Origin of the sequence: Rhodococcus sp. HM1 (assembly GCF_023218075.1) — a bacterium.
Classification (GTDB): Bacteria; Actinomycetota; Actinomycetes; order Mycobacteriales; family Mycobacteriaceae; genus Rhodococcus.
In genome coordinates this window covers 1-50,938 of record NZ_JALPTB010000048.1, presented here as the reverse complement: position 1 = coordinate 50,938, position 50,938 = coordinate 1, and the positions used below count along the sequence as shown (strand labels likewise).

Annotated in this window: 49 protein-coding genes; 39 read left to right on the top strand and 10 right to left on the bottom strand. The window is 68.8% G+C overall.

Going from position 1 to position 50,938, the window contains the following annotated elements:
* The first annotated feature begins 9 nt into the window (after positions 1-9).
* Entirely contained in the window at positions 10-14,715 is a 14,706-nt protein-coding gene (locus M1M07_RS22300; protein WP_282582240.1) for a non-ribosomal peptide synthetase, read from the top strand.
* 93 nt (positions 14,716-14,808) lie between these two features.
* On the opposite strand, the gene M1M07_RS22295 is transcribed toward M1M07_RS22300, so the two are convergent.
* Positions 14,809-15,837: an alpha/beta hydrolase family protein gene (locus M1M07_RS22295; protein ID WP_248675548.1), complete on the bottom strand. Its 1,029-nt coding sequence runs from the start codon at positions 15,835-15,837 to the stop codon at positions 14,809-14,811.
* 322 nt (positions 15,838-16,159) lie between these two features.
* Between M1M07_RS22295 and M1M07_RS22290 the strand changes: the two genes are divergently transcribed.
* Positions 16,160-16,378, top strand: a complete 219-nt coding sequence (locus M1M07_RS22290) for a hypothetical protein (protein WP_197257071.1) — start codon at positions 16,160-16,162, stop codon at positions 16,376-16,378.
* Positions 16,379-16,586: 208 nt separating this feature from the next.
* Entirely contained in the window at positions 16,587-17,582 is a 996-nt protein-coding gene (locus M1M07_RS22285) for an alpha/beta hydrolase family protein (RefSeq protein WP_231611654.1), read from the top strand.
* A gap of 93 nt (positions 17,583-17,675) precedes the next feature.
* On the opposite strand, the gene M1M07_RS22280 is transcribed toward M1M07_RS22285, so the two are convergent.
* The 4 genes from M1M07_RS22280 to M1M07_RS22265 form a co-directional block, all read right to left on the bottom strand.
* Positions 17,676-18,446, bottom strand: coding sequence for an SDR family oxidoreductase (locus tag M1M07_RS22280; protein ID WP_248675547.1), 771 nt, complete (start codon positions 18,444-18,446; stop codon positions 17,676-17,678).
* Positions 18,447-18,469: 23 nt separating this feature from the next.
* Positions 18,470-19,282, bottom strand: coding sequence for an ABC transporter permease (locus M1M07_RS22275; RefSeq protein ID WP_248675551.1), 813 nt, complete (start codon positions 19,280-19,282; stop codon positions 18,470-18,472).
* Positions 19,283-19,332: 50 nt separating this feature from the next.
* The gene (locus M1M07_RS22270) at positions 19,333-20,133 is read right to left on the bottom strand and encodes an ABC transporter permease (RefSeq protein WP_248675550.1); all 801 of its coding nucleotides are present in this window, start codon (positions 20,131-20,133) and stop codon (positions 19,333-19,335) included.
* A 71-nt stretch (positions 20,134-20,204) separates the two neighbouring features.
* A complete protein-coding gene (locus M1M07_RS22265; RefSeq protein ID WP_269437711.1) occupies positions 20,205-21,209 on the bottom strand; it encodes an ATP-binding cassette domain-containing protein in 1,005 nt (334 codons plus the stop codon).
* A 352-nt stretch (positions 21,210-21,561) separates the two neighbouring features.
* Between M1M07_RS22265 and M1M07_RS22260 the strand changes: the two genes are divergently transcribed.
* Entirely contained in the window at positions 21,562-22,986 is a 1,425-nt protein-coding gene (locus M1M07_RS22260; protein ID WP_248675546.1) for a wax ester/triacylglycerol synthase domain-containing protein, read from the top strand.
* A 185-nt stretch (positions 22,987-23,171) separates the two neighbouring features.
* Positions 23,172-24,584 (top strand): wax ester/triacylglycerol synthase domain-containing protein, encoded by a 1,413-nt coding sequence (locus M1M07_RS22255; protein ID WP_197257064.1) that lies wholly within the window; start codon positions 23,172-23,174, stop codon positions 24,582-24,584.
* 24 nt (positions 24,585-24,608) lie between these two features.
* On the opposite strand, the gene M1M07_RS22250 is transcribed toward M1M07_RS22255, so the two are convergent.
* Entirely contained in the window at positions 24,609-25,304 is a 696-nt protein-coding gene (locus M1M07_RS22250; protein ID WP_197257062.1) for a GntR family transcriptional regulator, read from the bottom strand.
* Positions 25,305-25,839: 535 nt separating this feature from the next.
* On the opposite strand from M1M07_RS22250, the gene rpsJ reads away from it, so the two are divergent.
* From rpsJ to map, 24 genes are all read left to right on the top strand, one after another.
* Positions 25,840-26,145 (top strand): 30S ribosomal protein S10, encoded by a 306-nt coding sequence (gene rpsJ, locus M1M07_RS22245; RefSeq protein WP_003938093.1) that lies wholly within the window; start codon positions 25,840-25,842, stop codon positions 26,143-26,145.
* A 29-nt stretch (positions 26,146-26,174) separates the two neighbouring features.
* Entirely contained in the window at positions 26,175-26,828 is a 654-nt protein-coding gene (gene rplC / locus M1M07_RS22240) for a 50S ribosomal protein L3 (RefSeq protein ID WP_197257060.1), read from the top strand.
* Entirely contained in the window at positions 26,825-27,508 is a 684-nt protein-coding gene (rplD, locus tag M1M07_RS22235; protein ID WP_197257058.1) for a 50S ribosomal protein L4, read from the top strand. The genes rplC and rplD overlap by 4 nt, the downstream gene beginning before the upstream one ends.
* Positions 27,505-27,810, top strand: coding sequence for a 50S ribosomal protein L23 (gene rplW / locus M1M07_RS22230; protein WP_197257056.1), 306 nt, complete (start codon positions 27,505-27,507; stop codon positions 27,808-27,810). The genes rplD and rplW overlap by 4 nt, the downstream gene beginning before the upstream one ends.
* A 37-nt stretch (positions 27,811-27,847) precedes the next feature.
* Complete coding sequence (gene rplB, locus M1M07_RS22225; RefSeq protein WP_197257054.1) at positions 27,848-28,681, top strand: 50S ribosomal protein L2; 834 nt, start codon at positions 27,848-27,850, stop codon at positions 28,679-28,681.
* Between the two features lie 19 nt (positions 28,682-28,700).
* Positions 28,701-28,982, top strand: a complete 282-nt coding sequence (gene rpsS / locus M1M07_RS22220) for a 30S ribosomal protein S19 (RefSeq protein ID WP_068163597.1) — start codon at positions 28,701-28,703, stop codon at positions 28,980-28,982.
* Positions 28,979-29,380, top strand: a complete 402-nt coding sequence (gene rplV, locus M1M07_RS22215) for a 50S ribosomal protein L22 (RefSeq protein WP_068163599.1) — start codon at positions 28,979-28,981, stop codon at positions 29,378-29,380. The genes rpsS and rplV overlap by 4 nt, the downstream gene beginning before the upstream one ends.
* The gene (gene rpsC, locus M1M07_RS22210; RefSeq protein ID WP_197257053.1) at positions 29,380-30,174 is read left to right on the top strand and encodes a 30S ribosomal protein S3; all 795 of its coding nucleotides are present in this window, start codon (positions 29,380-29,382) and stop codon (positions 30,172-30,174) included. The genes rplV and rpsC overlap by 1 nt, the downstream gene beginning before the upstream one ends.
* A gap of 3 nt (positions 30,175-30,177) precedes the next feature.
* Complete coding sequence (rplP, locus tag M1M07_RS22205; protein ID WP_068163605.1) at positions 30,178-30,594, top strand: 50S ribosomal protein L16; 417 nt, start codon at positions 30,178-30,180, stop codon at positions 30,592-30,594.
* A complete protein-coding gene (rpmC, locus tag M1M07_RS22200; protein ID WP_068163609.1) occupies positions 30,594-30,830 on the top strand; it encodes a 50S ribosomal protein L29 in 237 nt (78 codons plus the stop codon). Before rplP ends, rpmC begins: the two co-directional genes overlap by 1 nt.
* Positions 30,827-31,111 (top strand): 30S ribosomal protein S17, encoded by a 285-nt coding sequence (rpsQ, locus tag M1M07_RS22195; RefSeq protein WP_197257052.1) that lies wholly within the window; start codon positions 30,827-30,829, stop codon positions 31,109-31,111. Before rpmC ends, rpsQ begins: the two co-directional genes overlap by 4 nt.
* 285 nt (positions 31,112-31,396) lie before the next feature.
* A complete protein-coding gene (gene rplN, locus M1M07_RS22190) occupies positions 31,397-31,765 on the top strand; it encodes a 50S ribosomal protein L14 (RefSeq protein WP_068163686.1) in 369 nt (122 codons plus the stop codon).
* The gene (gene rplX / locus M1M07_RS22185) at positions 31,765-32,082 is read left to right on the top strand and encodes a 50S ribosomal protein L24 (protein ID WP_006947157.1); all 318 of its coding nucleotides are present in this window, start codon (positions 31,765-31,767) and stop codon (positions 32,080-32,082) included. Before rplN ends, rplX begins: the two co-directional genes overlap by 1 nt.
* Position 32,083: 1 nt before the next feature.
* Positions 32,084-32,650 (top strand): 50S ribosomal protein L5, encoded by a 567-nt coding sequence (rplE, locus tag M1M07_RS22180; protein ID WP_197257051.1) that lies wholly within the window; start codon positions 32,084-32,086, stop codon positions 32,648-32,650.
* A gap of 4 nt (positions 32,651-32,654) precedes the next feature.
* Positions 32,655-32,840, top strand: a complete 186-nt coding sequence (locus tag M1M07_RS22175; protein ID WP_006947159.1) for a type Z 30S ribosomal protein S14 — start codon at positions 32,655-32,657, stop codon at positions 32,838-32,840.
* Between the two features lie 187 nt (positions 32,841-33,027).
* The gene (gene rpsH, locus M1M07_RS22170) at positions 33,028-33,426 is read left to right on the top strand and encodes a 30S ribosomal protein S8 (RefSeq protein ID WP_068163625.1); all 399 of its coding nucleotides are present in this window, start codon (positions 33,028-33,030) and stop codon (positions 33,424-33,426) included.
* A gap of 13 nt (positions 33,427-33,439) precedes the next feature.
* Positions 33,440-33,979: a 50S ribosomal protein L6 gene (gene rplF, locus M1M07_RS22165; RefSeq protein WP_197257049.1), complete on the top strand. Its 540-nt coding sequence runs from the start codon at positions 33,440-33,442 to the stop codon at positions 33,977-33,979.
* Between the two features lie 2 nt (positions 33,980-33,981).
* On the top strand, positions 33,982-34,392 hold the full coding sequence (gene rplR, locus M1M07_RS22160; RefSeq protein ID WP_248675545.1) for a 50S ribosomal protein L18: 411 nt from the start codon (positions 33,982-33,984) through the stop codon (positions 34,390-34,392).
* Between the two features lie 31 nt (positions 34,393-34,423).
* Entirely contained in the window at positions 34,424-35,074 is a 651-nt protein-coding gene (gene rpsE, locus M1M07_RS22155; RefSeq protein WP_197257047.1) for a 30S ribosomal protein S5, read from the top strand.
* Positions 35,074-35,253, top strand: coding sequence for a 50S ribosomal protein L30 (rpmD, locus tag M1M07_RS22150; RefSeq protein WP_006554593.1), 180 nt, complete (start codon positions 35,074-35,076; stop codon positions 35,251-35,253). Before rpsE ends, rpmD begins: the two co-directional genes overlap by 1 nt.
* A 2-nt stretch (positions 35,254-35,255) precedes the next feature.
* A complete protein-coding gene (gene rplO / locus M1M07_RS22145; protein WP_068163632.1) occupies positions 35,256-35,699 on the top strand; it encodes a 50S ribosomal protein L15 in 444 nt (147 codons plus the stop codon).
* Positions 35,700-35,971: 272 nt separating this feature from the next.
* Positions 35,972-37,285 carry a preprotein translocase subunit SecY gene (gene secY / locus M1M07_RS22140; protein WP_197257045.1) on the top strand — a complete coding sequence of 438 codons (1,314 nt, stop codon included), beginning with the start codon at positions 35,972-35,974 and terminating at the stop codon, positions 37,283-37,285.
* A complete protein-coding gene (locus M1M07_RS22135) occupies positions 37,282-37,827 on the top strand; it encodes an adenylate kinase (RefSeq protein ID WP_197257043.1) in 546 nt (181 codons plus the stop codon). Before secY ends, M1M07_RS22135 begins: the two co-directional genes overlap by 4 nt.
* Positions 37,828-37,850: 23 nt before the next feature.
* Complete coding sequence (gene map / locus M1M07_RS22130; protein ID WP_197257041.1) at positions 37,851-38,648, top strand: type I methionyl aminopeptidase; 798 nt, start codon at positions 37,851-37,853, stop codon at positions 38,646-38,648.
* A gap of 87 nt (positions 38,649-38,735) precedes the next feature.
* Here the strand turns inward: map and dtd are convergent, their stop codons facing one another.
* On the bottom strand, positions 38,736-39,173 hold the full coding sequence (gene dtd / locus M1M07_RS22125; RefSeq protein WP_197257039.1) for a D-aminoacyl-tRNA deacylase: 438 nt from the start codon (positions 39,171-39,173) through the stop codon (positions 38,736-38,738).
* Positions 39,174-39,345: 172 nt separating this feature from the next.
* Between dtd and infA the strand changes: the two genes are divergently transcribed.
* From infA to M1M07_RS22080, 9 genes are all read left to right on the top strand, one after another.
* Positions 39,346-39,567: a translation initiation factor IF-1 gene (infA, locus tag M1M07_RS22120; RefSeq protein ID WP_003418601.1), complete on the top strand. Its 222-nt coding sequence runs from the start codon at positions 39,346-39,348 to the stop codon at positions 39,565-39,567.
* A 92-nt stretch (positions 39,568-39,659) separates the two neighbouring features.
* Positions 39,660-39,773, top strand: coding sequence for a 50S ribosomal protein L36 (gene rpmJ / locus M1M07_RS22115; RefSeq protein WP_003938068.1), 114 nt, complete (start codon positions 39,660-39,662; stop codon positions 39,771-39,773).
* 227 nt (positions 39,774-40,000) lie between these two features.
* Positions 40,001-40,369 carry a 30S ribosomal protein S13 gene (gene rpsM / locus M1M07_RS22110; protein ID WP_197257037.1) on the top strand — a complete coding sequence of 123 codons (369 nt, stop codon included), beginning with the start codon at positions 40,001-40,003 and terminating at the stop codon, positions 40,367-40,369.
* Positions 40,369-40,782: a 30S ribosomal protein S11 gene (rpsK, locus tag M1M07_RS22105; protein ID WP_006554585.1), complete on the top strand. Its 414-nt coding sequence runs from the start codon at positions 40,369-40,371 to the stop codon at positions 40,780-40,782. Before rpsM ends, rpsK begins: the two co-directional genes overlap by 1 nt.
* Before the next feature lie 24 nt (positions 40,783-40,806).
* Positions 40,807-41,412, top strand: coding sequence for a 30S ribosomal protein S4 (rpsD, locus tag M1M07_RS22100; RefSeq protein ID WP_197257035.1), 606 nt, complete (start codon positions 40,807-40,809; stop codon positions 41,410-41,412).
* A 112-nt stretch (positions 41,413-41,524) separates the two neighbouring features.
* On the top strand, positions 41,525-42,586 hold the full coding sequence (locus tag M1M07_RS22095; protein WP_197257027.1) for a DNA-directed RNA polymerase subunit alpha: 1,062 nt from the start codon (positions 41,525-41,527) through the stop codon (positions 42,584-42,586).
* Between the two features lie 30 nt (positions 42,587-42,616).
* A complete protein-coding gene (gene rplQ / locus M1M07_RS22090; protein ID WP_197257025.1) occupies positions 42,617-43,159 on the top strand; it encodes a 50S ribosomal protein L17 in 543 nt (180 codons plus the stop codon).
* Between the two features lie 5 nt (positions 43,160-43,164).
* Positions 43,165-44,064: a tRNA pseudouridine(38-40) synthase TruA gene (gene truA / locus M1M07_RS22085; protein ID WP_231611645.1), complete on the top strand. Its 900-nt coding sequence runs from the start codon at positions 43,165-43,167 to the stop codon at positions 44,062-44,064.
* A gap of 81 nt (positions 44,065-44,145) precedes the next feature.
* Positions 44,146-44,712 carry an NADPH-dependent FMN reductase gene (locus M1M07_RS22080; RefSeq protein WP_197252004.1) on the top strand — a complete coding sequence of 189 codons (567 nt, stop codon included), beginning with the start codon at positions 44,146-44,148 and terminating at the stop codon, positions 44,710-44,712.
* A gap of 19 nt (positions 44,713-44,731) precedes the next feature.
* On the opposite strand, the gene eccE is transcribed toward M1M07_RS22080, so the two are convergent.
* Entirely contained in the window at positions 44,732-46,354 is a 1,623-nt protein-coding gene (eccE, locus tag M1M07_RS22075) for a type VII secretion protein EccE (protein WP_197252005.1), read from the bottom strand.
* Between the two features lie 107 nt (positions 46,355-46,461).
* Here eccE and eccB point away from each other — a divergent pair, with 107 nt between their 5' ends.
* Positions 46,462-47,913, top strand: a complete 1,452-nt coding sequence (gene eccB, locus M1M07_RS22070; protein ID WP_248675544.1) for a type VII secretion protein EccB — start codon at positions 46,462-46,464, stop codon at positions 47,911-47,913.
* Positions 47,914-47,940: 27 nt separating this feature from the next.
* Here eccB and mycP read toward each other — a convergent pair whose 3' ends face one another.
* Both mycP and eccD read right to left on the bottom strand, forming a co-directional pair.
* Positions 47,941-49,251, bottom strand: a complete 1,311-nt coding sequence (mycP, locus tag M1M07_RS22065; RefSeq protein WP_248675549.1) for a type VII secretion-associated serine protease mycosin — start codon at positions 49,249-49,251, stop codon at positions 47,941-47,943.
* 49 nt (positions 49,252-49,300) lie between these two features.
* Positions 49,301-50,776: a type VII secretion integral membrane protein EccD gene (gene eccD, locus M1M07_RS22060; RefSeq protein WP_248675543.1), complete on the bottom strand. Its 1,476-nt coding sequence runs from the start codon at positions 50,774-50,776 to the stop codon at positions 49,301-49,303.
* Positions 50,777-50,938 lie beyond the last annotated feature (162 nt).

The following is a 50,938-nucleotide window of genomic DNA, read 5'->3' as shown; positions in this document are numbered from 1 at the left end:
GACGAGCGGTTGCGTCCGGTGCCGGTGGGTGTTGCGGGTGAGTTGTATCTGTCGGGTGTGCAGTTGGCTCGGGGGTATTTCGGTCGGCCGGAGTTGACGGCGGATCGGTTCGTGGCGAACCCGTTCGCCGGTGGGGCGAGCGGAGCGACGGGGGATGTCACTGCCGGGGAGCGGATGTACCGCACCGGCGACCTGGTGCGGTGGCTGCCGGACGGCTCGCTGGACTACCTGGGCCGCACCGATTTCCAGGTGAAGGTGCGTGGTTTCCGGATCGAGCTCGGTGAGATCGAATCGGTTCTGCGGAACCAGGATTCGGTGTCGCAGGCCGTCGTCGTCGTGCACAGCGACCGGCACACGGGCGAGCAACTCGTCGGATACGTCGTCCCCGCGGACGGCGCAGCGGTCGACGTATCGGCGCTCGCGGCCGGGGTCGCGGCGGAGCTGCCCTCGTACATGGTGCCCACGGCGTGGGTGGTGCTCGACGCGCTGCCGTTGAACATCAACGGCAAGATCGACCGCAAGGCCCTGCCGGCGCCGCAGGTGGTGCAGCGCGAGTTCCGGGCACCCACGACCCCGGTCGAGCAGGCGGTCGCCGCGGTGTTCGCCGAGGTGCTCGGCGTCGAGCGGGTCGGCTTGGACGACGACTTCTTCGCGCTCGGCGGCAATTCGCTGGTGGCGACGCAGGTGACGGCCCGGCTGGGTGCGGCGCTGGATGCGCAGGTGCCGGTGCGGACGGTGTTCGAGGCCTCGACGGTCGCGGCGCTGGCCGCGGCGGTCGAGTCGCACGCCGGTTCCGGGGCACGGGCGGCGCTGACGGCGCGTCCGCGTCCGGAGCGGGTGCCGTTGTCGTTGGCGCAGCAGCGGATGTGGTTCCTCAACCGCTTCGAACCCGACTCCGCGGCCTACAACATCCCGATCCCGATGCGGCTGAGCGGCACGCTCGACGTCGCCGCGCTCGAAGCGGCCGTCCGTGACGTGATCTCCCGGCACGAGGTCCTGCGCACGTTCTACCCCGAGGTCGACGGCGCCGGTGTCCAGGAAGTGCTCCCGGCCGGGTGGCTGCCGGACGGCCTCGAGCCGGTCCGGGTCGCCGGCGAGAACGACCTGCGCACCCGGGTCGCGGAACTGCTGTCCGCGGGCTTCGACGTGACCGTGGCGCCGCCGGTGCGCGGCGCCCTGTTCCGGATCACCGAGGACGAGCACGTGCTCGCTCTCGTCGTGCACCACATCGCGGCCGACGGTGTGTCGACCGGACCGCTGGCCCGAGACATCGTCCTGGCCTACACGGCCCGCGTCGGCGGTCAGGCCCCCGCCTGGCAGCACCTCGAGGTGCAGTATGCGGACTTCGCGCTGTGGCAGCGCGAGGTCCTCGGCGACGAGGCGGACCCCGATTCGTTGCTCTCGCAGCAACTCGACTACTGGGTCGACACGCTCGCCGGAACGCCCGACGTGCTGGACCTGCCCACCGACCGGCCCCGGCCGGCGGTGCGCGACGGCGTCGGCGGAACCGTCGACTTCGCGGTGCCGTCGGATGTCGTCGCCGGGATCAAGCGTCTGGCGGCGGAGCAGCACGCCACGCCGTTCATGGTCGTGCACACCGCCCTCGCTGTGCTGCTGGCGCGGTTGTCCGGCAGCGACGACATCACGATCGGCACCCCGGTCGCCGGTCGCGGCGAGGCGGCACTCGACGACCTGGTCGGCATGTTCGTCAACACCCTGGTGTTGCGCACCCCGATCGATGCGGCCGCGTCGTTCCGCGACCTGCTCTCGGGAACGTCCCGGGCCGATCTCGGCGCGTTCGCGCACGCGGACGTCCCGTTCGAACGCCTCGTGGACCGCATCAACCCTGTTCGCTCGCAGTCGTTCTCGCCGCTGTTCCAGGTCATGCTGGCGTTCCAGAACTACAGCCAGTCGGTGGTCGAGCTTCCGGGCCTGTCGGTGTCTGCGCTCGAATTCGATTGGCAGGCAGCGCAATACGATCTCTCGGTCACCCTGGTCGAACCGGCGGGAGGTGACGGGTCCTACCTGGGCGAGATCGGCTACGCCACAGACATCTTCGATGCGGCAACCGTGTCCGCCATCGCGGAGCGCCTCGTCCGCGTCCTGGCGGCCGCGACGGCCGATCCGGACGTCGTCGTCGGCGACCTCGAACTGGTCGACGACGATGAACGCCGCCGGATGCTCGTCGAGTGGAACGACACCGCCCGACCGGAGACCGGCGAACTGCTGCTCGACGGATTCACCGCGCAGGTGCAGCGGACACCGGACGCACCGGCTGTGGTGTTCCGCGACGAGATCCTCGACTACGCGGCGTTCGACCGCCGGGTGAACGCGCTCGCGCAGGTCCTCGCCGACCGGGGCGTGGGTCCGGAAGTGCTGGTCGGCGTGTGCATGAGCCGATCCGTCGACATGCTCGTCGCGATCTACGCGATCCTGCGGGCGGGCGGCGGCTACGTTCCGATCGATCCCGAGCATCCCCTCGACCGCACGGCGTACGTGCTCGAGGTCGCGGCACCGCTGCTCGTGCTCACCACCGCCGCGGACCGTGACGCCCTGCCGGGCGAGGTCGCGGCGATCGACGTCGCGGACCTCGACCTCGGTGTCGATACGGCGCAGGTCGAGACGGAACAGGTCGTGACGGCCGCCGGTCTGCGACCGGACAACACCGCGTACGTGATCTTCACGTCGGGTTCGACGGGACGCCCCAAGGGCGTCGCCGTCTCGCACCGGTCCGTCGTCAACCAGATCGCCTGGATGGCAGAGCGGTACGACCTCGGAGCCGGGGACACCGCGCTGCACAAGACGCCCATCACGTTCGACGCGTGTGTGTGGGAGCTGTTCTACCCGCTGCAGGCCGGTGCCCGGCTGGTGATCGCGGAGCCCGGCGGCCACCGCGACCCCGAGTACCTCGTGCAGGTCTCCCGCCGGTGGGACGTGTGCATCCTCGAGTTCGTGCCGTCGATGCTCGCGCTGTTCCTCGCCGACGACGGCCTCGCCCTGCCGCCGTCGCTGCGGTACCTGTCGGTCGGTGGCGAGGCACTGCCCCCGGAACTGGTGGCGCGTTTCGTGTCGCGTTCGGATGCGGTGCTCGACAACACCTACGGACCGACCGAGGTCACCGTGACCTCGACGGTGTTCCGTTGTGTCGCAGAGGAATCCTCGTCGGTTCCGATCGGTGAGCCGATCCGCGGCGTCCGTGCGTACGTCCTCGACGCACGCCTGCATCCGGTGCCCGTCGGTGTCCCCGGCGAGCTGTACCTGTCGGGTGTCCAGGTCGCCCGCGGCTACCTCGGCCGGCCGGACCTGACCGCCGAGCGTTTCGTCGCCGACCCGTTCGATACCACCGGTGGTCGCCTCTACCGGACCGGCGACCTGGTGCGGTGGCTGCCCGACGGCACGCTGGACTACCTCGGCCGCACCGACTTCCAGGTGAAGGTGCGTGGTCTGCGCATCGAACTCGGCGAGATCGAGACGGCGCTGACCGACCTGCCGGAGATCGGGCAGTCCGTCGTTGTGGTCCACGACGGTGAATTCGGTCAGCAGCTCGTCGCCTACGTGGTGCCGTCGCCGGGCGCGACCGTCGATGTCGACGCCGCCCGCGACCGCCTCGGCGAATCGCTGCCCCGGTACATGGTTCCCGACGTCGTGATGGTGCTGGACGAGCTTCCGCTCAACCACTCCGGCAAGCTCGACCGGCGCGCCCTGCCGGAGCCGGTGCTCGCCGTGCGCGAGTTCCGCGCCCCGACGACCGCGGTCGAGGAGATCGTCGCCGCCGTCTACGCCGAGGTGCTCGGTCTCGATCGCGTCGGCCTCGACGACGACTTCTTCGCCCTGGGCGGCAACTCGCTCGTCGCCACCCAGGTGGTCTCCCGGATCGGCAGCGAACTCGACACCCGGATCCCGGTGCGCGCGCTGTTCGAGGCCCCGACGGTCGCCGCACTCGCCGCGGTCGCCGAGCAGCACGCCGGTGCCGGCGGCCGGGTCGCGCTCACCGCGCGGCCGCGTCCGGACCGTATTCCGTTGTCGCCGGCGCAGTCCCGGATGTGGTTCCTGAACCGGTTCGATCCGGAATCGGCCGCGTACAACGTGCCGGTCGCGATCCGCCTGACGGGTGAACTCGATGTGACGGCCCTCGAAGCAGCCGTCAACGACGTCGTCGCCCGGCACGAAGCCCTGCGCACCGTGTACCCGGAGGTCGACGGCGCCGGCACGCAGGTGATCCTGACGGCCGCGCAGGCACGGATCGAGCTCCCGCCGCGCGAGGTGACCGAGTCCGAGGCGCTCGAGCGGGTGTTCGCCGCGGTGGGAACCGGATTCGACGTCACCACCGCGGTGCCGGTGCGCGCGGAGCTGTTGCGCGTCGCCCCCCACGAGCACGTGCTGGTGGTCGTGGCGCACCACATCGCGGCCGACGGTTTCTCGATGGGACCGCTGACCCGGGACGTGATGGTCGCGTACGCGTCCCGGTCGCGTGGGGAGCACCCGTCGTGGGCACCGCTCTCGGTGCAGTACGCGGACTACACGCTGTGGCAGCGCGAGGTCCTGGGGGCCGAGGACGATCCGCGGTCGCTGATCGCCGGTCAGCTCGACTACTGGACCACCGCGCTGGAGGGTGTGCCGGATCAGCTGGATCTGCCCACCGACCGGCCCCGGCCGGCCGTCGCGTCGAACACCGGCCGCGACCACCGTTTCGAGATCGGAGCGGACGTCCAGGCCGGCATCGCCGACCTGGCGCGGCGTACGGGCGTGACCGCGTTCATGGTGGTGCACGCGGCGTTGGCCGCGGTCCTGGCACGCATGTCCGGCAGCGACGACATCGCGATCGGCACGCCGGTCGCCGGTCGCGGCGAGGCCGCGCTGGACGACGTGGTGGGCATGTTCGTCAACACGCTGGTCCTGAGGACGCGCATCGACGGCTCGGAGCCGTTCACCGACCTGTTGTCCCGGGTCAAGGACACCGATCTCGGTGCGTTCGGGCACGCGGACGTGCCGTTCGAGCGGCTCGTCGAGGTGCTGGATCCGCCGCGGTCGCAGGCGCGGCACCCGCTGTTCCAGGTGATGCTCACGTTCGAGAACATCGGGCAGTCGAGCTTCGAGCTGCCGGGGCTGACGGTCGCCGGTGTGCAGGCCGAGAACCGCACCGCGAAGTTCGACCTGCAGTTCGTGCTGTCGGACACGTTCGCCGCCGACGGATCGCCCGCGGGAATCGCCGCCGGTGTCACCTACGCGACCGATCTGTTCGACGAGACGACCGTGGCGTCGCTCGCGCAGCGGTTCACCCGGGTGCTCGCGGCGGTCGTCTCCGATCCGGTTCTGCGGGTCGGCGACGTTCCGGTGTTGGATGCGGCCGAACGGATCTCGGTCCTCGAAACGTGGAACGACACCGTCCACGCGACGGATTCGACGGCGACCCTCGTGGATCTGTTCGAGGCGCAGGTCGCGCGCACCCCGGACGCCCCGGCGGTCGTGTTCGGTGACGAGACCCTGACCTACCGCGAATTCGCGTCGCGGGTGCACCGGCTGGCGCGGGTCCTGATCGCGTCGGGTGTCGGTCCCGATGCGCTCGTCGCCCTGACGATGCGTCGGTCGACCGAACTGCTCGTCGGCATGTACGCGGTGGTCGTGGCGGGCGGCGCGTACGTGCCGATCGATCCCGACCAGCCGGCCGAACGCAACGAGTACGTGCTCGCGACCGCGGATCCCGTGCTCGTGCTGTCCACGAGCACCGACGCGATCGAGGCTCCGGGCCGGGACGTGGTGCTGCTCGATCGGCTCGACGTCTCCGGCTACCCGGACGGTCCGGTCACGGACGCCGAACGGCTCGGTGCCGTCCTCCCGGACAACACCGCCTACGTGATCTTCACGTCCGGTTCGACGGGCCGCCCGAAGGGTGTGGCGGTCGCGCACGCCGCGATCGTCAACCGTCTGCTGTGGATGCAGGGGCAGTACGAACTGACCGCGGACGACGTGGTCGTGCAGAAGACCCCCTTCACGTTCGACGTGTCGGTCTGGGAGTTCTTCTGGCCCTTGCAGATCGGTGCCCGCCTGGTCGTCGCGGCACCGGACGTGCACCGCGATCCGGCGGCGCTGGCCCGGCTCGTCGCCGACGCCGGCGTCACGGTCGTGCACTTCGTGCCGTCGATGCTCGCCGCGTACGTCGCCGAGCCGAGCGCGGCGGCGGGATCCGGACTGCGGATGGTGTTCGCCTCGGGTGAGGCGCTGCCCGCGCCGATCGCCGCGCGGATGCGGGAACTCGTGCCCGGGGTCGCCGTGCACAATCTCTACGGGCCGACCGAGGCCGCGGTGGACGTGACCTTCCACGAGGTCACCGACGCGGACGTCGTGGCCGTGCCGGTCGGTGCGCCCGTGTGGAACACCCGGGTGTACGTGCTCGACGCACGCTTGCAGCCGGTGCCCGTGGGTGTCGCCGGGGAGCTGTACCTGTCGGGTGTCCAGGTCGCGCGTGGCTACGTGCGGCGTCCCGACCTGTCCTCGGAACGGTTCGTCGCCGACCCGTTCGCGACCGGTACGCGCATGTACCGGACCGGTGACCTCGTGAAGTGGTCGGCCGCCGGGGAGCTGGAATACATCGGCCGCACCGACTTCCAGGTGAAGGTCCGCGGTCTGCGCATCGAACTCGGCGAGATCGAGTCGGCGCTGACGGACCTGCCCGAGATCGCACAGTCCGTCGTGGTGGTCCACGACGGGGAACTCGGTCAGCAGCTCGTCGCGTACGTGGTGCCGGCCGACGGGGCGGATGTCGAGGTGGCCGCGGTGAAGTCCGCGGTCGGGGCACGCGTGCCCGCGTACATGGTTCCCGACGTGGTGACCGTGCTCGACGCGTTCCCGCTCAACGCCAGCGGCAAGCTCGACCGCAAGGCCCTGCCCGCGCCGGTGTTCGAGGCCCGCGAGTTCCGTGCCCCGGCCACCCCCGTCGAGGAGATCGTCGCGGCCACGTTCGCGCACGTTCTCGGCGTCGATCGCGTCGGTGCCGACGACGACTTCTTCGCGCTCGGCGGCAACTCGCTCGTCGCGACGCAGGTCGCGGCGAGGCTCGGGGCGGCCCTCGACACCGAGGTGCCCGTGCGTGTCCTGTTCGAGGATTCGACGGTGACGGCCCTCGCGGCCCGCGTCGAATCCCGCGCCGGTTCGGGCCGGCGTGCGCCGCTCGAGCCGCAGGCGCGCCCGGACCGGATCCCGCTGTCGCTGGCGCAGTCCCGCATGTGGTTCCTCAACCGGTTCGACACCGCGTCCGCGGTCGACAACATCCCGGTGGCGGTGCGCCTGTCCGGCGAACTCGACGTCGACGCGCTGCGTGCGGCGGTCGCCGACGTCGTCGCCCGGCACGAGGTGCTCCGCACCGTGTACCCGGAGGTCGACGGCGCCGGGCACCAGGTGGTGCTGCCTGCTGGTAAGGCCGGGGTCGAACTGGACGTGCGGGCCGTCACCGCGGACTCGGCATTCGAGGTGGTCACCGAGATCGTCGAGTCCGGATTCGACGTCACCGCACAGGTTCCCGTGCGTGCCGCGCTGTTGCAGCTCGGCGACGGCGAACACGTCCTGGTCTTCTCGGTCCATCACATCGCCGCCGACGGCTTCTCGATGGCACCGCTGACCCGGGACGTGATGATCGCGTACGCCGCCCGCTCGCGCGGCGAGGCCCCGGCGTGGGCACCGCTGCCGGTGCAGTACGCCGACTTCACGCTCTGGCAGCGCGAGGTGCTCGGCGCCGAGTCCGATCCCGATTCGGTGATCGCACGGCAGCTCGGCTACTGGACCGAGCGGCTGGCGGGCATCCCCGACCAGCTGGACCTCCCGAGCGACCGGCCGCGGCCGGCGGTGGCCACCAACCGGGGCGCGGCCTACACGTTCACGCTCCCGGCCCGGCTGCAGGACGCGATCGGCGCGCTGGCGCGTGACCGTCACGCGACCCCGTTCATGGTCGTGCACGCGGCGCTCGCGTCCCTGCTGGCGCGGTTGTCCGGCACCGACGACATCGCGATCGGCGCACCCATCGCGGGCCGCGGCGAGGCCGCGCTCGACGACCTCGTCGGCATGTTCGTCAACACGCTGGTCCTGCGCACGGACGTCGCGGCGGGCGAAGCGTTCGAGGAACTGCTCGGCCGGGTCCGGTCCACCGACCTCGGGGCGTTCGCGCACGCCGACGTCCCGTTCGAGCGCCTCGTCGAGGTGCTCGACCCGGCACGGTCGCAGGGCCGGCATCCGCTGTTCCAGGTGGCGCTGTTCTTCCAGAACATGAACCGCACCGCGCTCGAACTCGGCGGACTGTCCGTCGCACCCGTCGAGACCGAGACGAACCTCGTCAAGTTCGACCTGCAGGTCGCGGTCGCCGAGATGTTCGACGACGCCGGCGCATCGGCCGGTGCCGCGGTGGAGATCCAGTACGCCACCGACCTGTTCGACGAGTCGACGATCGTCGCGTTCGCGGACCGCTTCGTGCGGATCCTCGAAGCGGTGACCACCGACCCGGCGATCGCCGTCGGTGACCTGCCGGTCCTCGCGGCGGACGAACGCGCCGAGATCGTCGACGCGCGCAACCGGACGCAGCATCCCACCGTCGACACCCTGCTGCTCGACAGCTTCGATCGGCAGGCGGTCCTGACTCCGGACGCGAATGCCGTGGTCTACGAAGGTGATTCGCTCACCTACGCCGAGTTCGACGCTCGTGTCTCCGCGCTCGCGCGGCACCTGATCGCGCTCGGGGTGGGTCCGGAGTCGCGGGTCGCGCTCGCGATGCGGCGCTCGCTCGAACTGGTCGTCGGCATGTACGCAGTGCTCCGCGCGGGCGGCGCGTACGTGCCGGTCGATCCGGATCATCCGGCCGATCGCATCGCCTACATCCTCGACGCGGCGGACCCGGTCGCGGTGCTCAGCACCGAACGGGACGGCTTCACCGCCGCGAGCGGCCGGACCGTGCTGTTCCTCGACACCCTGGATCTGTCCGATGTCCCGACCGATCCGATCCAGGACTCCGAACGGCGCGGGTCCGTGCACGCGGGCAACACCGCGTACGTGATCTTCACGTCCGGGTCCACCGGCAAGCCCAAGGGTGTCGCGGTCCCGCACGGCGCGATCGTCAACCAGATGGAGTGGATGCAGGGGCAGTACCGGTTCACCGAGGCCGACGTGTACCTGCAGAAGACCGCGACGACGTTCGACGTGTCGCTGTGGGGCTTCTTCCTGCCGCTGCGGGTCGGGGCGACCCTCGTCGTCGCGACCCCGGACGGCCACCGCGACCCGCTGTACCTCGCGGAGCGGATCCGTTCGGCGGGGGTCACGGTCACCGACTTCGTTCCGTCGATGCTGTCGGTGTTCGTCTCCGCGGTGGCGGCGGGCGACGTCGCGGGCCTGCGCGACGTGTTCGTCATCGGTGAGGCCCTGCCCGCAGCGACCGCCGAGGCGTTCGCGCGGATCAGCGGCGCCGGGCTGCACAACCTGTACGGCCCGACCGAGGCCGCCGTCTCGATCACCTACCGGCAGGCCGCACCGGGCGATACCGGCTCGGTGCCGATCGGTGTGCCGCAGTGGAATTCGAAGGTCTACGTCCTCGACTCCCGCCTGAATCCGGTACCCGACGGCGTGCCCGGCGAGCTGTATCTCTCCGGCGTGCAGTTGGCGCGCGGCTATCACGGCCGCGTCGACCTCACGAGTGACCGGTTCGTGGCCGACAGGTTCGAGGCGGGCGAGCGGATGTACCGCACCGGTGACCTCGTGTACTGGCAGGGCGGTGAACTCGTCTACATCGGGCGCACCGACTTCCAGGTCAAGTTCCGCGGCCAGCGCATCGAGCTCGGCGAGATCGAGGCGGCGCTGCTCGACGACGACGCGGTCATCTCCGCCGCGGTGCTCGTCGTCGACACCGCCACCGGTGAACAGCTCGTCGCGTACATCGTGCCGGGGGCGCCGGAGTCGTTCGACCTCGATCGGGCCCGCCAGGCGCTGAGCCGGAAGCTGCCGACCTACATGATGCCGTCGGCCATCGTCGTGCTCGACGCGTTCCCGCTCAACGCGTCGGGCAAGCTCGACCGCAAGGCGCTGCCGGCGCCGGTGTTCGAGGCGCGGGAGTTCCGGGCGCCGTCCACCCCGGTCGAGCAGATCGTCGCCGGAGTGTTCGCGGACGTTCTCGGCATCGACGCGATCGGTGTCGACGACGACTTCTTCGAGCTCGGCGGCAACTCGCTCGTCGCGACCCAGGTCGTGGCCAGGCTCGGAGCGGCCCTCGACGCCGCGGTGCCGGTGCGTGCGCTCTTCGAGGCGACGACCGTCGAAGCGCTCGCCGCGCGTCTCGAGTCGCACACCGGCGGACCGGGTCGTGCCGCACTCGTGCCGCAGCCCCGCCCCGAGCGGATCCCGTTGTCGGCGGCGCAGTCCCGCATGTGGTTCCTCAACCGCTTCGACCCGGATTCGGCCGCGTACAACATCCCGATCGCGATCCGCATGTCGGGCGCACTCGACGTGGCGGCACTGCAGCTCGCCGTCGACGACGTGGTCGCCCGCCACGAGGTGCTGCGCACCGTCTACCCGGAGGTCGACGGCACCGGGGTGCAGGACGTGCTGTCCCCGGAGCGGGCCCGCCTGACACCGGCCGTCGAGAACGTCTCGGAGACCGCCGTACTCGAGCGGGTCGCCGAGCTGGTCACGGCCGGGTTCGACGTCACGACGGCGGTTCCGGTCCGCGCGGCTCTGCTGCGGATCGCCGAGGACGACCACGTGTTCGTGTTCGTCGCGCACCACATCGCCGCGGACGGTTTCTCGATCGCGCCGCTGACCCGCGACGTCGTCACGGCGTACGCGGCTCGCGTGCAGGGTGGCACCCCCACCTGGGCGCCGCTGCCGGTGCAGTACGCGGACTACACGCTGTGGCAGCGGGACGTGCTCGGCGACGAGGCGGATCCGCAGTCGCTGCTCGCGCAGCAGCTCGGGTACTGGACCGAAGTCCTCGCCGGGGCTCCCGAGGAGGTGACGCTGCCGACCGACCGGCCGCGTCCCGCCGCGCTGTCGCACCGCGGTGCCACCCACCGGTTCACCGTGCCCGCCGACGTGCGGGCCGGTATCGACCGGCTGGCGGGGGAGCGGGGATCGACGCCGTTCATGGTGGTGCACGCCGCGTTGGCGCTGCTGCTGGCGCGCTTGTCCGGCAGCGACGACGTCACCGTCGGTGCTCCGGTGGCCGGTCGAGGTGACGCCGCGCTCGACGATCTCGTCGGCATGTTCGTCAACACGCTCGTGCTGCGCACCCCCGTGGTGGCCGACGAGACGTTCGCGGACCTGCTGGCGCGGGCCAGGACGGCGGATCTCGGCGCGTTCGGACACGCCGACATTCCGTTCGAGCGTCTCGTCGAAGCGCTCGACGTCGAACGGTCCACGGCGCGCAACCCGCTGTTCCAGGTGGCTCTGGTGTTCCAGAACCAGCCGGTTGCGGCGTTCGATCTCGGTGGACTGCGGCTCGCCGCAGTCGAATTCGAGGACGGAGTCTCCCGCTTCGACCTGCAGGTGACCGTCACCGAGGTCGGTGCCGGAGGCGAATACCGCGTCGACCTGACCTACGCGACCGACCTGTTCGACGAGTCGACCGTGGTGGCGTTCGCCGAGCGGTTCGGCCGGGTGCTCGCCGCGGTCACCGCCGATCCCACGATCGTCGTCGGGGACGTCGAGGTCCTCGCGGACTCCGAGCGCGCGGCCCTCGTCGGCGCCGCCCGCGCGGGCGCCGCTGCCGCTCGCGCTCCTCGCGGCCGGGTGTGGACGTCGACCCTGCCCGCGCTCATGGCGGAGGCCGTCGCGAAGAACCCGGACGGGACCGCGCTGGTCTTCGGCGACCGCTCGCTGACCTACCGGGAACTCGACGAGCAGTCCTCGCGCCTGGCGCGGGTGCTGCTCGGCCGGGGAATCGGATCGTCCGATCTCGTCGCGATCGCGGTGCCGCGGTCGATCGAGTCCGTGCTCGCCGTGTGGGCGGTCGCGAAGACCGGCGCCGGCTACGTCCCGGTCGACGTGAAGTACCCGGCCGATCGTGTCGCGCACATGATCGACGACTCGGGAGTCGTTCTGGGCCTGACGATGTCGGCGCACGTAGACGGACTGTCGGACGGTGTCGACTGGCTCGTGCTCGACGACGCGGACGTGCGGTCCCGGTGCGCTGCCGAGTCCGATGCGCCGGTCACCTACCGGGATCTGCCTGCACCGATCCGGTCGTCGCAGGTCGCGTACGTGATCTACACGTCCGGTTCGACGGGCCTCCCGAAGGGCGTCGCCGTCACCCACGCCGGTCTGCACAACTTCTGCGTCGAGCAGTACGAGCGGTACTCGCCGACGGAGCAGTCGCGCGTCCTGCACGTGGCATCGCCGAGTTTCGACGCGTCCGTCCTCGAACTGCTGCTGGCGCTCGGCGCGGCCGCGGCGATGGTGGTCTCGCCGCCGGACGTGTTCGGCGGGGACGCACTCGAGGACCTGATCCGGCGCGAGTCGGTGACGCACGCGTTCATCACCCCGACGGTGCTGGCGTCGATGGATCCGGCGGGTCTGGATTCGTTGCAGCATCTCGTCGCCGGTGGCGAGGCGGTCTCGGCGGACATCGTGGAGAAGTGGGCGCCCGGACGGTCGCTGTACAACGGCTACGGGCCGACGGAGACGACGATCATGTCGAACATCTCCGAACCGATGGTCCCCGGTGCGCCGGTCACGATCGGCGGGCCGATCCGCGGAATGCGGGAACTGGTGCTCGACAGCCGGTTGCGGCCCGTTCCGGTGGGCGTGCCCGGCGAGTTGTACATCGCCGGTGTGCAACTCGCTCGCGGATACCACGAGCGTCGCGGTCTGACCGCGGAGCGATTCGTCGCGGATCCGTTCGGTGTTCCCGGTGACCGCATGTACCGCACGGGCGATGTCGTGACGTGGACGGCGGACGGCGAGATCGCCTACGTCGGGCGCAGCGACTTCCAGGTCAAGATCCGCGGTCTGCGCATCGAACTCGGCGAGATCGACGCGGCCCTTTCCGCGCACCCGTCCGTCGACGTGGCCGCGACGGTCGCGCACAAGGACGGCGAGTCCTCGTCGGTGCAGCTCGTCGGATACGTGCTGCCGGTGGCGGGGGAGCGGATCGATCCGGCCGAACTCAAGGAGTTCGTGGCGAGAAGCGTTCCCTCGCACATGGTTCCGTCGGCGATCATGGTCCTCGACCAGCTGCCGCTGACCCCGGTCGGCAAGCTGGATCGCCGGGCCCTGCCGGCGCCGGTGTTCGAGGCGCGGGAGTTCCGCGCACCCGTCACGCCGGTCGAACTCGCGGTCGCGGCCGTGTTCGCCGAGGTCCTCGGTGTCGAGCGGGTCGGTCTCGACGACGACTTCTTCGAACTCGGCGGGCATTCGCTGCTGGTGATCAAGGTGATCAACCGGTTGCGGGACCTGACCGGTCTCGAGGCCGGGGTCCAGGAGTTGTTCGACCACCCGCAGGTCGAGGATCTCGCGCGGGCGATCGACCCGCAGCGCAGCGGACCGGACGTCGCGAGCTTCGCGGAACACGTGAGCCTCGCCGCGGACATCACCGCCGACGGGGCGCAGCCGCCGCGCGTCGAACCCGAGGTCGTGCTGTTGACCGGTGCCACCGGTTTCCTCGGTTCGCACCTGGTGCGGGAACTGCTCGATCGCACCGACGCCGAGGTGTGGTGCCTCGTCCGGGCCGAGTCGCCCGAACACGGTCACGCCCGCATCGTGGAATCGATGCGCCGCTTCGGATCCTGGCGGGACACCGGAGCCGACCGCATCGTCGCGGTGCCGGGTGATCTCGGGCAGGACCGGCTCGGGCTCGACGAGGACCGGTTCGCCGAACTCGCCGAGCGGGTCGACGCCATCGTGCACAACGGGGCACGCGTCAACCACATCGAGACGTACAGCCGGTTGCATCGGCCGAACGTGCTCGCGACGGAGGAACTGCTGCGGCTCGCCGCGACCGTCCGGCTCAAGCCGCTGCACTTCGTGTCCACCGGCTCGGTCCTCACCGACGAGGCGGCGCTCGCGGAAGGGCGGCCGTACGTCGCGGGCGAGGACGATCTGCTCGAGGCGGAGCGGGTCGGCGGCTCGGGGTATGTCCAGTCGAAGTGGGTCGGCGAGGCCGTGGTCCGGCTCGCCGGCGAACGGGGCGTTCCGGTGTCGATCTACCGGCCCGGTCTGATCACCGGCGACGTGGAAACCGGTGCGTGCGGCTCGGACGACGCGTTCTGGAACATGGTGCGCGCCATCGTCGCGCTGCAGCAGATTCCGGACATCGCGACCGGCACGGTGCCGATGGTCCCGGTCAACTACGTCGCACGGGCGCTGGTGCAGCTCGCCGTCGATCCGGTGACCTGGGGTGGGACCTACCATCTCGTGTCGCAGCGGCGGGTGCCGATGTCCGAGCTCGAAACGCAGTTGCGTGCGCACGGATTCGACCTGCGCACGGTGACGGTGCCCGAGTTCGGGGAGGCGTTGTTCACCACGGCGGAGAAACTCTCCGCGGCCGGTGACGACAGTCTGATGCGGGCGATGCTCGTGTCCGGCCAGTTCGCGACCGGTCTCGCCGAGATCGAGACGTTCTCGGACGAGAAGACTCGCGCGCACCTGGCCGGGACCGGCGTGGAGTGCCCGGTCGTGGACGCGGAGGTGCTCGGCCGGTACGTGGAGTACTACGCCCGGACCGGCTTCTTCCGCCGGCTCGACGGGTAGAACCGGCAACGGCCGGACCGGAACGTGGGTTCCGGTCCGGCCGTTCCGGTTTCGAGCAGCTGTGGATGAGGGACGCCGGAAGCGGAAGGTCGTTCAGACGCCGAGCGCACCGGCGAGGACCGGCCAGGAGTTCTCGAGGTCGTCGCGCCAGTAGCCCCACGAATGCGTTCCGGTGGGCCGGAAGACGACGGTCGCGGGAATGTCCAGTTCGTCGAGCCGCCGCGCCATGTTCTGCGTGCAGCCGTTCGTCGCGGCCTCGATGATCCCGCCGACGACGACCTGATTCGCGAGTACCCCGATGTCTCCGTCGATGTCGGGTCCGGTGAGGGTGTCGTACTGTCCGGGCAGGCCGCTGCCGTTCGACAGGTACAGGGCCAGACCACGCAGCTTCTCGGCGTTGACGTAGGGATCGTTCTCCACCCAGTCGGGGTCGTCCGGTGGGCCCCACATGTTCTCGGTGTTTCCGTCGCCCCAGGTTTCGACCACGAGATTCACGTACGCCTGCCCGACCGGGTCCGACGTCTGCGCGCAGCCGCTGTACGCGGCGACGCCGCGATAGAGGCCCGGCTTCGCGAGGGGAAGCTGCAGCACCGACGTGCCCGACGACGAAAGGCCCGCGATCGCGTTGACGCCGTCGGCGCCCAGACCGGCGTCGATCAACGGGGGCAGTTCCTCGGTGAGGAAGGTGGTCCACTTGTTGACACCGAGCACCGGATCGGGCCGCTGCCAATCGGTGTAGTAGCTCCACTTGCCGGCCATCGGGGTCACCACGTTGATGTTCTTGTCGGCCAGGAACGTCGCCGCGTCGGTCCGTGCCCGCCAGGTCGCACCGTCCTCACCGCCGCCGGCGCCGTTGAGCAGATACAACGTGGGGCGGGGCACGCTCGTGTCCTTCGGACGGATGATATCGAGCGGGATCTCCCGGTCCATCGACCCGGAATACACGTACATCACGAGGGACTGCGCGTCGCGCACCTCGATCCGTGTGATGCGTGAACCGTTGACCGACACCGGCGATGCGAGCGGCTGTGCGTTGTCGATGACCGGATCCGCCTCTGCGGCACCGGCGGTGACAACGGGGAACAGTGCGGTGACGAGGGCGAACGCTGCCGCCTGGGCCACTCGCGCACGCCGCGTTCTGCCCTGGCCGGGCGCGCGGAGCGCATCGCGTGATGCCGGTCGGATCATCGTCGTGGACCTGCCTGTCGGGGGCGTCGGAAGCCCCGACGCCGGCTGGGTTCGGTTGTCTCATCGTCGCGAAACGGGTTTCCGTTTCATCACGGCAATAGTGCCTCGACGGCCGATGCACGGCCGGAGATCCGAACTTCTTTACGGTATCGTCACCGTTGGCGTACGGTGTGATCCGCACCGATGGGGGGTTCGTGCTGTCGCCGCCATCGTTGAACCGGCCGCTGCGGCGGTCGCCTACAGGAGGAGTTCTCAGATGCGTCGTGCACTGACCGTTCTGCTCGGCAGCGCAGCCGCTGCCGGTATCGCTTTCGGCGCCGCGGGTGCCGCTCAGGCGGAACCGATCGTGCCGCAGGCGCCGATCCCGTTCATCGGCCTGACCGTGGATCAGCTCACGGACGCGGTCACTCCGCCGAACTGCCCGCCGGGCAACCTGTTCGCCGTGATCGGCGGTCAGTGCTTCGTGATCGGCTGATACGCGACAACCGTTCGCAACAGTCGACGATGGGATCCCTTCGGGGGTCCCATCGTCGCATGTACGAGGGCGCTGCTCCGCGGTGACCCGACACGCAGGAACAGCAATGGAGAAGGTGGGAAGCGAGCGCATGCGCCGAAACACGAACCGTACGGCGGTAGCCGTCGCGAGGTCCCTTGCCGTGGTACTGACCGCGGCCGCACTGCCCATGGCTGTGGGTACTGCCTCTGCGGGGGCCGATCCGGTCCTCGACACCGGGAAGGTTCTCGCTTCGGTCGAGTCGCCCAACGGTTCGAAGATCACCAAGGCCGAGGTGTACGACGAGCACTCGATCATCATCTGGGTCTACTCGGCGTCGATGGGACGTGAGATCCCGGTCGACGTGTGGCGTCCGGCCGACACGAGCGAACCGCGGCCCACGCTGTACCTGCTCAACGGTGCCGGTGGCGGCGAGGACGCCGGGACGTGGCGTCTTCAGACCGACGCGATCGACTTCCTGACCGAGAAGAACATCAACGTCGTGTCGCCGCTGGGCGGCCGGTTCAGCTACTACACCGACTGGTACTCCCCGGACCCGGTCCTCGGCAACAACAAGTGGACGACGTTCATCACCGAGGAACTGCCGCCCATCGTCGACGCCGCGCTCGGCACCAACGGCGTCAATGCCATCGCCGGCCTGTCCTCCTCCGGCACGTCGGTGTTCTCGCTCGCGACCGCGAAGCCGGGCCTGTTCAACGGCGTCGCCGCCTACAGCGGGTGCGCGCAGACGTCGGACCCGATCGGCAAGCAGTTCGTCAAGCTCACGGTCGAGACCTGGGGTGGCGGCGACGTCGTCAACATGTGGGGTTCGGACGACGACCCGGCGTGGGAGGCGAACGATCCGTACCTGCACGCCGAGAAGCTGCGCGGCCTGGAACTGTACGTCTCGAACGGCACCGGCCTGCCCGGCCGCTACGACAACGGCGACGGCCCCGGTATGAACGGTGACGCCGGGAACGTGGCCAACCAGGTCATCGTCGGTGGCGTGATCGAGGCCGCCACCAACTACTGCACGCACAATCTGCAGGACCGGCTGAACGAGCTCGGCATTCCGGCGACCTTCAAGTTCCGCGACGACGGCACCCACTCGTGGGGCTACTGGGAGGACGAGCTGAAGGAGTCGTGGCCGGTGCTGGCACGCGCGCTCGACATCGACGAGAGCTGATCCGCGAGCGCATCGCGACAGCCGCGACGAACATCTCGGGGCCGGTGACGAACTTCGTCACCGGCCCCGAGGTCGCTTCTACCGGGGAGCGGTTCAGGCCCGCCACACGAACCGGCGCGGCTTGAGCCGGTCGAGGGTGGTCCACAGCTTGTAACGCCGGCCGGGGATGCTCACGACCCGGCCCTTCGCCGCGTCCTCGAGGGCGGTCCGCGCGACGTCCGCGGTGGCGAGCCACAGCTGCTTCGGGACGCCGGACACGTCCTGCCCGCCACGAGGATGGAACTCGGTGTCCATGAATCCGGGGCACAGCGCGACCATGCGCACCCCGTCCGCGGCGACCTTGTGGGCGAGACCTTCCGAGAACTTCACGACCCACGCCTTGCTCGCGCTGTAGGTCGACGCCGGGCCCGTGAACAGACCCGACACGCTCGCGACGTTGACGATCGTGCCGCGGCCGGCCGCGCGCATCGGCGGCAGCGCGGCGTGGGTCAGTTCCATCACCGCGGTGACGTTGACCCCGAGCTGGCCGCGCAACAGGTCGAGATCCGCGTCCCAGAACTCACCGTCGGTGAGGAAACCGGCATTGTTGACGAGGACGTCGACACCCTTCGCGAGCCGTTCGGAGGCCGCGTCCCGCCCGGCCTCGGTCGCGAGATCCGCCGCGATGATCTCCGCGCGGACGCCGTGCGCGCCGGCGAGTTCGTCCGCCAGCGCGTGCAGCCGCGCCTCGTCGCGCGCCACCAGAACCAGATCGTGCCCCTGCTCGGCGAGCAATCGGGCGAATGCAGCGCCGAGTCCGGAGGTGGGCCCGGTGACGAGTGCGACCGGGCGGGTCGACGGTGATGTGGCTGCGGAATCAGTCATGCGGCCACCGTAGTGGACCTCGCTCAATTGTGGGCGGCCGCATGGCGATAGCCGCGGACTGCCGGATACAGGAACACCGCGATCAATCCGAACGACCACGCACACGTGAGCAGCAGCGGCTCGAGGACCGGTCCGCCGAGCGAGAGACCCTTCATCGTGTCGACCGCGCAGGAGAGCGGCTGGTACTGCACGACCGGCTGCAGCCACGTCGGATACGCCATCACCGGCACGAATCCCGAATTGAAGAACATCAGCAGCGTGCAGACGATCGACACCGTCTCCACGAGCGGGGCATCGCCGGACACCGCGGCCAGCGCGGTGACCATCACCGCGAAACCCAGCCCGAACAGAATCGGGATCAGCAGCATGACGACCCCCGCGAGCGGTCCCTGCAGGAACCGGAATCCCAGGGCCGTTCCGACGACCACGATGAGCAGGGTCGTGGCGAAGATCCGCACGGCCTCGGCCATCATGCGGCCGACCAGGCCCGAGGCGCGGTGGACGGGCATCGCCCAGAACCTGCTGAGCAGGCCTTTCTTGCGCTCTTCCCGCAATCCCACGGCGCTGACGACCGACCCGAACATCGCGCCGATGAGCGCGATCAGCGGGACGTTGCCGTAGATCGCGGGTTGCCCGGTCGCCGCGGTGATCGAGTTGCCCAGCACGAGCCGGAACATGATGAGCGTCAGTGCCGGATACAGCAGTGCCTGAATCATCGTCGCCGGGTCGCGTGACCAGCGTCGCAGCAGCCGGCCGCACTGCATCAGGCTGTGTTCGACGAGTGCGCGTGCCGATCCTTCGGGATGCGCCGCGTCGGGCTCGGGGAAATCGAACATCCGGTCGGCGTCGAAGGCGCGCTGCGGCAGATTGCGGTCGGTGTGCGTGCTCATCCGCGCCTCACACTCGCCCAGACCGCGAGGGGCGCGCACACCACGAGCAGGCCCGCACACCACAGGGCCGCCGGTAGCAGCACCGAGGCGGTGATGCCACCTTCCGCCATGTCGCGCATCGCGAAGGAGAACTGGGAGATGGGCTGGTTGCGGACGAACGGGCGGATCCACTCGGGAAAGCCCTCCTCCGGAACGAACCCGCAGGACAGCATGCCCAGGATCAGCTGCGGCAGGGCCAGGGCTTGAGAGGTCGCCTCGGGACTCTTCGACAGCGACCCGATCGCGTCGGCTCCCAGCGACAGCGTGACGCCGATGAGCAACCCGAACCCGCAGAACGCCGCAGCCTGCCAGAAACCGGCGCTGAACCGGAACCCGATGACGTGCCCGAAGAGCAGCGCGGCCGTCAGTGCCACCGCGGCCCGGAGGAAGCTGCTGGTCATCCGGGAGATGAGCGGTACCGGCGCCGACACCGGCATCGTTTGGAGGCGGGTGGTGAAACCGTTCGCGGATTCCTTGGCGGCGATCTGCGAAGCGGAGATCGCGGTGAACGCCATCGCCTGCATCACGATGATCGGCATGAGGAACTGTGCGTAGTCGATGCCCCTGATCTGCATGACGAACTTCAACGGCAGATAGAAGCCGATCGTGAAGACCAGCGGCGCGATGATCGCGATGAACAGTTCACCCTCGCGGACCATCGCACGGATCGACCGGCCCGACAGGGCCCGCCACTGGTGGAAACCCGACGGTTCGACCCGTCGGTGCACACCGACACCCTTGTCGGGAAGGGAGAGCAGGGCATCGCGTCGAAGGCTTCGCGGTGCAGTGACACCCTTCGCGCCGGCAGTCACGCTCTTGGCGGTCGCGGTCACGTGGCCACCTCTTCCGCCGGCTGCTCGTCGGGAAGGGGGGAAGCGGAGTGGCCGGTCAAGGTGAGGAACACGTCGTCGAGCGACGGCCGGCGCAGTCCGATGTCCGCGAGCGGAATCTCCTCGGCGTCGAGCCGGCGCAGCGCTTCGGCCAGCGTCGCAGCTCCGCCCGGCGCGGGAATCGAGACGTGGTCCACGCTCGGGTGCTGCGCGACCTCGGCACGCACCTCGTCGGGCACCAGGTCACCCAGCGCGGCGATCACCCGCGGCACCGCTGCCGGGTCGGCCGGCACGACCTCGCAGAAGCTGCCGCCGGTGCGGGACTTCAGTTCGTCGGCCGTACCCTCCGCGACGATGGTGCCCCTGTCGATGACGATGATGTTGTCGCTGAGAAGGTCGGCCTCTTCGAGATACTGCGTGGTCAGCAGCACCGTGATGCCCTGGTTCTTCAGCGCCGCGACGAGCGACCAGACGCCCTGGCGGCTCCGGGGGTCCAGTCCGGTGGTCGGTTCGTCGAGGAACACCACCTCCGGGCGCACGACGAGTCCGCATGCGATGTCCACCCGTCGCCGCATACCGCCCGAGTAGTGCCGGACCGCGCGCCGAGCTGCCTCGACGAGATCGAACTCCTCCAGGAGGGCTTCCGCCCGGGCCTTCGCCGTCGCCCGGTCGAGTCCCATCAGGCGCCCGAAGAGGATGAGGTTCTCGCGGCCGGTCAGCGCCTCGTCGAGCGCGGCGTACTGGCCGGTCATCATGATCGAGCGCCGGACTTCCGGCGCATGGGTCACCACGTCGTAGCCGGCGATCCGCGCGCGACCGCTCGTGGGCCGGATCAACGTCGACAGGATCTTGACGGTCGTCGTCTTTCCGGCGCCGTTCGGTCCGAGAATTCCCAGGACGCTGCCCGGGGGTGCGGAAAAGGAGATTCCGCTGAGTGCGTGCACATCACCGAACGATTTGTGGACGTCCTCCACCAGTACTGCGTAGTCCTGATATCCCAGCATCACGCTCCGCCGTCGAGTTCGATCCGGAATGGCCCGTTCTGTCCCCGTTCCCCTGCACTTCCTGTTCCTCGCTGTTTCTCGGCGCGAGGACCGTCGTCGTCTCGCCGATGCTACCCGCGCGGACGATCCGGACACGGCCGTCCGGAATCGCGCCGTCCGGAATCTTCGTGGATCCGGACCGGGAGGCAACTTCGCGTGCTCTGGTTGTAATGCCCGTTTCCCATCCGAACAGACAATGCGTCGGCTATCGTGAAATTCGCGTCGGGGCGGGACTTGCGGGAGATTCCGAGTGAAAATCCTTCTGCGTGATGGCCAGGCACGGCTCGCGAAGCGAGTGCAATATCGACGGGCGATGACACCGCGTCACGCCCTCGAATTGGTTTCCGACGCGGTTACCGGGGAATCGGCGATCGTGGACGTCTGGGTATTCGCTCCCGGTCCCGACGGTGCCGGCCCGATCGACCGGAATTTTCTGCTCGAATGGATCGGCGACCGGATCTCGCGGTCGAGGGCGCTCACCGAGCAAGTCGAATTCCACCGCTGCCCGGCGGACCCGAACTGGATTCGGGGCATCGACCCGCAGTGGGAGCAGCAGGTGTATTGCGTCGACGTCGCCGGGGAGAACTGGGACGCATTGCGGCGCAGATTCGCGGCCGTGCTCGCGGAACCGATGGATCTGAGCAGGCCGCCCTGGGAATTGCACGTATTGACCGGGGCGAAAGGAATCGACGGTTTTCCCGACGGCTCGACTTTCGTCGTCCTGAAATTCCACCACTGTGTCGGCGACGGAATCGAGACCGTGGCGATCGCTCGCCGGCTGTTCGACGACACGGACGGTGAAGCCGAGCCCGCCGATCCGGACGTGCTGTCCGGTCCACCGCTCCTCGTGCAGACGGCGGCCGTGCCCGTCCGGGTCGTACGCATGCTGCGCGCCTGGCGCCGGGCCCGGGCCGCGGTCGCGGAGTTCGAGGATCTGGTCGCCCGCGAGGAGATCATCCCGGCACCGGCTGCGCCTCGTACCCGCTTCAACGGGCCGTTGTCCGGCCGCACGACCGCCGACGTCCTTCGGTGGGACCTGGGCGCCGTGCAGCAGGCGCGGCGGAAGGTGCCCGGTGCGACCGTCAACGATTTCGTCCTGGCCGTGGTGGCCGGTGGTCTGCGCGGATACCTCGAACGTTACGGGGAGCTGCCCGAGGAACCGCTCGTCGCGGCGATCCCCATGTCCGTGATCCCGCCCCGGGACCGAGTGCGGGCGCCCGAGCGCGGTTCCAACCAGTTCTCGATGGTCCTGCTTTCGCTGGGCACCGACGAACGCGATCCGCTCGTACGTTTCCGGTCGATCGTGTCCGCTTCGGCCGCGGGCAAGGCCCGGGCGCGAACCGCGGCCGCCGTGACCGCGACGACCGCGCTCGACGACTACCCCTGGTGGGTCGCCAAGCGCATCGTCGCCGCTCATCAGCGACGGGTATCGGCGGGAGCGCGGGTGGTCGCGAACACCACCGTGGCGAACGTGCCCCGGGGTTCGGGCGTGCTCACGTGCTGTGGTGCGCAGGCAGTTTCGGCGTTCGGTGTGCTCGCCGTCCACGGCGGGGGAGGGCTCGGACACATCGTGACGTCGTTCGGAGACGAACTGGCGCTCACGTTCACCGCGGACGAGTCGATGATGCCGGATCCCGGTGCCTACCGGGACGACCTGCTCGCCTCCTTCGACGCGCTGGTGACGGCTGTCGACGGTCGTTCACAGGGTGATCCCCCGAGGAACCGCATCTCGGTGTGACCTGAGACAGCTTCGACGTGTATTTCCGTTACCCACCGTTACCGAAAGGTAATGTCCGTATTCGGTGCCGTACCGACTGCCGGTACGACGCCGACACGGCAAGGGGTGTCGTGACATCACCAGATAGGGACGGACGCGGAATGAATGGACGGTCGGGGGCCGGACGCACAGCACGACGCCGGGTGATGACACCCAGGCACGCACTCAATCTCACGGATCCACGGACCGTCGATGAATCGAAGTTCGTGCAGATCTGGGTCTTCGAACCGGGCGAGCCCGGCCAGGAGCCGATCGGCCGCGACGAACTCGTCGAGTGGATGACCGCCCGGCTCGACCGGTCCCGGGTGTTCACCGAGATCGTCGAATTCCGGTCGCCGTTGGCGTATCCCGTCTGGCGGACGGCCGAGCACGTCGACGTCGCCGACCACATTCGGTGCCTCGACCTCGACGGTGCCGGCTGGGACGGGTTGACCGCCGAACTGGCTCGTATCGTCGCCGCGCCGATGGATCTGAGCCGGCCGCTGTGGGAACTGCACGCGATCACCGGGGTGCGGGACGTGCCCGGCATTCCGGACGACGCCTACTACATCGTGATCAAGTTCCAGCACGCGATCGGGGACGGCATCGAGGCGGGCGCGATCTCGCGGCGGCTTTTCGATGCTCCCGACGCGGACGTCGAGAAGCCCGAACCCGAGTACACCCCGCCGGGGCTGTTGCGTCAGGTCGCGTCGGTCCCCGGGCAGGTGGTGAGCATGCTGCGCGCCGCACGCCGCACCAAGGAAGCGGTCGCCGAACTCGACGCCCTGACCGCCCGCGGGGAGATCCCGCCCGCGCCGACCGCGGTGCCGAACCGGTTCAATTCGCCTGCGAGCGGCGGTGCGGTGGTCGTGGACGTCGCACGGCGATCGCTCGATGCCGCGCAGGCCGCTCGCCGGACCGTGCCGGGAGTCACCGTCAACGACTTCGCACTCGCCGTCGTCTCCGGGGCGATGCGTGAGTACCTGCGCCACCACGGTGAGCTCGGTGCCGACCCGGTGGTGGTCGCGTCGCCCATGTCGCTGGTGCCGCTGGCCGAGCGTCGCGGGAACCCGGAACAGGCGTCGAACCAGTTCGGGATGATTCTGGTCGACCTGCACGTGCAGGAACCCGACCCGAGAGTCCGCCTCCAGAAGATCGCCGAATCCACCGCGCAGGGCAAGCAGCGCAGCCGCAGCGCCCCGGCGATGATTGCGACCACCGCGCTCGACGACTACCCGTGGTGGATGGCCCGCAAGGTCGTGGCGGCGACGCACCACGCCGTCGAAGCCGGGACCGGTATCTCCGCGAACGCCATGATCACGAACGTTCCCCGTGGATCGTCCGAACTCACCCTGTTCGGCCGGCGCTCCCTCGAGGCCTTCAACCTGTCGTCGGTCCACTCGGGATTCGCGATGAGCATCACGTCGCTCGGCAGTGAATTGTCGATCAGCTTCACCGCGAACGCGGCGGCGATGCCGGATCCGCAGCGCTTCCGGCGGGCACTGGAGGATTCGTTCGACACGCTCGTGTCCGCACTGGGTACCACCGATCCGGACCGCCCGGCCGTTCCCGTCAGCTGATCTGCGCGACCGGGACCCGCTCGCTCAGTCCCAGACTCCGACTTCGTCGAGGTGCCGGACCAGCCGCTGGGCACCGTCGGTGAAGTGCTGCCGGGTCACCTCCCCGGCAGCATCGGAGTCCCCGCGGGCGAGTGCGTCGATCAGGCGCGTGTGACTCTGCACGGCGGCGGCGCCCCAGTCGGGGTCCGAGGAATAGAAGCTGGCCGGCGTGTAGCGGGTGGCGTTGAGCAGGAACCAGGACAGTTTGCGCGCGTCCGCCGCCCGGTTCAGGGTGCGGTGGAACACGAACTCGACGTCCTCGATCCGTCCGCCCTCGCCGGCACGCACGGCCTCACGCAGCTGCTCGTTGAGTTCGGTGAGTTCGGCAACCGTCTCGGGGGTGATGGACCGCGCCGCGCGCCTGGCGAGTTCCTCCGCGATCTGTCCCTGGAGCCAGAACAGGTCGTCGATGTCGCCGCGACTGAGCGGTGCGACGACGTACCCGCGGTGGGGGACCAGCTCGACCAGGCCCTCGCCGCGCAGGGTCAGCAGCGCCTCCCTCACGGGTGTGACGCTCACGCCGAGTTCCGCGGCGGTCTCGTCCAGGCGGATGAAGTCTCCGGGCCGCACGCCGCCGGACATGATGCGATTGCGTACGTGAACAGCGACGTCGTCGGACAGCTGGGGACGGCGGCGCAGCGCGCGGGACCCGACGGGACGCGGCCGGGCGGACGATGTCATGGGCACTCCTCGGGTCCGGGGTTCGGTGGGGACCGGATCCGGTCGGTGCAGTATCCCACCCCGAATGGGGCAGGGATCCGGTTCCGGGACCTATTCCGGTACGACCGCAGCGGCCGCGGGTCTCGCGAGTTGAGTTTGTGGGAGCAGTCCTGCATACTGGTCGGGTTGCCTTGACCGGGTCATGGTTTTTTTGCGGCTCGGAACGGGTTGGTGTGACAGTCGCGGATCGAGCCTGACGGCCTGGTCGCGGCCACATGCAAGACGGAAGCAGTACCCCTGTGCGCCCGTATGGGTGCATCCGGTGGGTTCCCGCGGCATCGAGCTTCGGTGCCGGGGAATGAGCGGGAAGGCGACACGCCCGACCGCGTGGACCGGAGAACTATTGACAGATGAACAGCGGCAGCGGATCGGGTGCGTCCCGGTATCGCATCGTGTCAGTGCTGTTCTCGGTCGCCGTTCCGGTGGGGCTGTGCAGACGAGGTGGCTCCCGGCTCGTTCGGGTGCTACGAAACGCGGCAAGAAAAGGACACTAAGCGTGGCGGGACAGAAGATCCGCATCAGGCTCAAGGCCTATGACCACGAGGCGATCGACGCATCTGCGCGCAAGATCGTCGAGACGGTGACCCGTACGGGTGCCCGCGTGGTCGGCCCGGTGCCGTTGCCCACCGAAAAGAACGTGTACTGCGTCATCCGCTCGCCGCACAAGTACAAGGACTCGCGCGAGCACTTCGAGATGCGTACTCACAAGCGGCTGATCGACATCCTCGACCCGACGCCGAAGACGGTCGACGCTCTCATGCGCATCGACCTCCCGGCCAGCGTCGACGTCAACATTCAGTGAGCTTGTAGAAGACGCAGCGGAGATAACAAATGACTAACCAGATCAAGGGAATCCTGGGCACCAAGCTCGGCATGACCCAGGTCTTCGACGAGAACAACCGGGTCGTTCCGGTCACCGTCGTCAAGGCCGGACCGAACGTGGTCACGCAGATTCGCACCGAGGAGCGCGACGGCTACAACGCCGTGCAGCTCGCCTTCGGCGCCATCGACCCCCGCAAGGTGAACAAGCCGGTCAGCGGCCAGTTCGCCAAGGCCGGCGTGACCCCCCGCCGCCATCTCGTCGAGCTTCGTGTCGAGGACACCTCGGCTTACGAGATCGGCCAGGAGCTCACTGCAGAGGTCTTCGAGGACGGCGCGTTCGTCGACGTCACCGGCACCTCCAAGGGCAAGGGCTTCGCGGGCACCATGAAGCGCCACGGCTTCGCCGGCCAGGGTGCCTCGCACGGTGCGCAGGCCGTGCACCGTCGTCCCGGTTCCATCGGTGGCTGCGCCACCCCGGGCCGCGTGTTCAAGGGCACGCGCATGTCCGGCCGCATGGGTAGCGACCGCGTCACGACGCAGAACCTCTCGGTCCACAAGGTGGACGCCGAGAACGGCCTGCTGCTGATCAAGGGTGCGATCCCGGGCCGCAAGGGCGGCGTCGTGATCGTCAAGACCGCAGTGAAGGGTGGTGCACGGGCATGACCAGCACCGAGACCGCAACCAAGCTGACGCTGGACGTCAAGGCTCCGGGTGGCAAGACCGACGGCACCGTCGATCTCCCCGCCGAGATCTTCGACGCTCCCGCGAACATCGCGCTGCTGCACCAGGTCGTCGTGGCCCAGCTCGCCGCGGCTCGCCAGGGCACGCACTCCACCAAGACCCGCGGCGAGGTCCGCGGTGGTGGCAAGAAGCCGTACCGGCAGAAGGGCACCGGCCGCGCCCGTCAGGGTTCGACCCGCGCGCCTCAGTTCGCCGGCGGTGGCACGGTCCACGGACCGCAGCCGCGTGACTACAGCCAGCGCACGCCCAAGAAGATGAAGGCCGCCGCCCTCCGCGGTGCCCTCTCCGACCGGGCGCGCAACGAGCGCATCCACGTGATCACCGAGCTCGTCGCCGGGCAGACCCCGTCGACCAAGAGCGCGCGCAGCTTCCTCGCGGAGCTGACCGATCGCAAGAACCTGCTCCTCGTCGTCGGCCGTGAGGATCTCGCGGCGTGGAAGAGCGTGCAGAACCTGCAGAACGTGCACCCCATCGCGCCGGATCAGCTGAACACCTACGACGTGCTCTACAGCGACGACGTCGTCTTCAGCGTCGAGGCGCTCAACACGTTCATCCACGGGCCGGCCGAGTCCGTGCAGCTCGCGAAGGAGGAGAGCAAGTGAGCACGATCGCCGATCCCCGCGACATTCTGCTGGCTCCGGTCATCTCCGAGAAGTCCTACGGGCTGATGGAGGAAGGCACCTACACCTTCCTGGTCCACCCGGACTCGAACAAGACGCAGATCAAGATTGCCGTCGAGAAGGTCTTCGGCGTCAAGGTGAGCAGCGTCAACACCGCCAACCGTCAGGGCAAGCGCAAGCGGACCCGGTTCGGTTACGGCAAGCGCAAGGACACCAAGCGCGCGCTCGTGACCCTCACCGCCGACAGCAAGCCCATCGAGATCTTCGGAGGCCCGGTCGCGTAAGCGGTCGGAACTCGAGAGATAGAGGACGAGAAGACTCATGGCAATTCGTAAGTACAAGCCGACTACCCCGGGTCGGCGCGGCGCGAGTGTCTCGGACTTCGCCGAGATCACTCGGTCGACGCCCGAGAAGTCGCTGATTCGCCCGCTGCACGGTCGCGGTGGTCGTAACGCGCACGGCCGCATCACCACCCGTCACAAGGGTGGCGGACACAAGCGCGCCTACCGCCTGATCGATTTCCGTCGCAACGACAAGGACGGCATCCCGGCCAAGGTCGCTCACATCGAGTACGACCCCAACCGCACCGCCCGCATCGCGCTGCTCCACTACGTGGACGGCGAGAAGCGCTACATCATCGCCCCCAAGGGCCTGGTGCAGGGTGCTCCCGTCGAGTCCGGCCCGACCGCGGACATCAAGCCCGGCAACAACCTGCCGCTGCGCAACATCCCGACCGGTACCACCGTCCACGCGGTGGAGCTGCGTCCGGGTGGCGGCGCCAAGATGGCCCGCTCCGCCGGCGCGAGCATCCAGCTCCTCGGTAAGGAAGGCGCCTACGCCACGCTGCGTATGCCCTCCGGTGAGATCCGACGCGTCGACGTGCGCTGCCGCGCCACCGTCGGCGAGGTCGGCAACGCCGAGCAGTCGAACATCAACTGGGGCAAGGCCGGCCGTATGCGCTGGAAGGGCAAGCGCCCGACCGTCCGCGGTGTCGTGATGAACCCGGTCGACCACCCGCACGGCGGTGGTGAGGGCAAGACCTCGGGTGGTCGCCACCCGGTCAGCCCGTGGGGCAAGCCCGAGGGCCGCACCCGCAAGAACAAGGCGTCCGACAAGCTCATCGTCCGTCGTCGCCGTACCGGCAAGAAGCGCTAGTCAAGGAGGGAGTTAGAGAATGCCACGCAGCCTCAAGAAGGGCCCGTTCGTCGACGACCACCTCCTGGCGAAGGTGGATCTGCAGAACGAGAAGGGCACCAAGCAGGTCATCAAGACCTGGTCGCGCCGTTCCACTATCCTGCCCGATTTCATCGGTCACACGTTTGCCGTCCACGACGGCCGCAAGCACGTGCCGGTGTTCGTCTCGGACTCGATGGTCGGACACAAGCTCGGCGAGTTCGCGCCGACCCGTACGTTCAAGGGCCACATCAAGGACGACCGGAAGAGCAAGCGTCGATGAGCACTGAAACCACCAACCCCAGCGCTCGGGCTGTTGCGCGCCACGTGCGTGTGACCCCGATGAAGGCGCGTCGCGTCGTCGACATCGTTCGCGGCAAGTCGGTCGAGGACGCCCTTGCGATCCTCAAGTTCGCTCCGCAGGCCGCTGCCGAGCCGGTCGCCAAGGTGATCGCCTCCGCCGCTGCCAACGCGCAGAACAACCTGGACCTCGACCCCAGCACGCTCGTCGTCGCGACGGCGTACGTGGACGAGGGTGCGACCCTGAAGCGGTTCCAGCCGCGTGCCCAGGGCCGCGCGTTCCGGATCCGCAAGCGGACGAGCCACATCACCGTGATCGTCGAGAGCGTCGCCTCCCGCTCGACCGCGTCCAACCGTAACCGCCGGAAGGGAGCTCAGTAGTGGGCCAGAAAATCAACCCGCACGGCTTCCGCCTGGGCATCACCACCGACTGGAAGTCGCGTTGGTACGCGGACAAGCAGTACGCGGAGTACGTGAAGGAAGACGTCGCGATCCGTAAGTTCCTGGCCTCCGGCCTGGAGCGCGCGGGCATCGCGAAGGTCGAGATCGAGCGGACCCGGGACCGCGTGCGGGTGGACATCCACACCGCGCGTCCGGGCATCGTCATCGGCCGCCGCGGCGCCGAGGCCGATCGCATCCGCGCCGAGCTCGAGAAGCTGACCGGTAAGCAGGTCCAGCTGAACATCCTCGAGGTCAAGAACGCGGAGTCCGAGGCGCAGCTCGTCGCCCAGGGCGTTGCCGAGCAGCTCAGCAACCGTGTCGCGTTCCGTCGTGCGATGCGCAAGGCCATCCAGTCGGCCATGCGTCAGCCGAACGTCAAGGGCATCCGGGTGCAGTGCTCGGGCCGTCTCGGCGGCGCCGAGATGTCCCGCTCGGAGTTCTACCGTGAGGGTCGCGTTCCGCTGCACACGCTGCGCGCGGACATCGACTACGGCCTGTACGAGGCGAAGACCACCTTCGGTCGCATCGGCGTGAAGGTCTGGATCTACAAGGGCGACATCGTTGGTGGCCGTCGTGAGCTGGCCGCTGCTGCCGCTCCTGCGGATCGCCCGCGTCGCGAGCGCCCCAGCCGTCCGCGTCGCTCCGGTGCTTCGGGCACCACCGCGACGAGCACGGAAGCCGGCCGCGCCGCCTCCGCCGATGCACCCGCTTCGACTGAGAATCAGGAGGGCTGACGCATGTTGATCCCACGGCGGGTCAAGCACCGCAAGCAGCACCACCCGAGCCGTACGGGTGCCGCCAAGGGCGGAACCCAGGTGACCTTCGGTGAGTACGGCATCCAGGCTCTCGAGCCGGCCTACATCACCAACCGGCAGATCGAGTCCGCTCGTATCGCCATGACCCGGCACATCAAGCGTGGCGGCAAGATCTGGATCAACATCTTCCCGGATCGCCCGCTCACCAAGAAGCCGGCCGAAACCCGAATGGGTTCCGGTAAGGGCTCGCCCGAGTGGTGGGTCGCGAACGTCAAGCCCGGTCGCGTGCTGTTCGAGATGAGCTACCCGAACGAGGAGATTGCCCGCGAGGCCCTGCGCCGCGCGATGCACAAGCTCCCCTGCAAGTGCCGCATCGTGACGAGGGAGGAGCAGTTCTGATGGCTACCGGTACCCCCGCCGCGGAACTCCGCGAACTGAGCGACGCAGAACTGGCCGACAAGGTCCGCGAGTTCAAGGAAGAGCTGTTCAACCTGCGCTTCCAGATGGCCACCGGACAGTTGGACAACAACCGTCGCCTCCGCGTGGTGCGGAACGAAATTGCCCGGATCTACACGGTGCTGCGCGAGCGTGAGCTCGGCCTGTCCACCGGCCCGAATGCGGGTGACGTGGCATGAGTGAGGAAAAGGCAGTGAGCAAGAACGAAGAGCGCGCGAGCCGCAAGGTCCGCATCGGCTACGTCGTCTCGGACAAGATGGAAAAGACCATCGTGGTCGAGCTCGAGGACCGTGTGAAGCACCCGCTGTACGGCAAGATCATCCGCCGTACCACCAAGGTGAAGGCGCACGACGAGAACGGTCTGGCCGGCATCGGCGACCGCGTCCAGCTGATGGAGACGCGTCCGCTGTCCGCCAGCAAGCGCTGGCGTCTGGTCGAGGTGCTCGAGAAGGCCAAGTAGGCCTTTCTCCCGCATCGTCGGCGAGTTATCGACTGCGGCACCCCGTCACCCGTTCTCCACGGGAGGCGGGGTGCCGTCGGCGTTCGGGGGCGGCGTGAGCCCGCCGGGCAGGGGAGCGACCTCACAGTTCGCGAATTTGCCCTGCGTGCGGTATATCGCCTACCCTGGACGGGTTGCTTAGCGGGACCCGTGTGTCTTTCGCACGTGAGCCGCGGGTAGCCGACGACCGCGTACGTCCAGGTCGGAAATCTGACGTACAAACCAATCCAGGTCAAGGAGAAGTTAGTGATCCAGCAGGAGTCGCGACTGCGCGTCGCCGACAACACGGGTGCCAAGGAGATTCTCTGCATCCGCGTTCTCGGTGGCTCGTCCCGTCGCTACGCCGGAATCGGCGACATCATCGTCGCCACCGTCAAGGACGCGATCCCCGGTGGCAACGTCAAGCGTGGCGACGTCGTCAAGGCCGTTGTCGTGCGCACCGTCAAGGAGCGCCGCCGGCCGGACGGCTCGTACATCAAGTTCGACGAGAACGCCGCGGTCATCATCAAGGGTGACAACGACCCGCGTGGTACCCGTATCTTCGGCCCCGTCGGCCGCGAGCTGCGCGACAAGCGGTTCATGAAGATCGTCTCGCTCGCTCCGGAGGTGCTGTGATGAAGGTGCACAAGGGCGACACCGTGCTCGTCATCTCGGGCAAGGACAAGGGTGCCAAGGGCAAGGTCATCGCGGCCTACCCGAAGGAGAACCGTGTCCTCGTCGAGGGCGTGAACCGGATCAAGAAGCACACGGCGGTCTCGGCCAACGAGCGCGGCGCCTCCTCCGGGGGCATCGTGACGCAGGAGGCCCCGATCCACGTTTCCAACGTCGCGGTCATCGACTCGGACGGCAACCCCACCCGCGTGGGCTACCGGACCGACGAGGAGACCGGCAAGCGCGTTCGGATTTCCCGGAAGAACGGGAAGGACATCTGACATGACCACCACCGAGAACAAGATCCAGCCGCGCCTGAAGGCCCGCTACCGTGCCGAGGTCCGGGACGCGCTGCAGGCGGAGTTCGACTACGCCAACGTCATGCAGATCCCGGGCGTCGTCAAGGTCGTCGTGAACATGGGTGTCGGTGACGCCGCTCGCGACGCCAAGCTGATCAACGGCGCGGTCGCGGACCTGACCCTCATCACCGGTCAGAAGCCCGAGATCCGCAAGGCCCGCAAGTCCATCGCGCAGTTCAAGCTGCGTGAGGGCATGCCGATCGGTGCGCGCGTCACGCTGCGCGGCGACCGTATGTGGGAGTTCCTGGACCGTCTCGTGTCCATCGCGCTTCCCCGTATCCGGGACTTCCGCGGCCTCAACGGCAACCAGTTCGACGGAAACGGCAACTACACGTTCGGCCTGAACGAGCAGTCGATGTTCCACGAGATCGACGTGGACAAGATCGACCGCCCCCGCGGCATGGACATCACCGTCGTGACCACCGCTACCAACAACGAAGAAGGCCGTGCCCTGCTCAAGCACCTCGGCTTCCCGTTCAAGGAGAACTGAGCCCATGGCTAAGAAGGCACTGGTCAACAAGGCCAACAAGAAGCCGAAGTTCGCGGTTCGCGCCTACACCCGCTGCCAGCGTTGCGGCCGTCCGCACGCTGTGTTCCGCAAGTTCGGACTCTGCCGTGTCTGCCTTCGCGAGATGGCACACCGCGGTGAACTTCCCGGGGTTCACAAGAGCTCCTGGTGACGTGAACGGCGGGCGGGTCGCCACTGCGTGACCCGCCCGTCCTCACACCCGTCAGGGGTCCGATCCGTTCTCGCAGATCGGACCCACACGAAACCAAGTTCGTTGTAGGCCCACGGCCGGAACCGCGACCACGTCGCGGCGTCGGTGTTGTATGGGAACCGCAGCGAGAAAGGTGAACAGGTCAGCTATGACCATGACCGACCCCATCGCAGACTTCTTGACGCGTCTGCGCAACGCCAACACGGCGTACCACGATCAGGTGAAGCTGCCCCACTCGAAGATCAAGGCGAACATCGCCGAGATCCTCAAGCGTGAGGGCTACATCGCCGACTTCCGCACCGAGGATGCCGAGGTGGGCAAGACCCTCGTCGTCGACCTCAAGTACGGGCCTTCCCGCGAGCGCAGCCTCGCCGGTGTGCGCCGCGTGTCGAAGCCCGGCCTGCGCGTGTACGCGAAGTCCACCAACCTGCCCAAGGTCCTGGGCGGCCTCGGCGTGGCGATCATCTCCACGTCCTCCGGCCTGCTCACCGATCGCCAGGCGGCCAAGCAGGGAGTGGGCGGGGAAGTCCTCGCCTACGTCTGGTAAGGGAGGCCAACACATGTCGCGTATCGGAAAGATTCCCGTTACCGTCCCCGCCGGCGTCGAGGTGACCATCGACGGCCAGGACGTCGCCGTCAAGGGCCCCAAGGGCAACCTGTCGCTGACGATCGCCGAGCCCATCGCCATCGCGAAGGGTGAGGACGGCGCGCTCCAGGTCACCCGCCCCAACGACGAGCGTCGCAGCCGTGCGCTGCACGGTCTGTCGCGCACCCTCGTGCAGAACCTCATCGTCGGTGTGACCCAGGGCTACACCACCAAGATGGAGATCTTCGGCGTCGGTTACCGCGTGGCGCTCAAGGGCCAGGACCTCGAGTTCTCGCTCGGCTACAGCCACCCGGTGCTCATCGAGGCCCCGGAGGGCATCACCTTCGCGGTCGAGACCCCGACGAAGTTCTCGATCTCGGGTATCGACAAGCAGAAGGTCGGCCAGATCGCGGCCAACATCCGTCGTCTGCGCAAGTCCGACCCCTACAAGGGCAAGGGCATCCGCTACGAGGGTGAGCAGGTCCGTCGCAAGGTCGGAAAGACGGGTAAGTGATCATGAGCGAGCAGACAGAGAACCAGAAGGCCAAGCGCATCCCGCGCGGCAAGGACGTGTCCACCACGCGCCGGCTGTCGAAGACGCGTCGTCACTTCCGTCTCCGCAAGAAGATCTCGGGCACCGCAGATCGTCCGCGTCTCGTCGTCAACCGGTCGTCGCGTCACCTGCACGCGCAGCTGGTCAACGACCTGACGGGTACGACCATCGCAGCTGCGTCGACGATCGAAGCCGATGTCCGCGCCCTCGAGGGCGACAAGAAGGCCCGTGGCGCCAAGGTCGGTCAGCTGATCGCCGAGCGCGCGAAGGCTGCGGGCGTGGAAGCTGTGGTCTTCGACCGCGGCGGCCACACCTACAGCGGCCGCATCGCGGCCCTCGCGGACGCGGCTCGCGAAGGCGGGTTGAAGTTCTGATGACCATTTTTTCGAACGGAAGGAACGCCTGATGCCGGGACGTCAGCGGCGTGACGGCGGCAACGGCCCCGCCGGACAGAGTGGCCCCAACACCGGGGACAACCGTGGTGGTCGCGACCGCCGCGATCGCGACTCGCGTGGCGGCGCCGCCGCCGAGAAGTCGAACTACATCGAGCGTGTCGTCTCGATCAACCGTGTGTCGAAGGTCGTCAAGGGCGGTCGTCGCTTCAGCTTCACCGCTCTGGTGATCGTGGGCGACGGCAACGGCCTGGTCGGCGTCGGCTACGGCAAGGCCAAGGAAGTTCCCGCGGCCATTCAGAAGGGTGTCGAGGAGGCTCGCAAGGGCTTCTTCCGCGTCCCGCTCATCGGCAAGACCATCACCCACCCGGTGCAGGGTGAGGCCGCTGCAGGTGTCGTCCTGCTGCGTCCCGCCAGCCCCGGTACCGGTGTGATCGCCGGTGGCGCGGTGCGTGCCGTGCTCGAGTGCGCAGGCATCCAGGACATCCTGTCGAAGTCGCTCGGCTCCGACAACGCCATCAACGTCGTGCACGCGACCGTGGCTGCCCTCAAGCAGCTGCAGCGTCCGGAGGAAGTCGCGGCTCGCCGCGGTCTGGCCCTCGAGGACGTGGCTCCGGCCGGCATGCTGCGTGCGCGTGCACAGGCTGCTGGGAGCGTGAACTAATGGCAGAGCTGAAGATCACCCAGATCAAGAGCACCATCGGCGCCAAGTCGAACCAGCGTGACAGCCTGCGCACCCTCGGCCTGCGGAAGATCCGCCAGTCCGTCGTGCGTGAGGACAACGCGCAGAACCGCGGCTTGATCAACGTGGTGCGTCACCTCGTCACGGTTGAGGAGGTCTGAGAATGACCATCAAGCTGCACCACCTCCGCCCCGCTCCGGGCGCGAAGACGGACAAGACCCGCGTCGGCCGCGGTGAAGGTTCGAAGGGCAAGACCGCAGGCCGCGGTACGAAGGGCACCAAGGCGCGTAAGAACGTCTCGGCGGCCTTCGAGGGTGGCCAGATGCCGCTGCACATGCGGCTTCCGAAGCTCAAGGGCTTCAAGAACGCCTTCCGCACCGAGTACCAGGTCGTCAACGTCGGCGACATCGCTCGTGTGTTCCCCGAGGGCGGCACCATCGGCGTCGACGAGCTCGTCGCCAAGGGCCTGGTTCGCAAGAACCAGCTCGTGAAGGTGCTCGGCGAGGGCGAGATCTCCGTGGCCGCTCAGGTGACCGCGGACAAGTTCTCCGGCTCCGCCAAGGAGAAGATCACCGCAGCCGGCGGCACCGCGACCGTTCAGGCCTGACCTGTTCGCTCGTGCCCGTGCACGGCTCTCGAACGGCCGCGCTGCAGCTACCGCTGCGGTGCGGCCGTTCGTCGTTTCGAGTTGCTGACGTACCCTTACGGGCACGTCCTTGCGTCCGCGTGGCCCTGTATCGGGCCACGCGCCCGGTGTTGTGCGAGGCCCCCTCGCGTGGTCGCCTCACCGGGCCGCACTGTTAGAGTTCAAGAGTTGTCCACCGTCCGACGGGTGGTACCCATGACCCGTCGTCCCCGCCCGGCCTGCCAGGAGGATCTTTGCTTTCCGCCTTCGTTTCGGCCCTCAGGACCCCGGACCTGAGGCGGAAGATCCTCATTGCGATCGGACTGGTCGCGTTGTACCGGCTCGGTGCGACGCTGCCGTCCCCGGGCGTCGACTACGGAAACGTCCGCGCCTGCATCGACCAGATCTCCGGAGGCGAACAGGCGGGCATCTACTCGCTGATCAACCTGTTCTCCGGCGGCGCGCTGCTGCAGCTGTCGGTGTTCGCGATCGGCATCATGCCGTACATCACGGCCAGCATCATCGTGCAGCTGCTCACCGTCGTGATTCCCCGGTTCGAGGAACTCCGCAAGGAGGGCCAGTCCGGTCAGGCGAAGATGACGCAGTACACCCGCTATCTGGCGATCGCATTGGCGGTGCTGCAGTCGACCGGCATCGTGGCGCTCGCCGCGCGAGGGCAGCTCCTGCAGGGATGTTCCGAACCGATCCTGGCCGACGACAGCATCTTCGGCATGGTCGTCATCGTGCTCGTGATGACGGCGGGCGCGGCGCTGGTCATGTGGTTCGGTGAGCTCATCACCGAGCGCGGTGTCGGCAACGGCATGTCGCTGCTGATCTTCTCCGGTATCGCCTCGCGCCTGCCGTCCGAGGGGAACATGATCCTCGAATCCCGCGGCGGCCTCGTCTTCGCGATCGTGTGCGTCGTCGCTCTGGCGATCATCACCGGCGTGGTGTTCGTCGAGCAGGGCCAGCGCCGGATCCCGGTGCAGTACGCCAAGCGCATGGTCGGGCGCCGCATGTACGGCGGCTCGTCGACCTACCTGCCGCTGAAGGTCAACCAGGCCGGCATCATCCCGGTGATCTTCGCGTCGTCCCTGCTGTACCTGCCGAACCTCATCGCGCAGCTCACCGGTGCGAGCACGGCGACCGATCCGAGCTGGTGGCAGCGGTTCATCAACGAGTACCTCGTCAATCCGAACAACCCCGTCTACATCGCGATCTACTTCGCGCTGATCGTGTTCTTCGTCTTCTTCTACGTCGCGATCACCTTCAATCCGGAGGAACGCGCCGACGAGATGAAGAAGTACGGCGGGTTCATCCCCGGCATCCGTCCCGGCCGACCCACCGCGGACTACCTCACGTACGTGCTCAATCGCATCACCGTGCCGGGCGCGCTGTACCTGGGTCTCATCGCCACGCTTCCGCACTTCTTCCTGTCCGGTGGCCAGACCGCGTCGAGCATCTTCGGCGGCGCAGCGGTGCTCATTCTCGTCAGTGTCGCGCTGGACACTGTCAAGCAGATCGAAAGTCAACTCATGCAGCGCAACTACGAAGGGTTCCTCAAGTGAGACTTGTACTCCTCGGTCCTCCCGGTGCCGGCAAGGGCACGCAGGCCGCAATCCTGTCGGAGAAGCTCGGCGTCCCTGCCATTTCGACCGGCGATCTCTTCCGCGCCAACATCGGCCAGGGCACCCCGCTCGGCGTCGAGGCCAAGAAGTACATCGACGCCGGCGAGCTCGTGCCCGCCGAGATCACCAACAACATGGTGCGCGCTCGCCTCGCCGAGCCCGACGCGGCGAACGGCTTCCTGCTCGACGGGTTCCCCCGCAGCGTGGAGCAGGCCCGCGAACTCGAGTCGATCCTCAAGGATCTCGACACCGCCCTCGACGGCGTGCTGTCCTTCGAGATCGACGAGGATATCGTCGTCGAGCGGATGCTCGCCCGCGGTCGCGCCGACGACAAGGAAGACGTGATCCGCAACCGCCTCCGGGTGTACCGCGAGGAGACCGCGCCGCTGCTCGACTACTACGCCGATTCGCTCGTCACGGTCGATGCGGTCGGTGAGGTCGAGGAGATCAACGCCCGCGCACTCGCTGCGCTCGGCAAGTAACAAGCAGGACCGAGGAGTTCGACATGGGTTTCGGGCGCAAGCGCAAGGTCGTCCCGTTCCGCACGTCCGGTGAACTGGACGCGATGGCGGCTGCGGGCGCGATCGTCGGGGCCGCGCTCGTCGCGGTGCGCGACGCCGCGAAGCCCGGTGTCAGCACCCTCGAGCTCGACCGGGTGGCGGAGGCGGTCATTCGCGATGCGGGGGCCGTCCCGTCGTTCCTGGGCTACCACGGGTTCACCGGTTCGATCTGCTCGTCGGTGAACGACCGCGTCGTCCACGGCATCCCGTCCGCCGACGACATCCTCGCCGAGGGCGACCTCGTGTCCATCGACTGCGGGGCGATTCTCGACGGATGGCACGGCGATTCGGCGTGGACGTTCGGCGTCGGTGAGCTGTCGCAGGCCGACGCCGATCTGAGCGAGGCGACGCGGCTGTCGATGGAGGCCGGCATCGCCGCGATGCTTCCCGGCAACCGGCTCACCGACGTCTCGCACGCGATCGAACTCGGCACCCACGCCGCGGAGAAGCTGCACGGCCGCAGCTACGGGATCGTCGACGGATACGGCGGTCACGGCATCGGCCGCGAAATGCACATGGACCCGTTCCTTCCGAACGAGGGCGCGCCCGGCAAGGGTCCGCGTCTGGTCGTCGGATCGGTGCTCGCGATCGAGCCGATGCTCACGCTCGGCACGTACGACACCGAAGTGCTCGAGGACAAGTGGACCGTCGTGACCACCGACGGCAGCCGGGCCGCGCACTGGGAGCACACCGTCGCGGTCACCGAGGACGGGCCGCGCATCCTCACGCTCCGCCCCGAGTAATCGCAGAGCCCTGCTTTTCCGACCGAATGTACCGTTCGATCGATTGAAGGAGACGAACGGTACATTCGCTCGGATGGGGGAGGCAGCTCACACCTCGAGCAGGAGGGTCACCGGGCCGTCGTTGACGAGGCTCACCTCCATGTGCGCGCCGAACACTCCGGTGGCGACCTCGGCTCCGAGAGCGCGCAGGGCCGCGACGAACTCGTCGACGAGAGGTTCGGCGACCGGACGCGGTGCCGCCGCCGACCACGACGGGCGCCGGCTCTTCCGGGTGTCGGCCATCAGCGTGAACTGGCTGACGACCAGCAGCGGAGCACCCAGATCGGACGCGGATCTCTCGTCCTCGAGGATCCGCATCGTCCACACCTTCCGGGCCAGGGTCGCGGCCTTCGCGGCGTCGTCGTCGTGCGTGACGCCGACGAGAACGAGCAGTCCGTGTCCGCCTTCGGCGGGGGAGATGCGCGCGACCTCGGTGCCGTCCACCGACACCGCCGCCGTCGTGACCCGTTGAACCAGTGCCCGCACCCGCGGTCCTCCTCATGTCGGCTTATTTGGCCAGGTGGGAAACTTCCCGTACGATTGATCGGTGGTGCGCTCTGCGCTCCGGTGATCGGCTCGCCCGTGAACCGGGACTCGCCGAGCGTCACGGTATCGGATGCCGATGCAACCACACACCGAACGACGGATCGCGGAGGATATGGCTAAGAAAGACGGGGCAATCGAGGTCGAAGGCCGTGTTGTCGAACCGTTGCCCAATGCGATGTTCCGCATTGAGCTCGAGAACGGTCACAAGGTCTTGGCTCACATCAGTGGCAAGATGCGCCAGCACTACATTCGCATCCTGCCCGAGGACCGGGTTGTCGTGGAGCTCTCCCCCTACGACCTGTCGCGCGGACGCATCGTCTACCGCTACAAGTAAGAGCTTCCCCGGCTACACGGTCGGGGAGAACCATGTCTTCGACACGGTCTTTTGCCGTGTCCGGGGGCGTACATACAGGAGATCGGACGCACGTGAAGGTTCAGCCTAGCGTCAAGAAGATCTGCGAGAAGTGCAAGGTGATCCGCCGCAACGGCCGGGTCATGGTGATCTGCGAGAACCTGCGTCACAAGCAGCGTCAGGGCTAGATCGACTCTTCTTCGCGAAGATCGGCTTGGCAACAAGCAGCTCGGCAACGAGCACGAAGACCTTCCAGCACCAGTCGCACGGTTACGATTCCCGATTCGTCGGGAAGCTGTGCGATCAACCCCCGGTTCGGAGGCCGGGGCCCCACTGTGTTTGTCGACACACAGTTTCTTCGACGCAGGGGACGGGCTGGGAGCAGACCTCCGCACACCGAAAAGGAATGCCACTCATGGCACGTCTCGCAGGTGTCGATCTTCCCCGCGAAAAGCGGATGGAGATCGCACTGACCTACATCTACGGCATCGGCCGTACCCGCTCCAAGGAGATCCTGGCGGCAACCGGCGTGAGCCCGGACCTGCGCAGCAAGGACCTCTCGGACGAGGACCTGGCGAAGCTCCGCGAGTACATCGAGGAGTCCTACAAGGTCGAGGGCGACCTCCGCCGCGAGGTCCAGGCGGACATCCGCCGCAAGATCGAGATCGGCTGCTACCAGGGCCTGCGACACCGTCGTGGTCTGCCCGTGCGTGGACAGCGCACCAAGACCAACGCCCGCACCCGTAAGGGTCCGAAGCGCACCGTCGCAGGAAAGAAGAAGTAATGCCTCCCAAGTCACGCAGCACCGGTCCGAAGAAGACCCAGAAGGCACGGCGCAGGGACAAGAAGAACGTTCCGCACGGCGCTGCTCACATCAAGAGCACCTTCAACAACACGATCGTGTCCATCACGGACCCGCAGGGCAACGTGATCTCCTGGGCGTCCTCCGGCCACGTCGGCTTCAAGGGCTCGCGCAAGTCGACCCCGTTCGCCGCGCAGCTCGCCGCCGAGAACGCCGCCCGCAAGGCGCAGGAGCACGGTGTCAAGAAGGTCGACGTCTTCGTGAAGGGCCCGGGCTCGGGCCGCGAGACGGCGATCCGTTCCCTCCAGGCCGCGGGCCTCGAGGTCGGCACCATCTCCGACGTCACCCCCCAGCCGCACAACGGCTGCCGTCCGCCCAAGCGGCGTCGGGTCTAACGGGAAAGGAATAGGTACTAGAAAATGGCACGTTATACCGGTCCCGTTACCCGCAAGTCGCGTCGTCTCCGCGTCGACCTCGTCGGAGGCGACCAGGCGTTCGAGCGTCGCCCCTACCCGCCGGGCCAGCACGGCCGCGCGCGGATCAAGGAGAGCGAATACCTGCTCCAGCTGCAGGAGAAGCAGAAGGCCCGCTTCTCCTACGGCATCATGGAGAAGCAGTTCCGCCGCTACTACGAGGAAGCCGCCTCCCGTCCCGGTAAGACCGGTGAGGTTCTGCTGACCATCCTCGAGTCGCGTCTGGACAACGTCGTCTACCGTGCCGGCCTCGCCCGCACGCGTCGTCAGGCACGTCAGCTCGTCACGCACGGCCACTTCCTGGTGAACGGCAAGAAGGTCGACATCCCGAGCTACCGCGTCTCCCAGTACGACATCATCGATGTCCGCGAGAAGTCGCTGAGCACGCTGCCGTTCCAGGTCGCCCGCGAGACCCTGGGCGAGCGCCCGGTTCCGGGTTGGCTGCAGGTCGTCGGTTCGCGTCTGCGGGTGCTGGTCCACCAGCTCCCCGAGCGCGCGCAGATCGACATCCCGCTGCAGGAACAGCTGATCGTCGAGTACTACTCGAAGTAAGGCGCACATGCGCTGCGGTGTTCTTCCGACCCGGATTCTTCGGGGTCACGGCCGGGAGAACACCGCATCCCACGAGGGCGTCATATAGCGGACGCCCACAAGGAGGCAACTCATGCTCATTTCGCAGCGACCCACGCTGACCGAAGAAGTCATCGCCGACAACCGCTCGAAGTTCGTCATCGAGCCGCTCGAGCCTGGCTTCGGGTACACCCTCGGCAACTCGCTTCGTCGCACCCTGCTGTCCTCGATCCCGGGCGCGGCCGTCACCAGCATCCGCATCGACGGCGTGCTCCACGAGTTCACCACCGTCCCCGGTGTGAAGGAGGATGTCACCGACATCATCCTGAACCTCAAGGGCCTCGTGGTGTCCTCGGACGAGGACGAGCCGGTCACCATGTACGTCCGCAAGCAGGGCCCCGGCACCGTGACCGCGGCTGACATCGTGCCCCCGGCCGGTGTCACCGTCCACAACCCGGACCTGCACATCGCCACCCTGAACGACAAGGGCAAGCTGGAGATCGAGCTCGTCGTCGAGCGCGGTCGCGGCTACGTCCCGGCCGTGCAGAACAAGGCGTCCGGCGCCGAGATCGGCCGTATCCCGGTCGACTCGATCTACTCGCCGGTGCTCAAGGTGACGTACAAGGTGGAGGCGACCCGCGTCGAGCAGCGCACCGACTTCGATCGGCTGATTCTCGACGTGGAGACCAAGAACTCGATCACCGCGCGGGACGCGCTCGCTTCGGCGGGCAAGACCCTGGTGGAGCTCTTCGGTCTGGCTCGTGAGCTGAACGTCGAAGCAGAAGGCATCGAGATCGGTCCCTCGCCCGCCGAGGCCGACCACATCGCCTCCTTCGGACTTCCCATCGAGGATCTGGACCTGACGGTCCGGTCCTACAACTGCCTCAAGCGCGAAGGTGTCCACACCGTCGGCGAGCTCGTGGCACGCACGGAGTCCGACCTGCTCGACATCCGCAACTTCGGTCAGAAGTCCATCGACGAGGTCAAGGTCAAGCTGCACTCGCTCGGCCTGTCGCTCAAGGACAGCCCCGCATCGTTCGACCCGAGCACGGTGGCCGGCTACGACGCCGCCACCGGTACCTGGAGCGACACCGATGCCGGTTCCTTCGGCGACACCGACGGCAACGAGGACTACGCCGAGACCGAGCAGCTGTAGCAGCTCACGGTCCGTTACTAGGAGAAAATCATGCCCAAGCCCAAGAAGGGCGCCCGCTTCGGCGGGTCGGCCTCGCACCAGAAGGCGATCATGGCCAACCTGGCCACCGCCCTCTTCGAGCACGGCCGCATCACCACCACCGAGGCCAAGGCCAAGGCTCTGCGTCCCTACGCGGAGAAGCTCGTCACGCACGCGAAGACCGGCACGCTGGCCTCGCGTCGTGAGGTGCTGAAGGTCATCCGCAACAAGGACGTCGTGCACGCCCTGTTCGCGGAGATCGGTCCGTTCTACGAGGACCGCAACGGCGGCTACACCCGCATCATCAAGACCGTCCCCCGCAAGGGCGACAACGCTCCGATGGCGATCATCGAGCTCGTCAAGGAGAAGACGGTCACCTCCGAGGCCGATCGCGCTCGCCGCGTCGCCGCCTCGCAGGCTGCCGAGGAGAACGTCGTCGAGGCTGTCGAAGCCGACGCGACCGACGCCGAGGTCGAGAACGCGGACGCCGTCGTCGAGGGTATCGAGGACAGCACCGCGACGGCCGCCGACGCCGACGAGGCCAAGAAGGACTAGTCCACTTGGTTTCGGCATCCGCTGATGCGAACGAACCCGTCGTCCCCTCGGGGGACGGCGGGTTCTCCGCATCCGAGCCCGGGGACATCACCCGGCTGCGACTCGACATCGCCTACGACGGCACCGACTTCTCCGGCTGGGCCCGGCAGCCCGGCCTGCGCACCGTGTGCGGAGAGATCGAGGAGAAACTCTCCGCGATCGTGCGCACCCCCGTCCTGCTGACGGTTGCCGGGCGCACCGACGCCGGCGTGCACGCCTCCGGGCAGGTCGCCCACGTCGACGTGCCCACCTCCGCCCTGCCCGACGACCCGTCCCGTTGGGTGCGGCGCCTCGCCCGCTTCCTGCCCAAGGACGTGCGGGTCACCGCGATCTCGATCGCCCCCGAACACTTCGACGCCCGGTTCTCGGCGATCCGGCGGCACTACGAGTACCGCGTCACCACCGCCGTGTACGGGGCGGAGCCGCTGCGCGCCCGCGACACCGTCGCGTGGCCGAAGGCCGTCGACCTCGACGCGATGCAGCGGGCGTCGGCGTCGCTGCTCGGCCTGCACGACTTCGCGGCGTTCTGCAAGCGCCGCGAGGGCGCGACCACCGTCCGCGAACTCCAGCGCTACGAGTGGACCCGGGACGGTGACATCCTCACCGCGCACGTGAGCGCCGACGCGTTCTGTTGGTCGATGGTGCGCAGCCTCGTCGGCGCGGCCCTCGCGGTGGGTGAAGGCCGGCGGACCGTGGAGTGGATGACCGGTCTGCTCGACGAACGCGAACGCGCGGCGTCGGTCGCGGTCGCGCCGGCGCACGGCCTGTCGCTCGTCGGGGTGGACTATCCCGCCGACGAGGACCTCGCCGCCCGGAACGCGGCGACCCGCGAGGTGCGCGGCCCGATCGCTCCGGGGTGCTGCTAGGGGGCTTCGCCCCCGGTGTGTCGTTGTGGCGGTTGGGGCCGCCACAAAGGCACACGGCCTACCGAATGGTTGGATACAGCCATGGACGGGACCGAGCCGATCAAGCTGGACATCATCGTGGCGAGCGTGCGCGCCGGACGTGTCGCTCCTGTCGTCGCGAACTGGTTCGCGGACACCGCGCGCCGGCGATCCGAATTCGACGTCGGGATCCTCGATCTCGCCGACACCCCGCTGCCGCAGGATCTGTCCGGGGGAGCCGAGGCCGAGGCGTTCACCCGCCGGATCGGTGCCGCCGAGGCGTTCGTGATCGTCACCTCCGAGTACAACCACGGCTATCCGGCGTCGCTCAAGACCGCGATCGACACCGTCAAACACGAATGGCGCACCAAGCCGGTCGGATTCGTCGCCTACGGCGGGTTGTCCGGAGGGCTGCGGGCCGTCGAGCAACTCCGCCAGGTGCTGATCGAGGTGCACATGGTGCCGGTCCGGGAATCCGTGAGCTTCCACCGCGTCAAGCACGCGTTCGCCGCCGACGGCAGCACCTCCGACGGTGCCGCGATCGATGCGGCTGAGCGGATGCTCGACGAGATCGCCTGGTGGGCGCGCACCGTGCGGGCCGGGCGGAAGACCGAACCCTATCCGGGCTGACACGCCCTGATCGGCGACCTCAGCGCGCGGTCGCGGGTTCGGCCGTGCGAGGCCGGCCGATGTGCGCGGTTTCGGCGGCGATGGTCACCAGCGTCAACGCGGTGCGTTGCGAGCCGGCGGTGAGAACCACCCGGTTGCCCACGGCACCCGGTTGCACGAGTGTCAGATCGGGACGCTCGCGCGGCCACTGATCCGGATGGGTGTGCACGTGCAGTGCGGTGACGTGCGGCGGCACGGTCGCCGGTCGCACGCCGTCGTAGACGACCGTGTCGAACTCGACGTCGCCGGGATGACGGCCCGCCAGACGCAGCCGATCCGGACCGGCTGCGCCGTCGAGCAGCGGCTGCCACGCGTGCGGGCGGTCGGTGTGGACGACGACCCGGGCGCCGACCGCGACCGCCCGGAACACGATCTGCAGGGCCAGATACAGTTCCCCGGCCACGTGCACCGAGCGCACGCCCGCCCCCGTCAGCCGCGCGGCGACCGCCTTCCCGGACTCGTCGGATCCGATGAGCTGACCGCATCCGGCAACCGGCAGCGTCAGCGCGTCGAGATCCGCGGTCGTCAGGGAGCGCAGCATCGTCAGATTCTCGAGTCCCGGCACGGCGAGCGGCAACGCGGCCACGAGAGCTGCACGGTCGCGGCCCCGCCCCGGACGCAACCCCGGCGCGGCGAGCGGCTCGGCGGAGCGTGTCGTGGTGCGCACGAGTGCACCGGCCCGGAACCGGTCCGGTGTCGAACCCGGCCGCAGCCGCACCGTCACGGTGGACGACAGTGACGGAAGGGACCAGAACCCGGTCAACGTCGCACGATCGAGCCGGCGCGGCTCGACGACTCCGCCGCTGTCGAATCCGCCGGGCAACGGGACGTTCCGCCAGTGCCTTTCGAGCTCGGCGGGATCGACCCCGCGGGTGATGCGCGCGACCGCGGCATCGATCTCGGAAGAACCGAGAATCCTTGTGCGCAGACCGGACTCACCCAGGATCCGCGCGAGTCGCTGCGCCGCGACCGTGATTGTCCGGGCGGCCCCTTCGGCGCCGCCGCCGCGCCGCGCGACGGCGTCGCGGCATCGGGACACGTCGAGCCGCAACGCAAGTTGTACCGTGCACACCGATGCGGCCGGGAGCGGCCCGACGAGCTGTGCGTAGACCCGGCCGGCCGGCGTCGTGTCGAGGACGCGCCGACCGTGCGCGACGACGTCGATCGCGTCGAGGGTGACGTCGTGGTGCGACAGGCCCCGCGCGATCGCCGCGAGCGGCAGCACCCGGCCCGGCGCGGCACGATCGCGGTCGAGGCGAGCGCTGTCGGCAGGCGGGGGAAGAACTTCGACTACCGCGCTCAGGCAGGTGCCGTCCCGGATCAGTCCGATACGGCCGGATCCGAGGGGACGATCGACCGGTCGCCCCGGCCGCCGGTATCGCCCGGTGAAGTACAGCCACAGCACCACCGCGAGGTCGGGCACACCGCGACCGCGGATGCGCACGAGTACCACCGCGGCGACGCACACCGCGACGGCGGCGGCGATCGCCACGGGTGCACCGGCCGCCGCCACGGCCACCCACGTCGCCGCGGCGACACACTGGGCGACGACGAGTCGCACGAGGCCCGTCCCTTGTGCCCGTGCGGATTCCACTCGGTCCATCGCTGTTCCCCCGACTCCGGTCGAGGCGGACCGCAGGGCCCACCCGACATTCCCCGAGCGAACTGTACTGTGTGGCGGCAGGGGGCGTGCGGTACGGGGGAGGAAGCATGGCAGCGCAACCCACCACACGGTGGCAGGTCAGCGGTTACCGATTCCTGGTGCGGCGCATGGAGCATGCGCTGGTCCGCCGGGACGTGCGGATGATCGGCGACCCGATGCGTTCGCAGGCGCGGGCACTCGCGGTCGGCGCCGTCGTTGCGTGTCTCGTTCTCGCCGGGTGCGCGGCGCTGGCACTGTTCCGGCCGCAGGACAAGATCGGCAACGCCGCCGTCGTGATCGGCCGCGACTCCGGGGCGATGTTCGTCGCCGTCGACGGTGCGTTCCATCCGGTGCTCAACCTCGCATCCGCGCGCCTCGTGCTGGGCAATGCGGCCGAACCGGTGGTGGTCGCGGACGAGGAGTTCGCGACGCGTCCGCGCGGCCCGCTCGTCGGCATCCCCGGGGCCCCGTCCGCCCTGACACACCACTCCGGCGACGAACCGTGGACCGTGTGCGACACGGTGGAGATCGGAAATCGTTCGACGACAACCACTCTCGTCGTCGGAACACCCGAGTTCGGTGATCGGATCGGCGTCCTCGACGGTGAAGCACTGCTCGTCGCCGCCGGAGGAACGCACTACCTGATCTACGACGGGACGCGAGCGGAAATCGACCTGCACGACCGCGCGCTGACCCGCGTGCTCGGCATCGACGAGACGATGGTGCGCCCGGCCGGGGCCGGACTGATCGAGGCGATCCCGGAGGTGCCACGACTGACCGCACCCCTCATCGACGGGGCCGGCACCGAACCCGGTTATCCCATCGACGGATTGACGGTGGGCTCGGTGGTCGCGATGGCCGAGCCGGACGGCCGCCGCTACTACGTCGTGCTGCGTGACGGGGTACAGGAGGTGTCCGAGGCCACGGCCCAGATCATCCACTACTCGGATTCGCAAGGCGCCGCGGAGATTCCGATCGTCCCTCCGGATACGACCAACCAGGCGCCGACGGTGCACGAACTGGCGGTCGACACGTTCCCGCGGACCGTCCCGTCGATCGTCGACGCGGCCGACCGGCCCGTCGGCTGTCTGACGTGGTACCCCGTCGACGGTGCCGCCGAGCAGCGCCGCTCGGAACTGACGGTCTCCGCGGGTCGCGCACTGCCGATCCAGGAGGACGCCGTGCCGGTCGGGCTGGCCCAGGCCGACGGTCCGGGCCCGAACGCGGACGCCGCATATGTGCCACCCGGGCGGGGCGCCTACGTGCAGAGCACCTCGATCGTTCCGGACGGCGACCGGCGCGGCTCGCTGTTCTACGTCGCGGACACCGGAGTGCGCTACGGCATCGTCGACGCCGAGTCCGCTGCCGCGCTGGGATTCCCGCAGACGCCGGCCCGCGCACCCTGGCAGATCCTGTCGCTGTTCGCGCCGGGACCGGCGCTGGGGCGCGCGGAGGCGCTCGTCGCCCACGACGGTGTCGCGCCCGACCCGCGACCGGCTCCGATGCGTCCTGCCGGATGAATCCGGCCGACACGAAAGATCGTTCGGTCAGGACGGGTGGCGGGTTCGGCGCCGCAACGGAATCGATGCGAGCACCGCGACCGCGAGCACCCCGCACACACCGCCGCCCGCCGCCACTGCGACGGTGCGCGGCCGGTGGTCCGGCGGCGGGACCGGCCGCGGCGGGTCGACCGGCACGGATGCTGCGACCTCGGTCCGGGCGGCGGGATCGGGGCCGGCGACCGCGGCGAGCGGGTCGATCACACCGTGCCCGACCCGGGGATTCCAGCCTTCGGCGGGGGCGTGCGCGGTCGCCTCGATGCGCGCCGTCACGGCGCGGGCGTCGAGTTCGGGGTGGCGGGCACGCACCAGGGCGACCGTCGCCGCGACCAGCGGTGCCGCGAAACTCGTGCCCGCGATCGGCTGCGGTCCGTCCTGTCCCAGGTAGGCGTCGGTGAGCCCGCCGGAGGTGGGATGCAACGACACCACGCCGCTGCCCGGCGCGGCCACATCGACCCACGGCCCCGGCAGGCTGTACGACGACGGGGAGCCGTCCTCCTCGACCGATCCGACGGTGAGCACGTACTCGTCGTACCAGGCGGGTGACGCGATCGTGGTGATCGCGGACCACGGATCGCCGTCCGGTGTCAGCGGATCGACACTGCCGGGATTCGATGAGCGGCACAGGTCTCCGGTGTTGCCGGCCGCCGCGACCACCACCGCGTCGTGGACGTCGGTCGCGTACCGGACGGCGGCGCCGAGCGCGCGATCGTCCGCGGCCGCCACGCACGCGACCTCCGAGATGTTGATGACGGTCGCGCCCAGGTCGGCGGCGGTCCGCACCGCTGCCGCCATCGTGCGCACGTCCCCGTAGCCGGGGGAGTTGCGCGCGGTCGCGTCGTCGGGACGGTGGTTGCGGTCGGAGAAGTTCCGGCTGGACTGGCGGATCGCGATCACCTCGACATCCGGTGCGCCCCCGGCGAATCCCGAACCCGGCACCGGCTGTGCCGCGATGAGTCCCGCGACGAGGGTGCCGTGCGCATCGCAGTCGTCGGTGCCGTCTCCGGTGGAGACGTAGTCCCCGCGGGGGGACAGGTTCGGAAGTCGCGGATGCCGCGACACCCCGGTGTCGATCACCGCGACCTTCTGTCCGGCGCCGCGGGTGAGCGGCCAGACCGCCGCGAAGTTCAGGATGCGCTGGGCTGCAGGCGGGTGCGGAGCGTCCGCGGCGTCCCGCACCTGCGTGCACAGGTTGCGTTGTTCGGTCTCGTCCGGCGGCGCCGGCGCGGCGGCCGGCGGTAGCGCTCCCGCGTCGACGATCGGCGGTGCCGAGGTCGCGGGAGCGGCCGTGGCGAGCATCCCGGTGGCGACGAACGCGGCGGTCACGGACAGGGTGCGGGCCCGCACGTCAGATGCCGCGCACGGCGGAGTAGAGCCCGAGAACCCAGCAGGCCAGCGGAACGATAGTCGCCACGACGGCGTACTCGGTGATCTCGGCGAACCGGCGCTGCACCGGTGTGAAGGTGCGTCGAGGGGCGACGACCCCGAAGACCAGGGCCCCGACGAGCAGCACGCTCGCCGCCGAGAACAGCACGATGGGCGGCGCGGCATCGGTGATCGCGGCACCGGTGAGCAGCCCGAGCAGGACGAGGCCGCCGCCGAGCACCAGCGGAGCGGCCGTCTCCGCGCCGGCGTGGGTGCGACCACGGAACATCAGCGCGATTCCCGAGGCGGCCGCGAGTGCGACACCCGGCCACTCGATTCCGTCACCGGCCCGGGGAATCGCCGCGCACCACGCACCCGCAGCGGTCAGGACGACGACGGCATACACGAGGCCGGTGAGATAGGACCGGGCCAGGGCGGCACCGGCTTCGAGTTCGTCGAAGGTCGGTGCCGGGTTCGTGTCGTCGGGGTCCGCGACCACCGGATCGAGGGACGTCCCGGGTGCCGGCACCGGTGGCAGCGGCAGCCGCGCGAGCATGATCGCGATCCGCGGCGCGAGCGTCCCGGCGAGCAACCCGGCCAGGACGAGACCGGCCCCGACCGAGGCCACCGGAACCGCAACGTACACCGCGACGGTCGACGCGATCGCGGTCACCGCCGCGACCGTCGCGACCGCGGTGAACGTCGCCGTCCCGACCGCGGCGAGGCGCAGGACCACCACGGCGACCGTCCCGGTGAGGACCGCACCGAGCAGCAGATGCGGGAGGTCGTAGTCCCCGGGTACGAGGAGCAACCCGGTCGTGAACGCGGCCGGGATCGCACACACCGACAGCAGCAGCGCGACCGCACGGTCGCGGTAGACGCGGTGCAGGACGGCGGCCGCGACGACGAGCAGCAGGGTTGCGATCGCCGTCGCGGCGCCGGCGGTCGCGCGCTCGGTCCCGGCCGGGGTCTGCAGCAGCGCCGCCGAACCCACGACGACGGCGAGGACCGCGACGACCGCGGCGACCGACTGCGCGACCGGCGCCGACCAGCGGCGCAGGCGATCTCGGCCGGCGACCGCGACGTGGTACATGACATCGTCGAACAATGGGGGCGGCGCGGATGCGGCGGCGTTCTCGAGGACGAGCAGTTCACCGTCCCGGATGCCGTGTTCCTCGAGTGCGAGCGCACCGGACAGCGGTGCCCGGCCCAGGCGCGCGAGGGTCCACCGGTCGGGCTCCACCTGATCGGGGGTGGAGTCGAAATCGTTGTCGGTGCGGTGTGCCGCAACCAGATCCACGATCCCGGGTACGAGCAGCGCGACGGGTACACCCAGCGGCAGGGCCAGATCGACCTGGCTGTGCCGGGTCAGCACGGTGATCCGGCACAGGTCCGGAGCGCCGATGCCCCGGCTCGGTTCGGCGCCCGCGCGCGTCGGGTCGATGTGCGTAGCCGTCAACGATGTGTCCCCCCAGTCGCATCGAGTGTTCCGGTCCGGCGCGTCGAATTTCCCCTGCGGACGGACCGAACCCGCCGCAGACGATACGACATCCGGGGGACGGACGCCGGGTGCGGGGCGGGATGCGTTACCCTTCGTCGACCGTGGGACGGCGTGCGCGCT

Coding starts and splice junctions, on each gene's coding strand:
- rplB (WP_197257054.1), top strand. CDS start 27,848: ATGGCAATTCGTAAGTACAAGCCGACTACCCCGGGTCGGCGCGGCGCG.
- rpsK (WP_006554585.1), top strand. CDS start 40,369: ATGCCTCCCAAGTCACGCAGCACCGGTCCGAAGAAGACCCAGAAGGCA.
- eccE (WP_197252005.1), bottom strand. CDS start 46,354: ATGGACCGAGTGGAATCCGCACGGGCACAAGGGACGGGCCTCGTGCGA.
- rplE (WP_197257051.1), top strand. CDS start 32,084: ATGACCACCACCGAGAACAAGATCCAGCCGCGCCTGAAGGCCCGCTAC.
- rplC (WP_197257060.1), top strand. CDS start 26,175: ATGACTAACCAGATCAAGGGAATCCTGGGCACCAAGCTCGGCATGACC.
- M1M07_RS22260 (WP_248675546.1), top strand. CDS start 21,562: ATGACACCGCGTCACGCCCTCGAATTGGTTTCCGACGCGGTTACCGGG.
- rplQ (WP_197257025.1), top strand. CDS start 42,617: ATGCCCAAGCCCAAGAAGGGCGCCCGCTTCGGCGGGTCGGCCTCGCAC.
- M1M07_RS22255 (WP_197257064.1), top strand. CDS start 23,172: ATGACACCCAGGCACGCACTCAATCTCACGGATCCACGGACCGTCGAT.
- rplR (WP_248675545.1), top strand. CDS start 33,982: ATGAGCGAGCAGACAGAGAACCAGAAGGCCAAGCGCATCCCGCGCGGC.
- rpmC (WP_068163609.1), top strand. CDS start 30,594: ATGGCTACCGGTACCCCCGCCGCGGAACTCCGCGAACTGAGCGACGCA.
- rpsM (WP_197257037.1), top strand. CDS start 40,001: ATGGCACGTCTCGCAGGTGTCGATCTTCCCCGCGAAAAGCGGATGGAG.
- M1M07_RS22175 (WP_006947159.1), top strand. CDS start 32,655: ATGGCTAAGAAGGCACTGGTCAACAAGGCCAACAAGAAGCCGAAGTTC.
- eccB (WP_248675544.1), top strand. CDS start 46,462: ATGGCAGCGCAACCCACCACACGGTGGCAGGTCAGCGGTTACCGATTC.
- rplX (WP_006947157.1), top strand. CDS start 31,765: ATGAAGGTGCACAAGGGCGACACCGTGCTCGTCATCTCGGGCAAGGAC.
- M1M07_RS22290 (WP_197257071.1), top strand. CDS start 16,160: ATGCGTCGTGCACTGACCGTTCTGCTCGGCAGCGCAGCCGCTGCCGGT.
- rpsD (WP_197257035.1), top strand. CDS start 40,807: ATGGCACGTTATACCGGTCCCGTTACCCGCAAGTCGCGTCGTCTCCGC.
- rpsE (WP_197257047.1), top strand. CDS start 34,424: ATGCCGGGACGTCAGCGGCGTGACGGCGGCAACGGCCCCGCCGGACAG.
- M1M07_RS22275 (WP_248675551.1), bottom strand. CDS start 19,282: ATGTTCGATTTCCCCGAGCCCGACGCGGCGCATCCCGAAGGATCGGCA.
- rplD (WP_197257058.1), top strand. CDS start 26,825: ATGACCAGCACCGAGACCGCAACCAAGCTGACGCTGGACGTCAAGGCT.
- map (WP_197257041.1), top strand. CDS start 37,851: ATGGGTTTCGGGCGCAAGCGCAAGGTCGTCCCGTTCCGCACGTCCGGT.
- infA (WP_003418601.1), top strand. CDS start 39,346: ATGGCTAAGAAAGACGGGGCAATCGAGGTCGAAGGCCGTGTTGTCGAA.
- M1M07_RS22250 (WP_197257062.1), bottom strand. CDS start 25,304: ATGACATCGTCCGCCCGGCCGCGTCCCGTCGGGTCCCGCGCGCTGCGC.
- rplF (WP_197257049.1), top strand. CDS start 33,440: ATGTCGCGTATCGGAAAGATTCCCGTTACCGTCCCCGCCGGCGTCGAG.
- M1M07_RS22080 (WP_197252004.1), top strand. CDS start 44,146: ATGGACGGGACCGAGCCGATCAAGCTGGACATCATCGTGGCGAGCGTG.
- M1M07_RS22285 (WP_231611654.1), top strand. CDS start 16,587: ATGGCTGTGGGTACTGCCTCTGCGGGGGCCGATCCGGTCCTCGACACC.
- rpsH (WP_068163625.1), top strand. CDS start 33,028: ATGACCATGACCGACCCCATCGCAGACTTCTTGACGCGTCTGCGCAAC.
- rpsS (WP_068163597.1), top strand. CDS start 28,701: ATGCCACGCAGCCTCAAGAAGGGCCCGTTCGTCGACGACCACCTCCTG.
- M1M07_RS22265 (WP_269437711.1), bottom strand. CDS start 21,209: ATGCTGGGATATCAGGACTACGCAGTACTGGTGGAGGACGTCCACAAA.
- rplV (WP_068163599.1), top strand. CDS start 28,979: ATGAGCACTGAAACCACCAACCCCAGCGCTCGGGCTGTTGCGCGCCAC.
- rpmD (WP_006554593.1), top strand. CDS start 35,074: ATGGCAGAGCTGAAGATCACCCAGATCAAGAGCACCATCGGCGCCAAG.
- M1M07_RS22280 (WP_248675547.1), bottom strand. CDS start 18,446: ATGACTGATTCCGCAGCCACATCACCGTCGACCCGCCCGGTCGCACTC.
- rplO (WP_068163632.1), top strand. CDS start 35,256: ATGACCATCAAGCTGCACCACCTCCGCCCCGCTCCGGGCGCGAAGACG.
- mycP (WP_248675549.1), bottom strand. CDS start 49,251: ATGCTCGCCACGGCCGCTCCCGCGACCTCGGCACCGCCGATCGTCGAC.
- M1M07_RS22095 (WP_197257027.1), top strand. CDS start 41,525: ATGCTCATTTCGCAGCGACCCACGCTGACCGAAGAAGTCATCGCCGAC.
- rplP (WP_068163605.1), top strand. CDS start 30,178: ATGTTGATCCCACGGCGGGTCAAGCACCGCAAGCAGCACCACCCGAGC.
- rpsQ (WP_197257052.1), top strand. CDS start 30,827: ATGAGTGAGGAAAAGGCAGTGAGCAAGAACGAAGAGCGCGCGAGCCGC.